The sequence below is a fragment of the Pseudomonas sp. CFII68 genome (assembly GCF_000416195.1).
Taxonomy (GTDB): domain Bacteria; phylum Pseudomonadota; class Gammaproteobacteria; order Pseudomonadales; family Pseudomonadaceae; genus Aquipseudomonas; species Aquipseudomonas kilonensis.
Genome location: NZ_ATLN01000128.1, coordinates 1 through 43,191, shown reverse-complemented (window position 1 = coordinate 43,191; position 43,191 = coordinate 1). Strand labels below are relative to the sequence as shown.

The following is a 43,191-nucleotide window of genomic DNA, read 5'->3' as shown; positions in this document are numbered from 1 at the left end:
CCCCTTGCGGCGCACTCACGGCCCGCGAAGCCCACAACGGACGCTGGCCGCTGATACGCGACAACGGGCCATCGGTGGGCAGGGTCCCGGCCGCCACTGGCGTCGGCACCGGCGCCTTGGCGACCTTGTCCTGCGCCTCTTGCTGCTTGGCAGCCGACAATGTCGCCGCCTCGCCAGACGCCAGCGGCTTGTTCTTGGACATCTGGCGCAGCAGCACGTCGGCCAGGCCGATACCACCGCCTTCGCGGGACATGGAAACGGCCAACTGCTGGTCGTACATTTCCTGGTACTGCTTGGCTTCCGGCGTGTTCATCGGATTGTCCTTGCCCAAGGCCTCGGTGGCCGAACGCATGGACTTGAGCATTTCGCCGAGGAACAGCGACTCGAATTCCTGCGCCACTTTGCGCAGGTTGCCTTCGCTGTTCTTGTCGCCGACCTTGAGCTGGTTGAGGCGATTCAGGTCCGAGTAAGAACCCGAATCCCCGCTGATCAAGGCGCCTTTGCGCATATCAACCATGGCCGCTTTCCTTAAATCACGATCAGGTCGGCTTGCAACGCGCCGGCCTGCTTCAAGGCTTCGAGAATGGCCATCAAGTCGCCCGGCGCCGCGCCGACCTGGTTCACCGCCCGGACGATTTCATCCAGGGTAGTGCCCGGGCCGAACTTGAACATCGGCTTGGCTTCCTGCTCGGCATTGACCCGCGAACGCGGTACCACAGCGGTCTGGCCGTTGGACAACGGCCCCGGCTGGCTGACGATCGGGTCTTCGGTGATGGTCACCGTCAGGCTGCCGTGGGTCACGGCGGCCGGAGACACCTTGACGTTCTGGCCGATCACGATGGTGCCGGTACGCGAGTTGATGATGACTTTCGCCACCGCCTGGCCCGGGTCGACCTCAAGGTTTTCCAGGATCGACAGATAGTCGACCCGCTGGCTCGGATCCAGTGGCGCGGTGACGCGGATCGAGCCGCCGTCGATGGCCTGGGCGACGCCTGGGCCGAGCATGTCGTTGATCTTGTCGACAATGCGCTTGGCGGTGGTGAAGTCGGAACGGTTGAGGTTCAGCGTCAGGCTGTTGCCCTGGTTGAAACCGCTCGGCACCGCCCGCTCCACCGACGCCCCCCCTGGGATGCGGCCGGCCGACGGAACGTTGACGGTGATCTTCGAACCGTCGCGACCCTCGGCATCGAAACCGCCCACCACCAGGTTGCCCTGGGCGATGGCGTAGACGTTGCCGTCGATACCCTTGAGCGGCGTCAGCAACAAAGTACCGCCGCGCAGGCTCTTGGAGTTACCGATGGACGCAACGGTGATATCCACCTGCTGGCCAGGCTTGGCGAACGCCGGCAGATCGGCACTGATCGACACCGCTGCGACGTTCTTCAACTGCACGTTGCCGGAGCCCGCCGGCACCTTGATGCCGAACTGCGACAACATGTTGTTGAAGGTCTGCAGGGTGAACGGGGTCTGGGTGGTCTGGTCACCGGTGCCGTTCAGGCCCACGACCAAACCGTAGCCGATCAGTTGGTTGGAACGCACGCCCGAAATGCTGGCGATGTCCTTCAAACGCTCGGCTTGAGCGGTAAAGGCCGCCGACATCACCAGGGCACCGATCAACAGCTGCTTAAGATTCAACTGGGCCACCTAGAAAGGGAACTTCGGGCTGAGGAAGAAACGGTCGAACCAGCCCGGCTGACTCGCATCGGCAAAGGCACCGGTACCCGAATAAGTGATGCGTGCATCGGCTACACGGGTCGACGGAACAGTGTTGTCAGTGGAAATGTCATCGGCGCGAACCATGCCGGCGATGCGCACCAGTTCGTCACCGGTGTTGAGCGTCAGCCACTTCTCGCCACGCACGGCGATGATGCCGTTGGGCAACACATCGGCGACGGTCACGGTGATCGAACCGGTCAGGCTGTTGCTCTGGCCGGACTGGCTGTCGCCCTTGGTGGCCCGATCAGCGCTGTAGCCAGCGTTGAGGCTCAGGTCATTGCTCCCGATCGGGTTGTTGGTGGTCAGGCTGGAGCCGAACAGCGAGGTCAGGCCGACGCTGGTCTCGCTGGTCTTGTCGATTTGCGAGTTGGCGTTCTTGCTGGCCTGGGTCCGCTCGTTCAGGGTGATGGTGATGATGTCACCGACCCGGAAAGCCTTGCGGTCGCTGTACAGGTTCTGCTCGAAACCGGCCTGGTAGATCGAACCATTATTGGCGGCAGCCGGCAACGGCGTGCGCGGCAACACCGGGGCGTAATACGGGTCATTGGGCCTGGGTGTCGGCGCGACACAGCCCGCGAGTGCGGTGATCCCACTCAGTGCCAGAACAGATACGAAGCGTTTCATGACCCTACCTCTTGGTGTTGCAGGCGACCCTGGGGCCGCCCTGTCTACGTAATGACGGACGTTGCGACGTGATTACAGATTCTGCGTAACGAACGAGAGCATCTGGTCGGCGGTGGAGATCACCTTGGAGTTCATCTCGTAGGCGCGCTGGGTGGTGATCATGTTGACCATCTCCTCAACGGTGCTCACGTTGGACGTTTCCAGGGTGTTCTGCAGCGTGGTACCGAAACCGTTCAGGCCGGGGGTGCCGACTTGCGGCGCGCCACTGGCGGCGGTTTCCAGGAACAGGTTATTGCCCACCGCTTGCAGGCCGGCCGGGTTGATGAAGTCGGCGGTCTGCAGGTTGCCGATCACTTGGGAGGCCGGGTTGCCCGCCACGGTGACGGACACGGTGCCGTCACGGCCCACGGTAAAGGTCTGGGCATCGTTCGGGATAACGATCGCTGGCTCCAGGGCGAAACCACTGGCGTTGACGATCTGGCCATTGGAGTCGAGGTGGAACGTGCCGTCACGGGTGTAGGACGTGGTCCCGTCCGGTTGCAGGATCTGGAAGAAACCGCGACCGTCGATGGCCATGTCCAGCGGCTGCTCGGTGGTTTGCAGGCTGCCGGCGTTGAAGTTTTTCTGGGTGCCGACGATGCGCACACCGGTACCCACTTGCAGGCCCGACGGCAGTTCGCTGTCCTGGGTCGACTGGGCGCCAGGCTGGCGTTTTACCTGATACAGCAGGTCCTGGAACTCGGCACGATCACGCTTGAAACCCGTGGTCGAAACGTTCGCCAGGTTGTTGGAAATAGTGGAAAGGTTGGTGTCCTGGGCGGACAGACCTGTTTTGGCAACCCAAAGAGCCGGAAGCATTCGATTCTCCTCGTACGCCTGTTTTTCGGCGCGACGCTGTAATTAATAGTTAGATCTGCAAGACCCGAGCCATGGCTTCATCGCCTTCTTTGGCGGTGTTCATCATCTTGACGTGGAGCTCGAACTGCTTGGCCAGGGCCAGCACCGAGGTCATCTCATCCACGGCGTTGACGTTGCTCGCCTCCTGGAAACCCGACACCAACTGCACGTTGCCGTCGATGGGCGCCGGCTGGCCGTCCTTGGTACGGATCGAACCGTCCAGGCCCTTGGTCATGGTCTTGAGGTCCGGGTTGACCAGCTTGATGCGATCCACTTCAGCCATCACCCGCGGGCCTTCGCCCATGGCGCGGATGCTGATGGTGCCGTCCTGGCCGATCTCGATTTTCTGCTCCGGCGGCACGGCGATCGGACCGCCATTGCCCATCACCGGCATGCCGTTGCCGGCGCGCAGCACACCCAGGGCGTCAACATTGAGGCTGCCGGTGCGCACGTAGCTTTCGCCGCCGTCAGGGTTCTGCACGGCCATCCAGCCAGGCCCGCTGACCGCCACGTCGAGGTCACGACCGGTTTCAATCAGCGCACCCGGGGTAAAATCCGTGGCAGGCCGCTCGGACAGGGCAAACGCCCGCGCCGGAAAGCTGTCGCCGAACACCGGCATCGAACGTGCCTGCTCCAGGTCTTTCTGAAAACCATTGGTGGAGATGTTCGCCAGGTTGTTGGCATGGGCCCGCTGCGCCAGTGCGTTCTGGCTGGCGCCGGTCATTGCCACATAAAGGTACTTGTCCACTGTCGTTCCTCTGCATGCCGGACGTTTGCCGCCCACTGCTGTGTTGCACAGCCTTAAGCAATTTGCAGACCAACTTTTTTCTGGCGCTGATGCCCCTGGTAAACAAAGGGCTTGGAGGTTTTGGAAGGGATTCTGCAAATGTACCGAAGACGAAAAACCGGCGGTGTCGTGCCGCTGCAAGGCAAAGGTTTACCCATCCGGCAAGTGCACCACATTTTTGTGGCGAGGGGATTTAGCGAAACGTCGCACCGCCCCGCTGGGGTGCGTAGCAGCCCTAAAGCAGTCAACCTGACACACTTTAATGTCTGTTTTTAGGGGCGCTTTGCACCCCAGCGGGGATAAATCCCCTCGCCACAATTGATTACACTCCAGGCTCCTTGCCAACTTCATATTCGCGTAACTTATTGGCAATGGTCGTATGGGAAACCCCCAGCCGCTTGCCCAGTTGCCGGCTGCTCGGGTGCTCGGAGTACAAGCGCTCCAGCACCGCTTTCTCGAAACGCCCGACGATCTCGTCCAGGCCACCCTCGAGGGAAAAATCGCCAAGGGGTTGGCGCATGCCGTAATCCGGCAAGCGGATATGCTCGGCCTTCACCGTGCCGCCATCGCACAGGGAAACGGCCTGGAACAGCACGTTTTCCAACTGCCGGACATTGCCCGGCCAGTGGTAGTGACTGAGACGATCCATCGCCGCCGGGGCCAGCTTGGGCAGGGCACAGCCGATCTGGCGACTGGCCTGGTCGAGGAAATGCTCCACCAGCGGCGCCAGGCCATCGAGGCATTCGCGCAGCGGTGGAATGTGCAAGGAAAGGACGTTCAAGCGGTGGTACAGATCCTGACGGAATTCTCCCCGGGCGCAGAGTTCGGACAAATCGACCTGGGTGGCACAGATCACCCTGACGTCCAGGTACACCTCTTCATCGCTGCCGACACGCCGGAAGCAACCGTCCTGCAGGAAGCGCAGCAGTTTCACTTGCAGGCGCGGACTCATCTCCCCGACGCCGTCGAGGAACAGCGTTCCCCCGGCGGTCAGTTCCAGCAGGCCGAGCTTGCCTTCGGCCCTCGCCCCTTCGAATGCGCCGGGGCCGTAGCCGAACAGCTCGGTCTCGGCCATGGACTCCGGCAGCCCGGCACAATTGAGCGCCATCAAGGGCGATTGCCCGCGCGGGCTCGCCAGGTGACAAGCTCGGGCCAGCAGTTCCTTGCCCGTGCCGGTTTCGCCTTCTATCAATAGCGGCGCGTCCAGCGGTGCCATGCGCCGGGCCTCACGGACCACCGCCACCATGACCTTCGAACTCTGGAAAATACTGTCGAAGCCGCGCAGCTCCTGCTTGCGCACGTTATAGATACGTTCACCCACCCGGTCGGCCCGGTGCAGGGTCAGCACCGCACCGGCCATGGCTTCGCTGTCGTCGTGCTCCGATTGCAGTGGCGCGATGTCGGCCAGGAACACATCGCCCTTGACCTTGACCCGCAGGCCGTTGATGCGCGACTGGTTGGCCCGCACCAGTTCCGGCAAGTCGAAATCCTCGGCATAGCGGGACAGGGGGATCCCCGGCACCTCGTCCACCCGCACCCCGAGCAACTGCGCCGCCGCCCGGTTGGCCGCGACGATGGAGCCGCCCATGTCGATGGACAGCACCGGAAACTCCAAGGCGCCGAGCAAGGCGTTGAGTTCCATGTGCCGACGCTCGCTGGGCATCAGCCCTACACGCTTGACGCCAAATACCCCGGCGATGCCTTCGAATTTCGGACGCAGCGCCTGGAACTGAATGTTGATCAGGTTCGGGCAGTGCAGGTAGATCGCGTTGCCATGCTCGCCGCCGACCTCCCCCCGGGCGACGTTGATGCCGTACTCCACCAACAGGTTGAGGATGTCCCGCAGGATGCCGATGCGGTTCTGGCAATGGACTTTGATGCGCATGAAGAGACCCGATGCTGTTCACTTAAGGTTTGTTTGATTCATTGTGGCGAGGGGATTTATCCCCGCTGGGTTGCGCAGCAACCCCCTTATTCCTCGCAGCGCCACAATCCATAGGCGAGCGCTTCGCACTCGAACGGGGATAAATCCCCTCGCCACAAGGCCTGTTCCCTGCGCGACAGCGCAGCGTCGAAGACGCGGCGGCCACTCCCTCACCACACAGGTTTCTGCGTGGCAGCACAAATAGCCGTCAAGATTATGTGACAGTTGTAGGCCAATTCCCACCGGAAAAACCCGACAACAGCGTAAGCCGGGCCAACTCGTAACGAAAACTTTACGATTTTACTTTTCCTTCACCTGCCCGACCTTTTCCCGCGTGCTGCACATGTCGCTGCTTCGCGCTATCTCTATTGCATCGCTGGACATAAAAACAACACATCTTCCCCCTGAGGGAAATCAGCAGGAGAGCAGCATGAAGCAGACGCAGTACGTGGCCCGCGAGCCCGACGCGCAAGGTTTTATCCACTACACCGCCGAAGAACACGCGGTGTGGAACACGCTGATCACCCGCCAGCTGAAAGTCATCGAAGGCCGTGCATGCCAGGAATACCTCGACGGCATCGACAAGCTGGGCCTGCCCCACGACCGTATCCCGCAACTGGATGAAATCAACAAGGTGCTGGGCGCGACCACGGGCTGGCAAGTCGCCCGGGTACCGGCGTTGATCCCCTTCCAGACTTTTTTCGAATTACTCGCCAGCAAGCAGTTTCCGGTGGCGACCTTTATTCGTACCCGCGAAGAGCTGGATTACCTGCAAGAGCCGGACATTTTCCACGAGATCTTTGGCCACTGCCCGTTGCTGACCAACCCCTGGTTTGCCGAATTCACCCACACCTACGGCAAACTCGGCCTACAGGCGTCCAAGGAAGAACGGGTATACCTGGCGCGCCTGTACTGGATGACCATCGAGTTCGGCCTGGTGCAGACCCCACAGGGCCGGCGCATCTACGGTGGCGGCATCCTGTCCTCGCCCAAGGAAACCGTGTACTGCCTGTCCGACGAGCCCGAGCACCAGGCCTTCGATCCACTGGAAGCCATGCGCACGCCGTATCGCATCGACATCCTGCAACCGGTGTATTTCGTGCTGCCCGAGCTCAAGCGCCTGTTCGACCTGGCCCACGAAGACATCATGGGCATGGTCAAGCGCGGTCGGGAACTGGGCCTGCACACGCCGAAATTCCCACCCAAGGCTGCGTGAACCGCGTCTTTTAATCTCAATTGAGTCTGTTGCACAACGCGGCTTTGCTTTAGCGTGGGTGCATCGACGTTTTCAAAAATTCGATCCAGGAACACACCATGAACACTCTGAACCAAGCCCATTGCGAAGCCTGCCGCGCCGACGCCCCACAAGTCAGCGACGAAGAACTGCCGGTGCTGATCAAGCAGATCCCCGACTGGAACATCGAAGTGCGCGACGGCGTGATGCAGCTGGAAAAAGTTTTCCTGTTCAAGAATTTCAAGCACGCCCTGGCGTTCACCAACGCTGTCGGTGAAATTTCCGAGGCCGAAGGCCACCACCCAGGCCTGCTCACCGAATGGGGCAAAGTCACCGTGACCTGGTGGAGCCACTCCATCAAGGGCCTGCACCGCAACGACTTCATCATGGCCGCCCGCACCGATGACGTGGCCAAGACCGCCGAGGGCCGCAAGTAATGCATTTCGACGCCATCGGCCGGGTACCCGGCGACCCGATCCTTGGCCTGATGGAGGCCTACGGGGCGGACAGCAACCCGAGCAAGTTCGACCTGGGCGTGGGCGTCTATAAGGACGCCCAGGGTTTGACGCCGATTCTTCAATCCGTGAAGCAGGCCGAGCAGCGACTGGTGGATCGCCAGACCACCAAGACCTACATCGGCGGTCACGGCGACGCTGCGTTCGGCCAGTTGATCAACGCGCTGGTGCTGGGCGCCGACTCGCCGCTGATCAGCGCAAAGCGTGCCGGTGCCACCCAGACACCGGGCGGCACCGGTGCGCTGCGCCTGAGTGCCGACTTCATCGCTCAATGCCTGCCGGGCCGTGGGGTATGGCTGAGCAACCCGACCTGGCCGATCCACGAAACCATCTTCGCCGCGGCCGGGGTCAAGGTCAGTCACTACCCTTACGTGGGCGCTGATAACCGCCTGGATTTCGAAGCAATGCTGGCGGCCCTGAACCAGGCGCCCAAAGGTGATGTGGTGCTGCTGCACGCCTGCTGCCACAACCCCACCGGATTCGACCTGTCCCATGAGCAATGGCGTCAGGTGCTGGAGGTGGTGCGCAGCCGCGACCTGCTGCCGCTGATCGACTTCGCCTACCAAGGCTTCGGCGATGGCTTGGAGCAGGACGCCTGGGCGGTCCGGCTATTTGCCCAGGCCCTGCCGGAAGTGCTGGTCACCAGTTCCTGTTCGAAGAACTTCGGCTTGTACCGCGACCGTACGGGTGCGTTGATCGTCTGCGCCCGCGATGGCGAGAAGCTGGTGGATATCCGCAGCCAACTGGCAAACATCGCCCGCAACCTGTGGTCGACACCGCCGGACCATGGCGCGGCCGTGGTGGCGACCATTCTCGGCAACCCGGAACTCAAGAGCCTGTGGGCCGATGAAGTCCAGGCCATGCGCCTGCGCATCGCGCAATTGCGCAGCGGCTTGCTGGAGGCCCTCGAACCCCATGGCTTGCGCGAACGCTTCGCCCATATCGGCGTGCAACGCGGGATGTTCTCCTACACCGGCCTGACGCCGGAACAGGTCAAACACCTGCGCGAGCGCCACAGCGTCTACATGGTCGGCACCGGCCGGGCCAACGTGGCCGGCATCGATGCGACGCGCCTGGACCTGCTGGCCGAGGCGATTGCTGACGTTTGCAGATAACCAGCCTTTAAATAGCTGAACAGACCCCCTTGTGGCGAGGGGATTTATCCCCGCTGGGCTGCGCAGCAGCCCTAGATCAGACACCTTGGAATGTCAGGCCACCCCAGGCTGGGGGCTGCTGCGCAGCCCAACGGGGATAAATCCCCTCGCCACAGATAAGTCCTCTCACCACAGGCGCTGCGCCAGACGCTCTACCTACAGGCCTGTCCACTCGCGGACAAACTGCCCGACATCTTCCTGCGGTGCCGTGCGCGCTTCTTTCTGCGGCGTGCCCAGGTAGAGGAAACCGATCACCTCTTCCCCGTCTTCAAGGCCAAGCCCCCTGGCCACATGCGGCGAGTACGCCAGCTCACCGGTCCGCCACACGCCACCGACCCCTTGGGCATACGCCGCCAACAAGATGCCATGGGCCGCGCAGCCGGCCGCCAACAACTGTTCGGATTTGGGGATCTTGAAATGGTCCTGCAGGCGAGCAATCACCACCACGACCAGAGGCGCACGCAATGGGCCGTTGAGGGCCTTTTCCACGACCGCTTCCGGTACCAGCGGGTCATTGAACCGCGCCGCTTCGGCCAGCAGTTCGCCCATGCGATTGCGCGCCTGCCCTTCGACCGTCAGAAAACGCCATGGCCGCAACTGGCCGTGATCCGGCGCCCGCATGGCCGCGGCGAACATGAGTTCACGCTGCTCCGGCGTGGGGGCCGGGTCCACCAGGCGCGGGACGGAAACACGGTTGAGCAAAGCGTCGAGAGCCTGCATCGGCCACCTCCTGAAAAAATGTCCGGCTATTCTAGTGGCTGTGCGGCGAGTTCGTTAGCGCAAAATCCGCGACCCGGCGCCCACTCGGTTCCGGGTGCCGGTTTACAGGACGCTTGCCGCAGGTAGAATGGCGCCCTTCCCTTTCAGCCTGAGCGGACTTCATGGCGTTGCCGACCCTGCGGATCATTGGTTTCATCATCGGCATCTTCCTGATCACCCTGGCGATCTTCATGGTCGTGCCCATGGCCACGCTGCTGATCTACGAGCGCACCAGCGACCTGCCGTCTTTCCTCTGGTCGAGCATGATCACCTTTGTTGCCGGCCTGGCCCTGATTATTCCCGGACGCCCGGAGCACATCCACCTGCGCCCTCGGGACATGTACCTGCTGACCGTCAGCAGTTGGCTGGTGGTTTGTGTGTTTGCCGCGCTGCCGTTCCTGCTGACCCAGAAGATCAGCTACACCGACTCGTTTTTCGAAAGCATGTCCGGCATCACCGCAACCGGCGCCACCGTCCTGAGTGGCCTGGACAACATGTCCCCGGGTATCCTGATGTGGCGCTCGCTGCTGCACTGGCTCGGCGGCATCGGCTTCATCGGCATGGCGGTGGCGATCCTGCCCCTGCTGCGCATCGGTGGCATGCGGTTGTTCCAGACCGAGTCGTCGGACCGCTCGGAAAAAGTCATGCCCCGTTCCCACATGGTGGCGCGGTTGATCGTGGCGTCCTACGTGGGCATCACCATTCTCGGCACCCTGGCGCTCTGGTGGGCCGGGATGAGCCTGTTCGATGCCATCAACCATGCGATGTCGGCAATCTCCACCGGCGGTTTTTCCACCTCGGACCTGTCCCTGGCCAAATGGACCCAGCCGGCCGTGCACTGGGTCGCCATCGTCATCATGATCCTCGGCAGCCTGCCGTTTGCCCTGTATGTGTCGACGCTGCGAGGCAATCGTCGGGCGCTGATCAAGGACCAGCAGGTCCAGGGGCTTATCGGCGTACTGCTGGTGACCTGGCTGGTGCTCGGCACCTGGTATTGGGCAACCACCGACCTGCACTGGCTGGACGCGTTGCGGCACGTGGCACTGAACGTGACGTCCATCGTCACCACCACCGGCTTTGCCCTGGGCGACTACAGCTTGTGGGGCAATTTCTCGCTGATGTTGTTCTTCTACCTGGGGTTCGTCGGCGGTTGCTCGGGCTCGACGGCTGGCGGGATCAAGATCTTCCGCTTCCAGGTCGCCTACATCCTGCTGCGGGCCAACCTTAATCAACTGATCCACCCGCGCGCGGTGATCAAGCAGAAATACAACGGTCATCGCCTCGACGAAGAAATCGTCCGCTCGATCCTTACGTTCTCGTTCTTCTTCGCCATCACCATCTGCGTGATCGCGCTGCTGCTGTCGCTGCTGGGCGTGGAATGGATGACGGCGCTGACCGGTGCAGCCAGTACCGTGTCCGGCGTCGGCCCGGGGCTGGGGGAAACCATCGGGCCGGCTGGCAACTTCGCACCGCTGCCGGACGCGGCCAAGTGGATTCTGTCAGGCGGCATGCTGCTGGGCCGACTGGAAATCATTACGGTGTTCGTGCTGTGTATCCCGGCGTTCTGGCGTCACTGACCGGTCAAGACTGGCTCGCCAACCGTGCCCGGTATTCGCCCGGTGTGGTGTCGAACCAGCGGCGAAAGGCCCGAAAAAAATTGCTCGGGTCGGCAAACCCCAGCAGATAGGCGATTTCGAGCAGCGTCATGCCTGGCTGCGCCAGGTACTGCTCGGCCAGTTCGCGGCGGGTGTCTTCGAGCAGGCTCTGGAAACTCGTGCCTTCCTCCTGTAAACGCCGCTGCAAGGTGCGCTGCGACAGGTGCAGCGTCTGCGCCACCACGTCTCGCTTGGGCTCGCCCTGGGGCAACAGTCGGCACAACGCTTGTCGCGCCTTGTGGGTCACGCGGCTTTCCGAAAAGCGCGCGAGATACTCCCCGGCAAACCGGTCGTGAAGCTGCGCCATGGCTTCGTTGGCCGTCGGCAGCGGCGCCTCCATGTCGGCCCGTTCAAAAATCAGTGCGTCATAAGGTGCGCCGAACACCAACGGCGCGCAGAAAGCTCGCTGATAAGGCGCCAGGTCCAAGGGCTCGGCGCCTTGGCACAGCACTTTCACCGGGTGCAGGGCGCGCCCGGTCAGCCAACTGCATAGCGCCAACGCACAGGCCAGGGACGCTTCGGCACTTTGGCGAGTGGGGGGCAGATGGTCCCCATGCACCGTCAGGATCAGCCCGTAGCCTTCTTCCAACCGACGAAAACTCAATTCGGCGCTTTCGGCAATGATCCGCTGGTATCGCACCAGCCGTTGAAAGCCCTCTGCCAGGGTGCGACTGGACATCAAGGCGTAGCCAACCACATGGAACGAGGCCGGGCGCACCACTTTGCCCATGTTCAAGCCAATGGCCGGGTTACCGGACAACTCCACCGCCCGTTGCCAGAGCCGCGTCATCGAATCCTGGGGGAAACGTGCATCCGGATCGTCCAGCGCATCAAAGTCCAGCCCCAGTTGCTGGAACAGCACCCGACAATCCAGGCCGTCCATTTCCAACGCTTTGACAATCCCCATCGCCCAGCTTGAAGAAGTCGTTCGTTCGCTCATGACGTTTTACTTGCATGACGAGCCGCAGGGTACGGCTGGATTTGCGAAGGATACTAAAGTGGCGCCCATTGTCACTGGCTGTTGCAGGTGATAGCTCTAGACTTCAAGCATCAGAACAATAACCACAGAGCTAGCCGTCGTGGAAAACGCCAAACGATTCAATACGTTCGCTGAGTTCTACCCCTATTACCTCGGCGAACACAGCAACAGCACCTGCCGCCGATTGCATTTCATCGGCACCTCCCTGGTCATCCTGATTTTCGTCATGGCCCTCGTCGTGGGTAGCGGGTGGCTGTGGCTCGCCCTGCCCGTGGCCGGCTACGGCTTTGCCTGGGTCGGGCACTTCTTCTTTGAAAAGAACCGTCCCGCCACCTTCCAGCACCCGTTCTACAGCCTGCTCGGCGATTTCGTCATGTACCGCGACATGCTGCTGGGCAAGGTTGCGTTCTAGTCAAAGGACTGCCCATGAACACCCATGCACGCTTTACCCACATGCAGGACGGCACCCAGGAAGACTGGGCGCTCATCGCGGCCGATTTCAGCGCCTACGCACGGCAATTGCCGAGCCGGATCCTGACCCACTTGAAACTGCTGGACGGCGATTTCGGCGGGTTCCCGGTGGATCGCCTCACCCACTCCCTGCAAACCGCCACCCGCGCCTACCGTGACGGGCAGGACGAGGAATACGTAGTCTGCGCCCTGCTCCACGATATCGGTGACACCCTGGGCTCGTATAACCACCCGGACATCGCAGCGGCGATCCTCAAGCCCTTCGTCAGCGCCGAAAACCTGTGGATGGTGGAAAAACACGGGATTTTCCAGGGCTATTACTTCTTCCATCACCTGGGCATGGACCGGCACCTGCGCGAGCAGTTTTTCGATCATCCGCAGTACCAGGCGACAATCGACTTTTGTGCGAAATATGACGCGGCGGCGTTCGACCCCGAGTACGACACCCTGCCGTTGAGTTTCTTCGAGCCGATGCTGGAAAGGCTGTTTGCCGCGCCGAAGCAATCGATCTACAAGGCGGCGATGGCTGACAAACCGGCCTGACAGACACAGCAAAACCCTGTGGCGAGGGGATTTATCCCCGCTGGGCTGCGCAGCAGCCCCAAGAAAATTTGCTTCAGCGCGATCAACCTGGCACACCAATAGGGGGCTGCTTCGCAGCCCAGCGGGGATAAATCCCCTCGCCACAAGGTGTAAGGCTCAAGCAGGTTCGGCGACTTTCAGTGCCTTCAACTGCGCCTCCCGCGCCTGGGCCTCCGCCAACCGATACAACTCGATCGACCCGTCCCAGTGCTCGATCAGCGCCGTGCAGGATTCGACCCAATCGCCACAATTGAGGTATTCCACCTCGCCCACCATGCGCATCTCGGCATGGTGGATATGCCCGCAGACCACGCCATGCAGTTCGCGTTTCACACACTCGTGGGCGATGGCTTCCTCAAAGTCACTGATGAAGCTGACGGCGGTCTTGACCTTGTGCTTGAGGTACGCCGACAGCGACCAGTAACCGTAGCCGTAACGGGCGCGCCAATGGTTGAGCCAGCGGTTCAGCGTGAGGGTGAACTCGTAGGCCGAATCCCCGAGGAACGCCAGCCAACGGTGGTAACGGGTGATGACATCGAACTGATCGCCATGGATCACCAACAGGTGCCGACCATCGGCCGTGACGTGCACCGCTTCGTCCACCAACTGGATATTGCCCAGGATCAGCTTCGAATAGCGCCGCAGGAATTCGTCATGGTTGCCGGTGACGTAGATCACCTCGGTGCCGCGCTTGCTCATGGTCAGCAAGCGGCGAATGACGTTGGTGTGGGCCTGGGGCCAATACATGCCACCGCGCAGTTTCCAGCCATCGATGATGTCACCCACCAGGTAGATCTTGTCGGCGTGGTAGCCCTTGAGAAACTGCGACAGGTGCTCGGCCTGGCAATCCCGGGTACCCAGGTGCACATCGGAAATCCACAGGGTGCGAACACGCTGTTTGCGGCTGGGTTTGGCGAGCTCGGCGCTGGTCATTGGGCAACCCTCTGATCGTTTTTGCCACTGTGCACGCCAGCGGTTAATGGCCCATGACAAACACAAGTCCATTGCATGACAGCGCCGGGCGTGGCGCCCTCGGTGTATGCTGGCGGCCTGACACGGGAGACCGCGATGAGACCGATCCTCACACTACGCCACTACAGCCACGACTTGATCGCCCACAGCCATGACCATGCCCAACTGGTGTTCGGGTTGTCTGGCGCGCTGGATTTCGAGGTCGAAGGGCATGGCAGCCAGGTGGTGCAACAAAGCTTCGTGGTGGTACCGGCCGGCGCGCATCACGGCTGCGGCAGCCCCCACGGCAGCCGCTGCCTGGTGTTGGATGTGCCCAGTGATGATTGGGTCGGGCAATGCCTGGGGGATCACGCCGACGCCAGCCGCCGCTTGCTCGACGATACCGCTCGCCTGCCCCTGGATGCGGGGCAAAGCCAGTTGGTCAGTTGGTTGGCGGGCAGCCCGGTGGACGATCCGGTGATCGCCCAGCAAGGCGCGGTGCTGCTGCTGGCGAGCCTCAATAACGCTCGCCAGGCAACCCTCGGCGGCCGGCGCCTGCCCTACGCCGCACTCAATGCCCACATCGACCAGAACGCCGCTTATCCGCTGCAAGTGGCGGACCTGGCGCGAATCGCCGGCCTCTCCAGTGCCCGCCTGCACGCACGCTTCGTCGCCGAGTGCGGGCAAACCCCGATGGATTACATCCGCAGCCGCCGCTTGCACAAGGCCGTGGCGTTGTTGCGTGATTCGCAGTTGCCCATCGGCGAGATTGCCCACCGGGTCGGCTACAGCTCCCAAAGTGCCTTCGCCGCGGCGGTACTGCGCGAATTCGGCGTCTCGCCGGGCACGTTGCGGCGTCAGCGCTAGCCTCGCGCTAAAAGTCGCTAGGATCGCGACAGACGCCAGCACCTCCCCAACGCTTAAATTCCCTGCAGGAGCCCCGTAGGAGCTGTGTAGGAGCTGACGAGTGAAACGAGGCTGCGATCTTTTGATCTTTCGCTTGCGATTCAACTGTCTGAGGAAAGATCGCAGCCTCGTTGCACTCGTCAGCTCCTACAGTCAGCTCCTACAGGGGATTGATGTTTGTCCGTCGGTTTTGGCTTATCTGTTGAAAGGATTGAAATGACACCTCGTACCGCCCTCGGCGCCCTGCACATCGGCGCACTCATGTTTGGCCTCACCGGTGTCTTCGGCAAACTCGCCGCAGCCTCGCCAGCGGTCATTGTGTTCGGGCGCGCCGTCTTCGCCGTGCTCGCCCTGGCGATGTTTGCCCGGTTCGCCAGTAGCAGTCGCTGGCAGAAGCTGCGGGCACAGGATGGCCGGCGATTGTTGCTTGGGGGGCTGTTGCTGGCCGGGCATTGGGTGAGTTTCTTCATCGCCGTGAAGGTTGCCGGCGTGGCGATCGCCACGCTGGGGTTCACCAGTTTTCCGGCCTTCACGGTGTTGCTTGAAGGGCTGATCTTCCGCGAGCGGATTCGCGCCAATGAAATCTGGCTGGTGGTGTTGGTGAGCGTCGGCCTGGTACTGGTCACACCGAACTTCGACCTGGCCAGCGGTGCCACCACCGGTTTGCTGTGGGCCATGGGCTCGGGGCTGCTGTTCTCCCTGTTGTCATTGACCAACCGTGCCGGCTCGGCGCACGTGCCGCCGGTGCAGGCCGCACTGTGCCAGAACGTGGTGGTCGGGTTGTGCCTGCTGCCGATGGCCGCGCCACAATTGAGCGACGTTCGCCCCATCGACTGGTTATGGATCGGCTTGCTCGGCGTGTTCTGCACCGGCCTGGCCCACAGCCTGTTCGTCGCCAGCCTGGCGGTGATCAAGGCGCGCACGGCGGCAGTGGTGTTCGCCATGGAGCCGGTCTACGGCATCGCCATGGCCTGGTGGCTATTCGATGAGAGCCCGACACTGCGCATGCTGCTGGGCGGCGTAGTGATCATCGCGGCCATCGTGATCTCAAGCCAACAGGGCGGTTCGAAGAAACCGGAGGTTGGCGCCCAAGCCGCGTCTCACTGAACCCGATCGTTGTGGCCCAGGTCCCGCTCCGGGTCGATCCGGTCGCGGACCCGCTGCTTGAGCACCTTGGCCTCGGGAAACCCGCCGTCGGCCTTGCGCTCCCAGATCTGCGTGCCGTCGCAACTGATGTGGAACACACCACCGGTGCCCGGCACCAGGGACACTTTGCCCAGGTCGTCGCCGAAGGTGCTGAGCAGTTCCTGGGCCAGCCAGGCAGCGCGCAACAGCCATTGGCACTGGGTGCAATACGTGATGACGACTTCCGGTTTATGTTCGGTCATTGCGGGTGGACTCCTGGGTTCGAAGGCGTCGTTATAATACCCGCCTTTGACACCCGCCCCGAGATTGACGATGCGCCGCCTGCTGCCGCTCCTGCTTCTGTTGCTGTTGCCCCTGCTCGGCCATGCCAACGAGCCCGCCGTCGAAACGCCACGCCCAAAAATCGGCCTGGTGCTGTCCGGCGGCGCCGCACGAGGGCTGGCCCACATCGGCGTGCTCAAGGCCCTGGAAGAGCAAGGCATCAAGATCGATGCCATCGCCGGCACCAGCATGGGCGCGGTGATCGGCGGGCTGTATGCCTCGGGCTACAAGATCGACGAACTGGAAAAACTCGCCCTGGGCATCGACTGGCAACAGGCCTTGTCCGATGCGCCACCCCGCAAGGACGTGCCATTCCGGCGCAAGCAGGATGACCGCGACTTTCTGGTCAAACAGAAACTGAGCTTTCGCGACGACGGCAGCCTCGGCCTGCCCTTGGGGGTCATCCAGGGCCAGAACCTGGCCCTGCTGCTCGAAAGCCTGCTGGCCCACGCCAGCGACACGCGGGACTTCGACAAACTGCCGATCCCGTTTCGCGCAGTCGCCACCGACATCGCCACGGGTGAAAAAGTCGTATTCCGCAAAGGCCACCTGCCCAAGGTCATTCGCGCCAGCATGTCGATCCCGGCGGTATTCGCCCCGGTGGAGCTGGACGGCCGGCTGCTGGTGGACGGCGGCATGGCCGACAACATCCCGCTGGATGTGGCCCGGGAAATGGGCGTGGACGTGGCTATCGTGGTCGACATCGGTACACCGCTGCGCAACCGCAAGCAACTGGTCACAGTGGTCGACGTGCTGAACCAGTCGACCACCTTGATGACCCGGCGCAACTCTGAAGAGCAACTGGCCACCCTGAAAAAAGACGACGTGTTGATCCAGCCAGCGCTGGCGAGCTTCGGCTCCACCGATTTCGGCCGGGCCCAGGAGATGATCGACGCCGGCTACCGTGCCACGCGGATACTCCAGGCACGCCTGGCGCCTCTGCGTCCGCCCGAGGCGCCCGACGCCGAGCTCATGGCCGCGCGCACTCCCAGCGAACGCACGCCAGTCATCACCGCCATTCGCGTGGAGAACGACTCGAAAGTCGGTGACGACGTGATTCGCTATTACGTTCGCCAGCAGATCGGTGAGCCGCTGGACCTGGGCCGCCTGCAGACCGACATGGGCACGCTGTACGGCCTGGACTACTTCGAACAGGTGCAATACCGCGTGGTCCACAAGGGCCCGGACCACACACTGGTGATCAGCGCCCGGGGCCGGCGCACCGGCACCGACTACCTGCGGCTGGGGCTGAGCCTGTCGGACGACATGCGCGGCGACAGCGCTTTCAACCTGGGAGCCAGCTACCGGGTCAACGGCATCAATCGCCTCGGTGCCGAATGGCTGACCCGGGCGCAGATCGGCGACAAGCAGGAGTTGTACAGCGAGTTCTACCAGCCATTGGATGTCGGCTCGCGCTACTTCATCGCCCCCTACGGGCAATTCGAATCGCGCAACGTGGAGTCCATCCTGGACAACGATCCGGTAGCCCAGTATCGCGTCGAGCGTTATGGCTTCGGGCTGAACGTGGGCCGCCAGATCGGCAACAACGGCGAAATCCGCTTCGGTGTCGGCCAGGCCTGGGGCAAGGCGGATGTGCGTATTGGCGATCACGACCAGCCCAGCGAAAACTTCAATGAAGGTTTCTATGAGCTGAAGTATTCCTTCGACTCCTTCGACAACGTGTATTTCCCCCATGAAGGGGAAGACATCGGCCTGACCTGGCGCCAATACGAACCGGGGCTGGGTTCCGACCAGCGTTACCGCCAGTGGGAGTTCAAACTGGACAAGGCCCTGAGCAGCGGCCCGGACACCTTCATCCTGGGCGGGCGCTACGGCCGAACACTGGACACCGCAGAGGTCGTGACGTCCAGCTTTGTGCTCGGTGGCGCGCGGCAACTGTCGGGCTTTCGCGAAGACGGGGTCTCCGGGCAGAACATCAGCCTGATGCGTGCCGTGTATTACCGCCGCCTCACACCGCGGGCCTATCTGCCATTGGACTTGCCGCTGTACATCGGCGGCTCGCTGGAACGCGGCCGGGCCTGGAACAACGACAACGAATTCGACAGCGGCTACATCAACGCCGCCAGCATTTTCCTCGGTTTCGATACACCGCTGGGGCCGCTGAATTTCAGCTATGGCTTTAACGACGATGATGAACAGGCGGTGTATCTGAACCTGGGGCAGACGTTTTGAGGGGTAGGCGTTTGCCTGGGAAAGATCGAGAGGCTGAACCGACGCCTTCGCGAGCAAGCCCGCTCCCACAGGAATTTGCGTGAGCATCGAGCTTGCGACTGCCAGGGAACCCTTGTGGGAGCGGGCTTGCTCGCGAAGAGGCCAGTGGACTCAACATCCATTTATAGCTTCAGCGAATCCCTGCCAGCAGCACCCGGGCGGTCTGCTTGAGGGGTTCGTCACCTTCTTCGAGCAGTTCTTCAAGCAGGGAGACGGCTGTTTTCAGGTCTCCATCGTCGATGCAATTCTGTGCCTGTTCCAGCTTGAGCGAGTGTTCCGGGGCCTGAGGCTCGAGGGACAGGGTGTCCAGGGAAACTGGTTCAAGGGCCAGCGGCTCAAACTCCAGCGACTGTTCTTCGTCGGCAAAGCTATCGAGGAAAGCATCGTCCAGCGACTCGGTTTCCAGAGGCGATTCCCATTGCAGGTCCGGTTCGTCGAAACCTGAAAGCGACAAGCCCTCGGCGGCATGGGGTGAACCAGCCTCGTCATCAGCAGTGTTGTCCTGGGCATCGGCGAGGTCCCAACTGGTTTCCATGGACAGTGCATCCAGGTCCAACTCGAACTCGTCACCAGGCACCGGCTCACGTTCAGGAACAGGTATCGGTGCCAGAGCAGGTGCAAGAACCGGCACCTGAGGTTGTACCGATGCCACTGTCGGCGCGGCGATCATGGCAACCTTGGGGTAGCGCCCGCGGATCTCCTCCAATGTCCCGGCATCGATACCCTGTGCCAGTAGATGATGTTCCTGGGCCTGGAAACCGATGACATCGCCCTGCTTGCCCAGTACTTCCAGCAACTTGAGGCCCAGGTCGGTGCGTTCCGGCTCCGCCAGCAACGCGGCGCGCAACAGCCCTGCGGCCTCGGTGAAACGACCGTAGGTCAAGTAGATCCCGACACCCTCCAGCACATCACCCAGGGGCGTATCCCCGTTATTGAACGATGCCGCCGTCTCGGACGGCTCCGTATCGGGGATTGCTGCAAAGGTTTCGTCGCCCTGCTCCAGCATCGGCTCGGGACGCCCGGTCATCGGTTCCAGCTCGGCCTGCTGCTGCCGACGCCGAACGAACAGTAACAGCGCCAGCAACCCCAACAGGCCCACCAGCCCCGCCACCCATGTCCAATTGATGCCCTCTGGCTCTGCTACCGGTTCTGTAGCGGGTTGCGCGTCCGACGCCGGTTCCGCTGCAGGAAGCGCCGGTTGCGGTTGTGTCGATTCAGCCGGGGCTGGCGCTACCTCAGCCAGCCGGGTCTGCAATTCACTGATCTGCTTGCGCTGGCCAGCGATTTGCTCGTCCTGAGCCTGGAGCCGCGCCTGCAGCTCCTCGATGGTCTTCTGTTGCTGCTGATTTTGCAGCACGCTGGCGGCCAATTGTTCATCGGACGCGGCGGGGGCCTGGCCGGCAGTGGTGGCAGCAGGCGTCGGCAGCACGGCCGAGTCGGGCAGCAACAAGCGCTGGCCGATGGAAAGCCGGTCACTGCCGGGGTTCAAGGCCTGGATTCCTTGCATCAGCTCATTGACCGACGCGTTGCTGCCGGCGTCATGCAGACGTTTGGCGATAATCCAGGGGTTGTCTCCCTGCACCACGGTGTAGCGCTTGCCCTGTACCGCCGGGGGCGGCTTGATGGACTGTGGGGCCGCGGAGGGTTCGTCACGGACTGGCACGATACCCGGCGTGCCCGGCGGGTCGATCAGCACGGTGTATTCGCGCAGCAGGCGCCCGTTGGGCTGATTGAGCTGCACCAGGAAATTGAGAAACGGCTCCTCCACCGGCTTGTTGGAGGTCACCCGAATGAAGCTACGATCACCGCGCAATACCGGCGTGAAGCGCAGGCCATTGAGAAAGAACACCCGCTCCACACCCGCACGACTGAAATCGTCCGGGCTCGCCAGGCTGGCCGACAGATCGCCCTCGCCGATCCCGGCCACATCGACCAGGGCGATATCGGCACGCAACGGCTGGTTCAAGGCGGAATGCAGCGTGATTTCGCCAAGCCCCAGCGCTGACGCCAAAGCCGGAAACCCCAGGGCACCCACGACGACCGACACGTTGACCCAACTGCGCAACGTGGACTGCAAACTTTCAAGCATGGGTATCCCTTTCGATTACCAAAACCAACCGCGGCGTAAACGCTTCAATAGGAACGCTTACTACTGGTTATAGTTCGCTAACCGGCGAATCTCAAAAGTCTGACGCCAGGGATATGCCTCAGGACTTTTCCAGGTTGGCCAGGATCGTGCCGTGAACCCGCATGCACACGCGCATGTCCGCCTCGTCGACACCTTCGAACAGCTCCCGACGCAATTGTGTGGCAATGGTTTCGATTTGTTCGATCAACGGTAGGGCCGGTGCGCAGAGCACGATTTTCTTGGCCCGGCGGTCCTCGGCCACGGCCTGGCGCTGCACCAGCCCCTGGGTTTCCAGGCTATCGAGCAACCGGGCCAGGGTCGGGCCTTCGACGGCGACACTCTGGGCCAGTTCACGCTGGGTCGGCGCCTGTTCGAAACGGGCCAGGTGCAACAGCACCAGCCAACGCGCCTGGGACAGGCCCAGCCCGGCCAGGCGACGATCCAGTTCGGCACGCCAGCCTCGAGACATTTGCGCCAACTGCATGCCAAAACGGTGTTGATCGGTTAACGGCATAAAAAAACTCATCAGATCTGAAATAGAGAAAAACTAATTATTAGTCAGCTAAGCATGAGCTTTGGATTCAAGCAAGTCTCGCCTTGTACTGAATCGTTAAAGGAACGCAACTCACTGATCAGACTTCAAATTCCGACTGCAACGCAGCCCTGACGCAGTACAGCACGCCTTCAGGAACTCGTCCGACAAACAGTGCGGCGACTTCAGACACTGGGGGTAACTCACCTTCGCCATCCAGGAACGCGTCCTGTACCTCGCCCATCAGTTCCTCGGGCAGATCCAGCGCCTGCTCCAGGGATAACTGCTGTTTGCCGATGGCCTCGGCCAGCATCGTGTAGACGTTCTTTTCCGAGCACTGCAATTGCCCGGCGATCTGCAACGGTGTCATGCCGGCCCGAGCCAGCGTGATGAGTTCGTGACGCACATCGGCCACCGCTTTCGGTGCCTCGGCCTCGCCACCCAGTACCTGGAGGAAGGCCTCGCCATACCGCTCCAGCTTGCGCGCGCCCACGCCACTGACCCGGGCCATTTCCTCCAGGGAGGTGGGCTGGCTGCGGAGCATTTCCAGCAGCGTCGAGTCGGGAAAGATGACGTACGGCGGGACACCGTGTTCCTCGGCCAACTTGCGCCTCAAGGCGCGCAAGGCTTCCCATTGATCGCGCTCTTCGCCACGCACCAGTTGGCTGGCCTGGCTCTTGCTGCTCTTGACCGCCGTTGCCGGCTTGAGGTCGCGGCGCAGCTCGAGGGTAACCTCGCCTTTGAGCAACGGCCGGCACGTCGCACTCAGGCGCAGGCCGCCGTAGCCTTCCAGGTCGATGTCGGCCAGACCGCGGGCCACCAGTTGTCGGAACAATGAACGCCACTCGCTCTCGGTGCGCGCCTTGCCCACGCCGAACACCGACAGGTGCTGGTGACCAAAGTTGCGGACCTTCTCGTTGTCCTTGCCCAGCAACACGTCCACCAGATGCCCGACGCCATAGCGCTGGCCAGTACGGAAAATCGCCGACAAGGCCTGGCGGGCCGGTTCGGTGGCGTCCCAGGTTTCCACGCCATCGACACAGTTGTCGCAATGCCCGCAAGGCTGGGGCATGTCTTCGTCAAAATAGGCCAGCAAGGTCTGGCGACGGCAGCGGGTTTCTTCGCACAGCGAGAGCATCGCGTCGAGCTTGTGCTGCTCCAGGCGCTTGTGGCGCTCATCGCCTTCGGAGTTCTGCAGCATCTGCTTGAGCATCACCACGTCTTGCAGGCCGTAGGCCATCCAGGCGTCGGCCGGCAAGCCATCACGGCCGGCACGCCCGGTTTCCTGGTAGTACGCCTCGAGGGACTTGGGCAGGTCCAGGTGCGCGACAAAACGCACGTTGGGTTTGTCGATGCCCATACCGAACGCAATGGTGGCCACCATGATCAGACCTTCCTCGTTGAGGAAGCGCTTCTGGTGATAGGCCCGCAGGTCGTTGGGCAGCCCGGCGTGATACGGCAACGCCGGGAACCCCTGCTCACACAGAAACGCGGCCACTTCATCGACCTTCTTGCGTGACAGGCAATAGACAATGCCGGCATCGCTGCGGCGCTCGGCGAGAAACGCCAGCAACTGCTTGCGCGGCTGCTCCTTGGGCACGATGCGGTAGAAAATATTGGGGCGGTCGAAGCTGGACAGGAACCGCTCGGCATCCTGCAAGTGCAGGCGCTCGACGATTTCCTCGCGGGTGCGCTTGTCGGCGGTGGCGGTCAGGGCGATGCGCGGCACGTCGGGGAACAGTTCCGCCAACTGCCCCAGTTGCAGGTATTCGCGACGGAAATCATGACCCCATTGGGACACACAGTGGGCTTCGTCAATGGCGAACAGGGCGATGTCCAGGCTCTGCAGGAACGCCAGCATGCGTGGCTGCACCAGGCGTTCCGGGGCCAGGTACAACATTTTCACTTCGCCGCGCTTGATTCGCGTCGCCAGGTCCCGCTGCTGCTCGGCGCTGAGGGTGGAGTTCAGCGCAGCGGCGGCGACACCCAGTTCTTCAAGGGTCGCGACCTGGTCGTCCATCAATGCGATCAGCGGCGATACCACCACCGCCAGGCCGTCGCGTAACAGCGCTGGAACCTGGAAGCACAAGGATTTGCCGCCGCCGGTGGGCATGAGCACCAGGGCATCGCCACCGCTGGCCACGCGCTCAATAATGGCACCCTGGCGGCCACGGAAACTGTCGTAGCCGAAGATGTCCTTGAGGACGCGTTGAGCCTGTTCGAGCATAAAAACTCCAAAAATCACCAAAACATCCCTGCAAGGCTGGTTCAGAATCACAAACGCTGCACCGGCAAATCGTAAGTGTGCGTTTCGAACCGGCGGGACGCCGCAGGGCATCACAAAACGCGGCAGTATACCCGAGGCCTTCGTTGCAAAGGGGGCTGCTGACAGGAGGTGCTTGGGACTGTGGGAGCAAGGCTTGCCCGCGATGGAAGCGACGCGGTCTCGCCTTCAGAAATCGAGGCGCTTGCTTCGCGAGCAAGCTTTGCTCCCACAACGGGGATAAATCCCCTCGCCACAGGGACCGCGTCCATCCCTGTTTTTTTCTCCATGCCCCTATTTCACCTCCTAGGGAGGGGCAAATACGCCACGCGGCTGGCCTGGGCGCTCAAGAAGGCCTAGAATTCCCGCATTGTTTATTCCCCAAGGTAGCCCGTAATGTCCTTCGCTGAGCAACTGACCCGCCTGCAAGTCTTCCTCGACGCCGATGAGCTGCACGAAGAGGCGCTGGACTACGTGGCCGCTCACGGCTATCTGACCGCCCTGTCCATCTGCGCAGAAACGGTGCCGGACCGTGAGTGGATCGACGCCCTGTTCGCCGAAGAGCCGCATTACAGCGACGAAGCCCAGCGTGCCGAGATCGAAGCCACGCTGGTCGGCCTCAAGGCCCACATCGCCCGTCAACTGGCCTCCGACGAAGAATTCGAATTGCCGTGCGACCTGGACCTGGGTGATGACCCGGACGATTCGGAATTGCGTGGCTGGTGCATCGGCTTCATGGAAGGTGTGTTCCTGCGCGAAGCCGCCTGGTTCGAAACCGCCGAAGAGGAAGTCAGCGAAATGCTGCTGCCGATCATGGTCGGTTCCGGCCTGTTCGACGAGCAACCGGAGTTTTCCGACATCGCCGCCGACGCCAACCTGATGGACGACATGATCGTCCAGATCCCGGAAGCCCTCACCGCCCTGTACCTGCTGTGCAACGCACCGGACGAGAAACCGGCGATCCTCAAGCCTCGCCACCACTGAGTGACCGGGTGCCCTCGCCCGTTGGCAATCGCCCGCTGATCCTGCGTTACGTTCTGTTGGCCATTGGCTGGCTGAGCGTAGCGCTGGGCGTTATCGGCATCTTCGTACCCGTTCTGCCCACCACCCCTTTCCTGCTCCTGGCGGCAGCCTGTTTCGCCCGCAGCTCGCCGCGCTTCTACCAATGGCTGGTAGAACATCCCCGCCTCGGCCCGTGGATCCGCGACTACCTCAGCGGCAACGGCATCCCGCTCAAGGGCAAGGTCTATGCCATCGGGCTGATGTGGGCGAGCATCCTCTTTTCCTGCTACCTGGTGCCCCTACCGTGGGCCCGGGGGTTCATGCTCACCAGCGCGGTGCTGGTGACGGTTTATATCCTCAAGCAGAAAACATTGCGCAAACCCTGAGCATGAGTACGGCGCCTTCTCCTGTGGCGAGGGGATTTATCCCCGCTGGGTTGCGAAGCAACCCAAAACCAGGCGCCGCGCTGCAACAGACAGCCCCTACCGACCGGTTTGCGACTGCTTCGCAGCCGAGCGGGGATAAATCCCCTCGCCACAACAGCCTTCACACCGTATCCACTCTCAACGAATGATCACTCAACATGCCGTTGATGATGGTCGCGGTGTCCGCTCCGCCGATGATGCCCCCCGCCCCCGGCGTGACGCCGTAATGACTGGCGAGGTTGACACCGGTCAGGTCGATGGTCTGGTTCGGCGTGGCGCCGGCAATGGCACTGACATCGATGCTGGTGACGACCGAAGCACCGCTGCCGCTCACGCTGAAATGCAGGTAATCATCCAGTGACGCCGCGCTGCCGTTCTCCCCTTGCAACAGCTGGGACAGGTCGAGTTTGTCGACGCCGGGCGCGAAGTCAGTGATCACGTCGTGACCGCTGTTGCCTGCCTGCCATTGGAAGGTATCGGCACCGCTGCCGCCGGTCAGGGTGTTGTTGCCCAGGCCGCCGATCAACAAGTCATCGCCACCACCGCCATTAAGCACGTCATGGCCCAATCCGCCGTTGATGCGGTTGCTGGCCCCGTCGCCGGTGAGGGTGTCGTTGAAGCTCGAACCCATCAGGTTTTCGATGCCTGCCAGTGTGTCGGTGCCGGCGCCAAGGGTGTTCTGCGCCGCCAACAGGCCCAGGTTGACGGTGACCCCGGCGGTCGCGTGAGCATAGCTCGCGGTGTCGTTGCCCGTACCGCCGTCAAGCAGATCATTCCCCGCGCCACTGTAGAGCAAATCATCGCCTGCCCCGCCATGCAGGGTGTTGTTGCCCGAACCGGCGCTGAGGATGTCGTTGCCATCGCCCGCATTGAGGGTGTTGTCACCGTTGCCGGCAATCAGCACATCGTCCCCGGTGGTGCCGGTCAGGGTATGGCCCGACTGATAGCTGATATCTACCGCCGCGCTGTCACTGCCACCGTGGTTGTCACTGGCGGTGTAGCTGCCGTGGTAATCCGGGGTTTTGTCCTGCGCCCCCGCATAGTCAACGGTCAGGGTCAGTTGATAGTTTTCCGCCGCGTTGGAATTACCGCCGCCGGGATTGGGGATGTTGGTGACGTGGATCTGGTAGTTGCCATCCGCTGCCGCGGTGAACGAAGCGCCATCGTTGATCGCAATGAATGGCCCGCCGTTGAGTGAATACTCCATCGCAATGCGACCGGCCGAAAGGTTGTGGTCCAGGGTGAGGGTTTCGCCCTGTTTGAGGCTGATGTTGAGCCGGTCCTCATCGTTGGCGTTGTTATTGGACACCATCCCCAGTGCACCGCTGACCACCAGCATCGCCGTCATGCTCGCGGTATTGGCGACGAAGGCACTGCGGCTGAGGTTGATCGACTGCACGTTGTTGCCGGTGAAACTGACCGTGCCGGTGCTGCCAGTGAAATCCCCGCCTTTGGCGGTCCAACCGGTATTGAAACTGGTGGGTGAAGCGGTGAGCGGATCGCCGTTGGCGTCGCTGTCGTTACCCAGCAGCAACTCACCCGGGATCACGATGTTGCCCGACAGCACGTTGGTGATGATGTTGTCGTCGACAGCGATCGGTGGGCTGTTGGGCACGACATTGATCACCAGGTTGGAGCTTGCCAGGTCCCCGTCATTGTCACTGACGGTGTAGCCGATGTGCTCGGTGATCAAGGTGCCGGTGGCGGTCTGGGAGGTGTAGCTGAACGCACCGGTGTCGAGGTTGACCACCAGGGTGCCGTCGTGGTCAGTGGCGATGCTCAGTGTGTTGGTGGCGGTATTGAAGGAGCCATGGTTGAGCCCGCCGCTGGCGGTCAGTGCACCATGGCCACCGTTGGCCGCCGGGTCGTAGCTGTACGTGGTGCCATCGACCACCAGGCTTTTGATAAACCCGCCATCGGCGCCGAACGAACCGCCCTCGCCCAGCAGGTTGCCGGTGACCGGCGCGCCTTGCACGGTGTCGGAAAGCACCGAGTTGAGCTGGTTCAGGTCGGTGACCACCACCGCGTTGGTGTTGGTGTGGGCGCTGCCGTCGTAGGCCAGCGGGTCGAGGTGAGCATTGCTGACGCCGCTGCCCAGGCCAATGGCGTAGTTCTTGATGCCGTTGGCGTCGAGGAAGGCTTTCCATGCGGCCTCGTCTGCCGCACCGGTTTCCTGGCCCGAGGTGGGTTTGCCGTCAGAGAAGAAGTAGCCGATGTTCTGCGCGCCGGTCAGTTGCCCGGACGTGACAAACGCAGTCTTGGCCGTCGCCACTGCCGCGTCGTAGTTGGTTCCGCCATCCGCCGACAGGCTGGAGAGAAGCGACTTGGCGGTCGCCACGTCGACCCACACCGAAGTCTGGTCGGTGGCGCTGCTGCTGAACGTCACGAGCTGGACTTTCACATCCCCCAGGTCATCGTATTTATCGAGCAAGGCGCTGATCGCCTGTTTCGCCAGGTCCAGCCGCGAAAGCCCCGGTACACCGGAGTCATCGGCCATGCTGCCGGACACGTCGAGCACGATCAGCAGGTTCGAATCTATCTCCACCGCCGTGACCGAACGCTCGGACGCAATGGCCGTTGGCACGTCATCGACGATGCTGACCACCAGGCTGCCGGTGGTGCTGTTGCCCAGGGTGTCCGTGGCCTGATAAGTGAAATCTTCGCTCAGCACATTCGGGCCATCGTTGGCGTGGGGCGTGGTCGTGGCGGGCGACGTCAGGGTGTAGGTGTAGGAACCGTCCGGGTGGAGCAGCAACTGGCCGTAGGCGCCGCTGGCGCTGCCCACCAGGGTGAAGGTGACAGCGCCAGTGGCACCGCTGATCGAACCGACCAAGGCTGCCGCTGGCGGTTTCACTGGTAGCGCTCGGGTCGCTGCCGGTGACGGTACCAGGGGCCAGGTCCTGGCCGTCCTGTGTCAAGTCGAGTGCTTTTTCATAGACCGTAATGTCGTGGTCGGTTTCTGCGATGAGGCAGCTGTTGTGCACGTCAATGGTGAGGGTGGTGGTGCTTTCATCACCATCGGCGTCGCGCACGGTGTAGGTGAATACATCGGTCGCGCCTGCTGCACCGACCGCGTCGGGGTTGCTGTGATAGACGGCGTTGCCATTGGCGTCCAGGGTCAGGTAACCGTAGGTACCATTGATCTGGGTGTTCAGGCCGCCGACGGCAGGGTTCGAGGTGTCATTGCCGGCGCGCACGCCGATCACGGCACCACTCGCGGCCGCCGTCCGCGCCAAGTACATCGTTGTCCAGCACATTGCCGTTGACCGTGCCGCCCTCCACCACCGAGGCGAAATCGGCATGGGCGGTCGGCACGTCGTCGACGATGTTCACGTCCAGGTTGCCGTTGGCGGTGGTGCCGTTGTCGTCGGTGACGACGACCGCAAATTGTTCGCTGAGGCTGTTGGCGCCGTTGGCGTTTGGATGGGCTTCATTGTCCAGCAGCGTGTAGCTGTAGCTGACCACGCCGGTGGGGGCGTTGTAGCCGGTGATGGTCAGCGTATTACCCAGTGCGGTGGTAATCGACTGTGGGAAACCAGCCGCTACACCGCCGGTGACGACGTTGATGCCGCCAACACTCAAGGTCTGCACACCATCCAACGCGGTGACGGTAAAGGTGCCGCTTTGAGTCAGCGCCGATGCATCCGGGCTGCTGCCGTCGCTGAGATTTTTCTCCTGCAATGACAGCTCACCGCCGTCGGTGTCGAGGCCGGTGATGATCACCGGGTCGTCGTTGTTGTGCACTTGCAGCACCAGATTGGCGGTGCTGGTATCGCCGTCGGCATCGGTCAGGGTGTAGGTGAAGGTTTCGCTGCCATTGCCACCACCGTGCAAGCCTTTGAAATCGGCGTCAGCGGTGTTGAGGGTGTAGGTGTAGGAACCGTCGGCGTTGAGCACCAGGGTGCCGTAAGTACCGGTGAACGTGCCGGGGGTGATTGGGCCGGACGCCACATGGTCTGCACCTTGGGTGTCGTTGGTCAACACGCTGCCGGTCAGGGTCAGGTTGGTTTCCGAAGCCGTGCTGGCGTTGCTGTCGTCCACGGCTTTAGGCAGGTCGTCGACGATGTTCACGTCCAAGTTGCCGTTGGCCGTGGTGCCGTTGTCGTCGGTGACGACGACCGCAAATTGTTCGCTGAGGCTGTTGGCGCCATTGGCGTTTGGATGGGCTTCATTGTCCAGCAAGGTGTAGCTGTAGCTGACCACGCCGGTGGTGGCGTTGTAGCCGGTGATGGTCAGCGTATTACCCAGTGCGGTGGTAATCGACTGTGGGAAACCAGCCGCTACACCGCCGGTGACGACGTTGATGCCGCCAACGCTCAAGGTCTGCACACCATCCAACGCAGTCACGGTAAAGGTGCCGCTTTGAGTCAGCGCCGATGCATCCGGGCTGCTGCCGTCGCTGAGGTTTTTCTCTTGCAGCGACAGCTCACCACCCTCGGCATCAAGGCCCACCAACACCACCGGGTCGTCGTTGTTGTGCACTTGCAGCACCAGGTTCGCGGTGCTGGTGTCGCCGTCGGCATCGGTCAGGGTGTAGGTGAACGTCTCAGTGCCGCTGCCCCCGCCATGCAACGCGACGAATTGCGGGTCGCTGGTGTTCAGGGTGTAGGTGTACGTGCCGTTGGGGTTGAGCACCAGGGTGCCGTAGGTGCCGGTGAACGTCCCGCCGATGATCGGCCCGCTGTCGGGACCGGTGGGGATCCGGTCGGCGCCCTGATGGTCGTTGGGCAATACGTTGCCGGTGAGGGTGACCAGGGTTTCCGACGCCGTGTTGGCGTGGCTGTCGTCGATCGCCTGGGGCACGTCATCGGTAATGTTGACGTCCAGGGTGCCGGTGGCCGTATCGCCGTCGGTGTCGACCGCCACCACCGGGAACTGCTCGGTAATGTTGTTGGCACCGCCACCGGCAGGATGGATTTCATTGTCCGTCAGGGTGTAGCTGTAGCTGACCACCCCCGTGGCCGGGTCATAACCAGTGATGGTCAACGTGTTGCCCAGCGCTGAAGTGATGGTTTGGGGGAAGCCCACGGGCACGCCGCCGGTGATCACGTTGATGCCGCCGATGCTCAGGCTGCTCAGCCCGTCAGGCGCGGAAACCGTGAAGGTGCCATTTTGCACCAGCGCCCCCGGATTACTGGCCGAACCATCGGCCAGATTGGCCTCGTTGGTGGTCAGCTCGCCGCCCTCGACATTGACCCCGTCGAGGGTCACCGGGTTATCCGGTGTCACCGGCGGCACGGTTGCATCGTCGCCCGTGTTGTCCGGATCACCGGCCAGGCGCAGCGGTGGAAACTCGGGGATCCCGTTGAACCCGGCCGTAGGGAAACCGATCAGCGGATCGACTTCCCCGCCGACTTCTTCCAGCAGCACAAAACTGTGCCCGCCGCCCACGCCCCCCGGATTGCCGCCCTCGGGGCCAGCGGCCGTGGCCTCACCAGTCTGAGTCGGGTCGGCACCGGCAGCGATGGCTTGCTGCAGCTTTTGCACATCGGTCAGTTGCGCGTCACTCGGTGCCGCCGCGTCGGGCGTGTCGACATGAGGCGCATGGTTGGCGAGCAACTGCGGGGTCAGGGTCAGGTTGCTTTCGCGGCCCAGGGTCAAGGTCTGGCCGTTCTGCATATGAACAGCCACGGCCCCTTCGGCACCGGTGACCAGGTGTTCGCCGGCGTAAAGCCGATCGCCTTCGACCAGAGGCCGCCGCAGGCCACCGGCCGCTTCTGCGAAAACTTGCCCGACCACTTTGCTGACGATACCGATGAGCGCTGCCATGTGCATTTCCTCCGTTGCCGACCGCAATCGGCACCTGTCTGGGTGAAGAATCCGTCCTCGGGTTGGCGACCAAAAAAGCTGGAAAATCTGCCAGCTTTCGTGAAAGCAGAAAGTGCTGGCAATTCGCCAAAACGACAAAAAACCGTCACCTAAAACCGCCTCACACATCGCCCTTTCGGCACTTCTTCACGTCGTTTAAAAATCTGCATGGAACTTTTATTGACGCCTAAAAGCCGTCGGAACCCGCAGATTCAAAGGCTTTCGCTTTGAACAATGTGCCGGTTTTTTTCAAGCACATAAGTTTTTTTCGGCATAAGCCTTATGAGAAATTCTTCTTAGGTTTTGCTCAGGATGTTCTTAGCTGTGTTGTTACAAGGTTGAAACGGTTTTGATCTTAAATACGTCAATATATTGGCGACAAGCGAAGCACTACAGACCTCAGGAGATGCACCCCATGCGCGTTCTAACCCCCCTCTGCAGCGCGGTTTTGCTGGCCATGGCCTGCTCTTCTCAGGCGCAGGCCCTGTCCTTGACCGAAGCGATCCAGAGCACCATCGCCACTCACCCGGAGCTGGCACAACGGGTGGACAGCCGTCTGTCGGCCAATGAAGACGTCAAAGTCGCCCGAGGGGGCTTTTTCCCATCGGTGGATCTCAATGCCGGTTACGGTCGTGGCTATAGCGACAACACCAACACCCGGGCCTTGGGCAATCACCACACCAATATCCTGACCTACACCCAATCGGAGCTGCGCCTGCGGCAGATGATCTTCGACGGGTTCAACACCGCCAATGAAGTGCAGCGCACCCAGGGCGTGGTCAACTCCCGGGCCTATTACGCCCAGGGCACCGCCCAGGATCTGGCACTGCGCACCATCGAGGTCTACCTGGAAGTGCTCAAACGTCGCGAGCTGGTGACCCTGGCCAAGAACAACCTGCAAGCGCACATGCGGGTCAACGACCAGATCGGCCTGCGCACCGAGCGTGGGGTAGGCAGCAACGCCGACTCCGACCAGTCCAATGCCCGTCGGGCCCTGGCGGAAAACAACTACGACACCGCCCAGGTCGACCTGGCCGACGCCGAGGCGAACTTCTACAGCGTGGTCGGGCGCATGCCCGATGAACTGGAAGCGCCGCCCTCGACCAAAGGCGAACTCCCCGCCGACCTGCGCGAAGCCCAGCAAAGCATGGTGGATAACAACCCGTACCTGAAATCGGCCCAGGCCGACATACAGTCCGCCGAGAGCCAGTACGAAGTGGCGAAGTCGCCGTTCTACCCGCGCTTCGACGCCGAGGCGGCGGTGGGCGCCAATAACAACATCGGTGGCGAAGAAGGCCACGACAACAACTGGCGGGTCGGCGTGGTGATGAACTACAACCTGTTCCGCGGTGGCAGCGACAAGGCGCGGCTGGCGTCCAACGCCCACCAGATCAACCAGGCCATGGACATCCGCAACAATGCCCTGCGCCAGCTCAACGAAGACACACGCCTGGCCTGGAACGCGATGCTCAACGCCCGCAAACAGACCCCCACCGCCCGCGAATATGCCGACACCACCGCCCGCGTGCGCGCCGCGTACCAGGATCAGTTCGGTCTCGGCCAGCGCACCCTGCTCGACCTGCTCGACAGCGAAAACGAGCTGTACAACGCCAACCGTCGCTACACCGAGGTGCGTTACACCGAGGAGTACTCGATGTACCGGGTGCTGGCGAACATGGGCCTGCTGTTGCACAAACAACGGATCGTGCTGCCGGCCGATGCGGTCGCGCAGACCGAAGTCAAGAATCAGGCTCGGCTGCCGGAACTGAAGTAGCCCCCCTCGAAAAAATATGGGAGCAACCGACGTGACCAGCATGGAACCCGCAACCCCGAGCGCTGACCCGCGCCTGAACTTCGATGATCCCTTGCTGGACGGTCTGTTGATCCTCTGCAAACTCCATGGTGCGACGGTCAGTCGCGCCAGCCTCAGCGCCGGGCTTCCTATGGCGCACCAACGCTTGAGCCTGGACCTGCTGCCGCGCGCAGCGGCCCGGGCAAGCTTGCAGGCGCGCCTGTTGCGTCGTGAGCTGGCGGATATTTCCCCCCTGAACCTGCCGGTGATGTTGATCCTGGCGAGCGGGCGCTGTGCGGTACTCAGGCGCTGGGGCGAGGATGGCAAGGCGCTGATCCTGCCCAGCGAAGCCGACGGCGGCGAACAGTGGGTCAGCCGCGAGGAACTGACCCTCGACTACAGTGGCCAGGCCTTGTTCGCCCGGCCGCGCCATGAACTCGAAGACCTGCGCTCGCCCCTGGTGCCGCGGGTCGAGGCGTGGTTTCGCGACACCTTGAAACTGTCGCGCTGGCTGTACAGCGACGCAATCCTGGCGAGTTTCCTGATCAACCTGCTAGGCCTGATGGTGCCGCTGTTCGTCATGCAGACCTACGACCGCGTGGTGCCGAACCAGGCCACGTCGACCTTGTGGGTGCTGGCCGTGGGGCTGTTGATCGGCACCGGTTTCGAACTGGTATTGCGGGTGGTGCGCGCCCATCTGCTGGACACCGCCGGCAAGAAAACCGACGTGATTCTCTCCGCGACCCTGTTCGAACGCATCACCGGCATGGCGATGAAGGCCAAGCCAGTGACCATCGGCGGCTTCGCCCAGAGCATCCACGACTTCCAGGGCCTGCGCGAATTCCTCACGGCGGTGACCCTCACCAGCCTGATCGACCTGCCCTTCGCCCTGCTGATGCTGGTGGTGATCGGCCTGTTGGGCGGCTGGCTGGTGGTGATTCCGGTGGTGGCGTTTCCGATCACCATTGTCTTCGCGATGATCATCCAGGTGCGCCTGCGCGACACCGTGCAAAAAAGCCTGGCCCTGGGCGCCCAGCGCCAGGCCCTGCTGATCGAAACCCTCGGCGGCCTGGAAACCCTCAAGGCCTGCAGCGCCGAGAGCGAGCGCCAACATCAGTGGGAAAGCACCCACGGCGCCCTCACCCGCCTGGACAGCCACGCGCGCAACCTCTCGGCACTGGCGACCAACGGCACCTTGTTCCTGCAACAACTGGCGGGCATGGCGACTATCGTCGCCGGGGTCTACAGCATCATCGCCGGCAACCTCAGCGTCGGCGCGCTGGTGGCGACCTACATGCTCGGCAGCCGGGTGCTCGCCCCGCTCGGGCAGATCGCCGGACTGATCACCCGTTACCAGCAAGCCCAGCTCACCATGCGCAGCACCGATGCCCTGATGGCCTTGCCCCAGGAGCGTGACGCCAAGCAGCGGCCCCTGGATCGCACCCAGTTGCAGGGCGCGCTGGACGTCAACGGCGTGACCTTCCACTACAACGGCCAGAATGCCCCGGCGCTGGCCAATATCAGTTTCAGCCTTAAACCCGGCGAACGGGTCGGGATCATCGGCCGCAGTGGCTCGGGCAAGAGCACCCTGGCGCGCCTGGTGATGGGTTTCTATGCGCCGGAGGAAGGCCAACTGCTGCTGGACGGCCTGGACCTGCGACAACTGGACGTCGCCGACCTGCGCCAACAGATCGGCTACGTCGCCCATGACCTGCCGCTGCTGGCCGGCAGCCTGCGGGACAATCTCACCCTGGGCGCCCGCTACGTCAGCGACGCGCGCATGCTGGAAGTGGCGGAACTGACCGGTGTCACCGAACTGGCGCGCCAGCATCCCCAAGGCTTCGACCGCCCGGTGGGCGAGCGCGGGCAACTGCTCTCCGGTGGCCAACGCCAGGCCGTGCTGCTGGCCCGGGCCTTGCTGCTCGACCCGCCGATCCTGTTGCTGGACGAACCCACCAGCGCCATGGACAACAGCAGCGAAGACGTTTTGCGGCAAAAGCTTCATACCCATGTACAGGGCAAGACCGTGCTGCTGGTCACCCACCGCACCTCGATGCTGAGCCTGGTGGACCGCTTGGTGGTGCTGGATAACGGCCGGATCGTGGCGGATGGGCCGAAAGAGGCGGTGATCGATGCGCTGCGCAAGGGACGGGTGGGCTCTGCGGCGGTATAGAAACAACACCGCAATCTGTGGGAGCAAGGTTTGTGTGGGAACAGGTTTGTGTGGGAACAGGTTTGTGTGGGAACAAGGCTTGCCCGCGATGAAGCTGATGCGGTCTCACTGGAACCGAGGCGCCTGTATCGCGGGCAAGCCTTGCTCCCACAAAAGCCTTGCTCCCACAGATAACCCTCTCAAGCCACAGGGATGTGTTCGGTTTTATTTTCTCTAACCAACGGGTACCGCCCCATGTCTGCTCAAACACCGGATTCAGCCGCCCGAAGCTACTTCGGCAGTTTCAGCAAAAGCGCCGAAAGCGAGTTCATGCCGGAAACCGCTGGCGCCACGCTGCAGGATTCGCCCCGCCGCTCGCGGGTGACCGTGTGGCTGGCCGCCGGGTTGATCATCACGGGGCTGGTCTGGGCGAAGTTCGCGGTGTTGCAGGAAGTCACCACCGGCGAAGGCAAGGCGATTCCGTCGAGCAAGATCCAGGTGATCCAGAACCTGGAGGGCGGCATCGTCACTGAGATTTTCGTCCGTGAAGGCCAGATGGTGAACAAGGGCGACACCCTGCTGCGCCTGGACGACACGCGCTTCCTGTCGAACAAGGGCGAAAGCGAGGCCGACCGCTATGCGCTAACGGCCCAGGTCGAGCGCCTGTCGGCCGAGGCCGAGGGCCGGCCGTTCAATCTTTCGGCCGAGGTGATCGCCAAGGCCCCGCAAGTGGCCGAGGATGAGCGCTCACTATACGAACAACGGCAACGGCGCCTGGCCAGCGAACAACGCACCCTGACCGAACAACTGCGGCAGAAGACCCAGGAGCTGGCGGAATTTCGCTCCAAGCAAGGCCAGTTCAGCTCGGCCCTGGCCTTGCTGCAAGAAGAAATGAACATGTCCGCCCCGCTGGTGCGCACCGGGGCGGTGTCGCCGGTGGAGATCCTGCGGCTCAAGCGCAGCGCGGTGGAAATCCGCGGCTCGCTCAACGCCACCACCCTGGCTATTCCCCGAGCCGAATCGGCGATCAACGAGATCAAGAGCAAGATCGACGAATCGGAACAGACCTTCCGTTCCGAGGCGGCCAAGGACCTCAATGAGAAACGCACCGAACTGTCGAAAATCACCGCCTCGAGCATCGCCATCGACGACCGCGTGACCCGCACCACCGTCGTCTCGCCGGTGCATGGGGTGATCAAGCAACTGAAGGTCAACACCATCGGCGGCGTGGTGCAGCCGGGCAACGACATGGTGGAAATCGTGCCCCTGGAAGACAACCTGCTGATCGAAGCCAAGGTCCGCCCTCAGGACGTGGCGTTCCTGCACCCAGGCCAGAAAGCCATGGTCAAATTCAGCGCCTACGACTACACGATCTACGGCGGGATGAGCGCCAAGCTCGAACTGATCGGCGCCGACACCATCACCGACGACAAGGGCAACAGCTTCTACCTGATCCAGGTGCGTACCGATAAAAATCACTTGGGTGGGGATGCCAAACCATTGCTGATCATTCCGGGGATGGTGGCGACGGTGGACATCATCACCGGGGAGAAAAGTGTCCTGGATTACTTACTCAAGCCGGTATTGAAGGCGCGGACCGAGGCGATGCGCGAGCGATAGGCCTTAAGCTGAGACTTTCTTTGATTGCTCTACCGCTATCGCGAGCAGGCTCGCTCCCACATTGGTTCTGTGGTGTTAGCAGATTTTTGCATGCACTGGAGATCAACTGTGGGAGCGAGCCTGCTCGCGATGAAGCCAGCACAGTCACGACTTATTTCCCAGCATGGTTACGCCGAAACGTCTCCTCCCCCATCGCCGCAATCTGCCCCTCGATCAACGCCTCGAACGGCCTCAGCAACCCCTCGAAGCTCGCCGGCGCCTCAAGCACCTGCAACGCCTGGACAATCGCCTCCAGCGTCGACAAAGCTCCCGGCCCCGGTGCCTTGCGCAAGCGGTAACGGGACACCCCGCCCTCGGCCAATGTCACCCTCGGCAGCGCCGCCAGCAGCGGGTTGAGGTGCAGCAGCTTGCGCGCCTTGCGCCAGGTGCCGTCGGGCACGACCAGCAGCAACGGCTCATCGGAAGGCGCATACGCCTGCAACGGCTGTGCATCGTCAGCCGGAAACAACAACCGTGCCTGATAACCCGGTTGATTGAGCAAACTGGGCAAATCCTCGAACACCTCGCCCACGATCAGTTCAGCGTTGTTAAGCCCCAACGCCGCCAAGCGGGCGGTGTTCAAGGCATGGTTCACTTCGCTGGGATGCTGCAACAGCAAGACACGGGTGCGGCTGTCGAGGCTGGGGATCAACGGGCACAGACAGTGGCTTTGCGGTCGTTGGCAGCGCGGGCATTGAGTTCTGGACATGGTCAGGCCTGATTCAGTTGAGCTTTGAGCAAATCGCGGAAGGTCTGGATCAGCGGCTCGCGGCTGCGGCCACGGCGCACGATCATCGAAAACGGCGCCTGATAGCCGAAGGTCGCCGGCAGCAGCACGCGCAAGTCGCCCTTGTCCACCCAAGCCTGGGCGTAGTGCTCGGGCAGGTAACCGACGTAGGCGCCGGACAACACCAGGATCAACTGCGCCTCCATGCTCTCCACCGTCGCCGCGCTGTGCTTGAAGCCGTGGCGAGCCAGTTCGGCCTGGCTCCAGTAACCGCGCCCGACCATGCGCTGCTGGGTGATGACTTGTTCGGGGATGCGCCGCTCGTTGAACAGCGGGTGGCGGTTGCTGCAATACAACCAGTGCTGCTCACGGTACAGCGGCATGTAGACCAGCCCGCTCATGCGCGTGGAGAACGCACCGATGGCCAGGTCCAGGCGGTTGTCCTGCACGCCGAGTTGCAGCTCGTAAGGGCTCATGACCGACAGGTGCAAATGCACCGCCGGATGCTCCTGGCTGTAGGCACCGATGGCTTCGGCGAACGGCAAGGCCTTGTCGCTGACGGTGGAGTCAATCACTCCCAGGTTCAGCGTGCCGCGCAGTTCACCCTTGAGCGCTGCCGCGTACTGCTCGAACCCTTCGAGCTCGCCCAACAGGCGCAAGGTTTCCTGATGGAACAACTCGCCCTTGCTGGTCAGGCTGAACCCACCCCGGCCACGATGACACAGCACCAGGCCCAGGGCCGATTCCAACTGACTCATGTAGGTGCTGATGGCCGACGTGGACAGGTTGAGTTCGTGCTGGGCATTGGCGAACCCCTGATGCCGGACCACGCTGACAAAAATGCGCAGTAGTTTCAGGTCGGGTAGAGCGTTGGCCATGGGGGTGTCTCCATACAAGCAGGTCAATGCACATTTGTGGCGAGGGGATTTATCTGTGGGAGCAAAGCTTGCTCGCGATACAGGCGCCTCGGTTCCAGAGGAAACCGCATGAACCTCATCGCGGGCAAGCCTTGCTCCCACAGGCTTGCACCCACCATTAACCTCATCAATCGCGAGAGTCTATCGCCCCACCCGCCATTAGTTTAGAAAAATCTGAACTAAGTATTTGCCGCCAGCGATTCTTCACGGCAATGGCTTTTCGCAGAATCGGCCCCTGATAAATAAAACAACGATGAGGCCCTACCCGTGGACAAGATTCTTCACCAACCACTGGGCGGCAACGAAATGCCGCGCTTCGGCGGCATCGCCACCATGATGCGACTCCCCCATTTGCAAACCGCTGCCGGCCTGGACGCTGCCTTCGTCGGCGTGCCGCTGGACATCGGCACCTCCCTGCGCGCCGGCACCCGTTTCGGGCCGCGTGAGATCCGCGCCGAATCCGTGATGATCCGCCCCTACAACATGGCCACTGGCGCCGCGCCGTTCGACTCGCTGTCGGTGGCCGACATCGGCGACGTGCCGATCAACACCTTCAACCTGCTGGACGCGGTGCGGATCATCGAGGAGTCGTACCACAAGATCCTCGAACACAACGTCATCCCCCTGACCCTGGGCGGCGACCACACCATCACCCTGCCGATCCTGCGGGCCATCCACAAGAAACACGGCAAGGTCGGCCTGGTGCACATCGACGCCCACGCCGATGTGAACGACCACATGTTCGGCGAGAAAATCGCCCACGGCACCACCTTCCGCCGCGCCGTGGAAGAAGGCTTGCTCGATTGCAACCGCGTAGTGCAGATCGGCCTGCGGGCCCAGGGCTACACCGCCGATGATTTCAACTGGAGCCGCAACCAGGGTTTCCGCGTGGTCCAGGCCGAAGAGTGCTGGCACAAATCCCTGGCCCCGCTGATGGCCGAAGTACGTGAGAAAGTCGGCGGCGGCCCGGTGTACCTGAGCTTCGACATCGACGGTATCGACCCGGCCTGGGCGCCAGGCACCGGCACTCCGGAAATCGGCGGCCTGACCACCATCCAGGCGATCGAAATCGTCCGTGGCTGCCAGGGCCTCGACCTGGTCGGTTGCGATCTGGTAGAAGTCTCGCCGCCGTACGACACCACCGGCAACACCTCGCTGCTGGGCGCCAACCTGCTGTACGAGATGCTCTGCGTATTGCCCGGCGTGGTTCATCGCTGAGGTGCGGTCATGAACGATCGAGATCAGGTTCTCAAGGCCGCCGCCGAATTGGTGTCGGCCTTCGCCCGCAATGACCGCGACGCCTACTTCGGCGCGTTCACGGCCGATGCGAGTTTCGTGTTCTACACCCTCGAACAGCCCCTGCTGTCACGCGATGCCTACCAGGCGTTGTGGGATCGCTGGCGGTCCGAGGATGGCTTCGAGGTGCTCAATTGCACTTCGAGCAACGCCTTCGTCAGCCTGCAAGGGGACGTGGCGATTTTCATCCATGACGTGGCCACCGAGCTGCGCATGCAAGGGGAGCAGCACTTTAGCCAGGAGCGCGAAACCATTGTGTTTCGCCAAGAACAACAAGGCCTATGGCTGGCCTGTCACGAACATTTGTCCGCAATGCCGGAAGGGCTGCCATCCCCTTAGCAACAGGCGACATTCACACACGATGAATGCGCCTCGATGATCGGAGCAGATCATGAATAACAATAACGATAAAAGCCTTACGCACATTGAAACCAACGGGGTCGAGCAGATCCCCGACCACGAACGCAGCGCCGGTCCGGGCGACCTGTTTCGCCTGATTTTCGGCGGTGCCAACACCTTCGCCACCGCCGTGCTTGGCAGTTTCCCAGTGCTGTTCGGCCTGTCATTCCAGGCCGGGGTCTGGGCGATTGTGCTGGGCGTATTGGTCGGTTCGATCATTCTCGCGCCGATGGGCCTGTTCGGCCCGCTCAACGGCACCAACAACGCCGTTTCTTCCGGGGCACACTTCGGTGTGCACGGGCGAATCGTCGGCTCGTTCCTCTCGTTGCTGACCGCCATCGCGTTCTTCTCGCTGTCGGTATGGAGCTCGGGCGATGCGTTGATCGGCGGGGCCAAGCGGCTGATCGGCGTGCCGGAAACCGACCTGAGCCTGGGCCTGGCCTACGGCCTGTTCGCCCTGCTGGTGTTGACGGTATGCATCTACGGCTTCCGCTTCATGTTGTGGGTCAACCGCATCGCCGTATGGGCGGCCAGCCTACTGTTTTTGCTGGGCATCCTGGCCTTCGCACCGACTTTCGACAGCCAATTCGCCGGCACGGTCAGCCTCGGCCAGCCGGGCTTCTGGGCAGCGTTCATCGGCGCGGCGCTGGTGGCCATGAGCAATCCGATTTCCTTCGGGGCGTTCCTGGGCGACTGGTCGCGCTACATCCCCCGCAACACGCCCAAGCGCCGCATCATGCTGGCCGTGATCGCTGCGCAACTGGCAACGTTGATCCCGTTCCTGTTCGGCCTCGCCACCGCCACCATCGTGGCGATCAAGGCGCCGGACTACATCGCGGCCAACAACTACGTGGGCGGGCTGCTGGCGGTCTCGCCGGGGTGGTTCTTCCTGCCGGTGTGCCTGATCGCGGTGATCGGCGGCATGTCCACCGGCACCACGTCGCTGTATGGCACCGGCCTGGACATGTCCAGCGTGTTTCCACGGGTGCTGTCGCGGGTCAAGGCGACGCTGCTGATCGGCGTGCTGTCGATTGCCTTCATCTTCATCGGGCGCTTTGCGGCGAACCTAGTGCAGAGCGTCTCGACCTTCGCCGTGCTGATCATCACCTGCACCACGCCGTGGATGGTGATCATGATCATCGGCCTGCTGGTGCGCCGTGGCTTCTACTGCCCGGATGACCTGCAAGTGTTCACCCGCGGCGAAACCGGCGGGCGCTACTGGTTCAGCCACGGCTGGAACTGGCGCGGCCTGGGGGCATGGATCCCCAGCGCGCTGGTGGGGTTGTGCTTCGTCAACCTGCCGGGGCAGTTCGTCGGGCCGCTGGGGGAACTGGCCGGTGGGATCGACATCAGCCTGCCCGTGACCCTGGGCCTGGCGTCGGTGGTGTACCTGGTGTTGCTGGGGCTGTTTCCAGAGCCGGCGGCGGTGTATGGGCCGGGGGATCCGCGGAGCAAGGGTTCGGTCTCGCCGAGCGCTGAACCTGTGGCGAGGGGATTTATCCCCGCTGGAGCGCGCAGCGCTCCCAAATCCTGACATCTCGGTGTGCCTGACAGATTGAGTTGGCTGTTTTGGGGCTGCTTCGCAGCCCAGCGGGGCGGTGCGACGTTTCGCTAAATCCCCTCGCCACAACTCCATCTGTCCACGGCGCCATCTCGACTTCCTACAAAAAAGACAATCGGAGACACGCCACCATGGCTTTGGACTTAATCGTCGTTCTCATCTACGCCGCCGGCATGATCGCCCTCGGCTGGTACGGCATGCGCCGCGCCAAGACCCGTGACGACTACCTGGTCGCCGGGCGCAACCTCGGCCCGGGCTTCTACCTGGGCACCATGGCCGCCACCGTCCTGGGCGGTGCGTCCACCATTGGCACCGTGCGCCTGGGCTACGTCTACGGCATTTCCGGATTCTGGTTGTGCGGCGCCATTGGCCTGGGCATCGTCGGCCTCAGCCTGTTCCTCGCCAAGCCGTTGCTCAAGCTGAAGATCTACACCGTGACCCAAGTGCTGGAGCGCCGCTACAACCCGGCCGCGCGCCAGGCCAGTGCGTTGATCATGCTGGTTTATGCGCTGATGATCGGCGCCACCTCGACCATCGCCATCGGCACCGTGATGCAGGTGCTGTTCGGCCTGCCGTTCTGGGTGTCGATCCTGGTGGGCGGTGGCGTGGTGGTGCTGTATTCCACCATCGGCGGCATGTGGTCGCTGACCCTCACCGACATCGTGCAATTTCTGATCATGACCGTTGGCCTGGTGTTCCTGCTGATGCCGATGTCCATCGCCGATGCCGGCGGCTGGGATGCGATGGTGGCGGCCTTGCCGGCCAGCTACTTCGACTTCACCGCGATTGGTTGGGACACCATCCTCACCTACTTCCTGATCTACTTCTTCGGCATCTTCATCGGCCAGGACATCTGGCAGCGGGTGTTCACCGCCCGCAGCGAAGGCGTGGCCAAAGTCGCCGGCACCGCCGCCGGCCTGTACTGCGTGCTGTACGGCCTGGCCGGGGCGTTGATCGGCATGGCGGCCAAGGTCCTGCTGCCGGACCTGGAGAACGTCAACAACGCGTTCGCCAGCGTGGTGCAGACCAGCCTGCCCAACGGCATTCGTGGCTTGGTGATCGCCGCGGCCCTGGCGGCCTTGATGTCCACCGCCGCGGCGGGCCTGCTCGCAGCGTCCACCACGGTCGTCCAGGACTTGCTGCCCCGTCTGCGCCAGGGCCGTGAGAGTGGCAGTGGCGACGTCCACGAGAACCGCATCGCGACCCTGCTGATGGGCGTGGTGGTCTTGGTGATCGCCCTGGTGGTCAGCGACGTCATCAGCGCCCTGACCCTGGCCTACAACCTGTTGGTGGGCGGCATGCTGATCCCGCTGATCGGCGCCATCTACTGGAAACGCGCCACCACCGCCGGCGCGATCACCAGCATGTCGTTGGGTTTTTTGACCGCGCTGCTCTTCATGCTCAAGGACGGCCTGGACGCCAACACGCCGATCTACTACAGCCTGAGCGTGGCGCTGGTGAGTTTTGTGCTGGTGAGCTTGTTGTCGCCACGGCCGAGTGCGGTGGCCAAGGTGGTTTGAGCGAAACCGAATCAAGCCGAACACACTTGTGGCGAGGGGATTTATCCCCGCTGGGCGTGAAGCAGCCCCAATCCAGGCAATCCGGTGTGCCAGGAAGATTGAGCCCACTGCTTTAGGGCTGCTGCGCAGCCCAGCGGGGATAAATCCCCTCGCCACA

33 protein-coding genes and 1 pseudogene are annotated in these 43,191 nt (G+C 62.4%); 18 read left to right on the top strand and 16 right to left on the bottom strand.

What is annotated here, in order from left to right:
• The 6 genes from CFII68_RS00005 to CFII68_RS00030 all read right to left on the bottom strand — a co-directional run.
• Positions 1-517 (bottom strand): rod-binding protein (locus CFII68_RS00005; RefSeq protein WP_018614459.1); only part of this gene is annotated, 517 nt, incomplete at its 3' end.
• Between the two features lie 11 nt (positions 518-528).
• Entirely contained in the window at positions 529-1,599 is a 1,071-nt protein-coding gene (locus tag CFII68_RS00010; RefSeq protein WP_162493992.1) for a flagellar basal body P-ring protein FlgI, read from the bottom strand.
• Positions 1,600-1,644: 45 nt separating this feature from the next.
• On the bottom strand, positions 1,645-2,340 hold the full coding sequence (gene flgH, locus CFII68_RS00015; protein ID WP_018614454.1) for a flagellar basal body L-ring protein FlgH: 696 nt from the start codon (positions 2,338-2,340) through the stop codon (positions 1,645-1,647).
• A 72-nt stretch (positions 2,341-2,412) separates the two neighbouring features.
• Positions 2,413-3,198, bottom strand: a complete 786-nt coding sequence (flgG, locus tag CFII68_RS00020; RefSeq protein WP_018614451.1) for a flagellar basal-body rod protein FlgG — start codon at positions 3,196-3,198, stop codon at positions 2,413-2,415.
• Positions 3,199-3,247: 49 nt separating this feature from the next.
• Positions 3,248-3,985 carry a flagellar basal body rod protein FlgF gene (locus tag CFII68_RS00025; protein WP_014337130.1) on the bottom strand — a complete coding sequence of 246 codons (738 nt, stop codon included), beginning with the start codon at positions 3,983-3,985 and terminating at the stop codon, positions 3,248-3,250.
• Between the two features lie 361 nt (positions 3,986-4,346).
• A complete protein-coding gene (locus CFII68_RS00030; RefSeq protein ID WP_018614448.1) occupies positions 4,347-5,909 on the bottom strand; it encodes a sigma-54-dependent phenylalanine hydroxylase transcriptional regulator PhhR in 1,563 nt (520 codons plus the stop codon).
• Between the two features lie 469 nt (positions 5,910-6,378).
• On the opposite strand from CFII68_RS00030, the gene phhA reads away from it, so the two are divergent.
• From phhA to CFII68_RS00045, 3 genes are all read left to right on the top strand, one after another.
• Positions 6,379-7,164 (top strand): phenylalanine 4-monooxygenase, encoded by a 786-nt coding sequence (gene phhA, locus CFII68_RS00035; RefSeq protein WP_018614446.1) that lies wholly within the window; start codon positions 6,379-6,381, stop codon positions 7,162-7,164.
• A gap of 98 nt (positions 7,165-7,262) precedes the next feature.
• Positions 7,263-7,619: a 4a-hydroxytetrahydrobiopterin dehydratase gene (locus tag CFII68_RS00040; RefSeq protein ID WP_003184087.1), complete on the top strand. Its 357-nt coding sequence runs from the start codon at positions 7,263-7,265 to the stop codon at positions 7,617-7,619.
• Positions 7,619-8,812, top strand: a complete 1,194-nt coding sequence (locus CFII68_RS00045; protein ID WP_018614442.1) for an amino acid aminotransferase — start codon at positions 7,619-7,621, stop codon at positions 8,810-8,812. Before CFII68_RS00040 ends, CFII68_RS00045 begins: the two co-directional genes overlap by 1 nt.
• Before the next feature lie 195 nt (positions 8,813-9,007).
• Here the strand turns inward: CFII68_RS00045 and CFII68_RS00050 are convergent, their stop codons facing one another.
• Entirely contained in the window at positions 9,008-9,571 is a 564-nt protein-coding gene (locus CFII68_RS00050) for an NAD(P)H nitroreductase (protein ID WP_018614440.1), read from the bottom strand.
• Between the two features lie 161 nt (positions 9,572-9,732).
• Here CFII68_RS00050 and CFII68_RS00055 point away from each other — a divergent pair, with 161 nt between their 5' ends.
• A complete protein-coding gene (locus CFII68_RS00055) occupies positions 9,733-11,187 on the top strand; it encodes a TrkH family potassium uptake protein (protein WP_018614438.1) in 1,455 nt (484 codons plus the stop codon).
• Between the two features lie 4 nt (positions 11,188-11,191).
• On the opposite strand, the gene CFII68_RS00060 is transcribed toward CFII68_RS00055, so the two are convergent.
• Positions 11,192-12,205 (bottom strand): AraC family transcriptional regulator, encoded by a 1,014-nt coding sequence (locus tag CFII68_RS00060; protein WP_074849589.1) that lies wholly within the window; start codon positions 12,203-12,205, stop codon positions 11,192-11,194.
• Between the two features lie 139 nt (positions 12,206-12,344).
• On the opposite strand from CFII68_RS00060, the gene CFII68_RS00065 reads away from it, so the two are divergent.
• The gene (locus CFII68_RS00065; RefSeq protein WP_018614434.1) at positions 12,345-12,656 is read left to right on the top strand and encodes a DUF962 domain-containing protein; all 312 of its coding nucleotides are present in this window, start codon (positions 12,345-12,347) and stop codon (positions 12,654-12,656) included.
• 14 nt (positions 12,657-12,670) lie between these two features.
• A complete protein-coding gene (locus CFII68_RS00070; RefSeq protein WP_018614432.1) occupies positions 12,671-13,258 on the top strand; it encodes an HD domain-containing protein in 588 nt (195 codons plus the stop codon).
• Positions 13,259-13,414: 156 nt separating this feature from the next.
• Here CFII68_RS00070 and CFII68_RS00075 read toward each other — a convergent pair whose 3' ends face one another.
• On the bottom strand, positions 13,415-14,230 hold the full coding sequence (locus tag CFII68_RS00075) for a UDP-2,3-diacylglucosamine diphosphatase (protein WP_018614430.1): 816 nt from the start codon (positions 14,228-14,230) through the stop codon (positions 13,415-13,417).
• A gap of 135 nt (positions 14,231-14,365) precedes the next feature.
• On the opposite strand from CFII68_RS00075, the gene CFII68_RS00080 reads away from it, so the two are divergent.
• Positions 14,366-15,115, top strand: coding sequence for an AraC family transcriptional regulator (locus CFII68_RS00080; protein ID WP_018614428.1), 750 nt, complete (start codon positions 14,366-14,368; stop codon positions 15,113-15,115).
• Between the two features lie 255 nt (positions 15,116-15,370).
• Entirely contained in the window at positions 15,371-16,261 is an 891-nt protein-coding gene (locus CFII68_RS00085; protein ID WP_018614426.1) for a DMT family transporter, read from the top strand.
• Here CFII68_RS00085 and CFII68_RS00090 read toward each other — a convergent pair.
• A complete protein-coding gene (locus CFII68_RS00090) occupies positions 16,255-16,542 on the bottom strand; it encodes a SelT/SelW/SelH family protein (RefSeq protein ID WP_003199006.1) in 288 nt (95 codons plus the stop codon). The two genes, CFII68_RS00085 and CFII68_RS00090, sit on opposite strands and share 7 nt — an antisense overlap.
• Positions 16,543-16,612: 70 nt before the next feature.
• On the opposite strand from CFII68_RS00090, the gene CFII68_RS00095 reads away from it, so the two are divergent.
• A complete protein-coding gene (locus tag CFII68_RS00095) occupies positions 16,613-18,814 on the top strand; it encodes a patatin-like phospholipase family protein (protein WP_018614424.1) in 2,202 nt (733 codons plus the stop codon).
• 169 nt (positions 18,815-18,983) lie between these two features.
• On the opposite strand, the gene CFII68_RS00100 is transcribed toward CFII68_RS00095, so the two are convergent.
• From CFII68_RS00100 to recQ, 3 genes are all read right to left on the bottom strand, one after another.
• The gene (locus tag CFII68_RS00100; protein ID WP_018614422.1) at positions 18,984-20,942 is read right to left on the bottom strand and encodes a FimV/HubP family polar landmark protein; all 1,959 of its coding nucleotides are present in this window, start codon (positions 20,940-20,942) and stop codon (positions 18,984-18,986) included.
• A gap of 118 nt (positions 20,943-21,060) precedes the next feature.
• Positions 21,061-21,495, bottom strand: a complete 435-nt coding sequence (locus tag CFII68_RS00105; RefSeq protein WP_003199001.1) for a MarR family transcriptional regulator — start codon at positions 21,493-21,495, stop codon at positions 21,061-21,063.
• A gap of 118 nt (positions 21,496-21,613) precedes the next feature.
• Positions 21,614-23,740, bottom strand: a complete 2,127-nt coding sequence (recQ, locus tag CFII68_RS00110; RefSeq protein WP_018614419.1) for a DNA helicase RecQ — start codon at positions 23,738-23,740, stop codon at positions 21,614-21,616.
• Between the two features lie 432 nt (positions 23,741-24,172).
• On the opposite strand from recQ, the gene CFII68_RS00115 reads away from it, so the two are divergent.
• Positions 24,173-24,760: a YecA family protein gene (locus tag CFII68_RS00115; protein WP_003198997.1), complete on the top strand. Its 588-nt coding sequence runs from the start codon at positions 24,173-24,175 to the stop codon at positions 24,758-24,760.
• 8 nt (positions 24,761-24,768) lie between these two features.
• The gene (locus tag CFII68_RS00120; protein WP_003198995.1) at positions 24,769-25,164 is read left to right on the top strand and encodes a YbaN family protein; all 396 of its coding nucleotides are present in this window, start codon (positions 24,769-24,771) and stop codon (positions 25,162-25,164) included.
• A 160-nt stretch (positions 25,165-25,324) separates the two neighbouring features.
• Here CFII68_RS00120 and CFII68_RS0126275 read toward each other — a convergent pair.
• Positions 25,325-30,972: pseudogene (locus tag CFII68_RS0126275) on the bottom strand (retention module-containing protein).
• Positions 30,973-31,426: 454 nt separating this feature from the next.
• On the opposite strand from CFII68_RS0126275, the gene CFII68_RS00125 reads away from it, so the two are divergent.
• The 3 genes from CFII68_RS00125 (at position 31,427) to CFII68_RS00135 (ending at position 36,575) form a co-directional block, all read left to right on the top strand.
• Positions 31,427-32,785, top strand: coding sequence for a TolC family outer membrane protein (locus CFII68_RS00125; RefSeq protein WP_018614414.1), 1,359 nt, complete (start codon positions 31,427-31,429; stop codon positions 32,783-32,785).
• Positions 32,786-32,816: 31 nt separating this feature from the next.
• Positions 32,817-34,976 (top strand): type I secretion system permease/ATPase, encoded by a 2,160-nt coding sequence (locus CFII68_RS00130; protein ID WP_018614412.1) that lies wholly within the window; start codon positions 32,817-32,819, stop codon positions 34,974-34,976.
• A gap of 234 nt (positions 34,977-35,210) precedes the next feature.
• The gene (locus tag CFII68_RS00135; protein WP_018614410.1) at positions 35,211-36,575 is read left to right on the top strand and encodes an HlyD family type I secretion periplasmic adaptor subunit; all 1,365 of its coding nucleotides are present in this window, start codon (positions 35,211-35,213) and stop codon (positions 36,573-36,575) included.
• Positions 36,576-36,726: 151 nt separating this feature from the next.
• On the opposite strand, the gene CFII68_RS00140 is transcribed toward CFII68_RS00135, so the two are convergent.
• On the bottom strand, positions 36,727-37,323 hold the full coding sequence (locus CFII68_RS00140) for a tRNA-uridine aminocarboxypropyltransferase (protein ID WP_018614408.1): 597 nt from the start codon (positions 37,321-37,323) through the stop codon (positions 36,727-36,729).
• 2 nt (positions 37,324-37,325) lie between these two features.
• Positions 37,326-38,219, bottom strand: a complete 894-nt coding sequence (locus tag CFII68_RS00145; RefSeq protein WP_003184133.1) for a LysR family transcriptional regulator — start codon at positions 38,217-38,219, stop codon at positions 37,326-37,328.
• Between the two features lie 306 nt (positions 38,220-38,525).
• Here CFII68_RS00145 and speB point away from each other — a divergent pair, with 306 nt between their 5' ends.
• The 4 genes from speB to CFII68_RS00165 all read left to right on the top strand — a co-directional run bounded on the left by speB (position 38,526) and on the right by CFII68_RS00165 (position 43,034).
• Positions 38,526-39,476, top strand: a complete 951-nt coding sequence (gene speB / locus CFII68_RS00150) for an agmatinase (protein WP_018614406.1) — start codon at positions 38,526-38,528, stop codon at positions 39,474-39,476.
• A gap of 9 nt (positions 39,477-39,485) precedes the next feature.
• Positions 39,486-39,893, top strand: a complete 408-nt coding sequence (locus tag CFII68_RS00155; protein ID WP_018614404.1) for a nuclear transport factor 2 family protein — start codon at positions 39,486-39,488, stop codon at positions 39,891-39,893.
• Positions 39,894-39,942: 49 nt separating this feature from the next.
• Entirely contained in the window at positions 39,943-41,487 is a 1,545-nt protein-coding gene (locus tag CFII68_RS00160) for a cytosine permease (protein WP_235862426.1), read from the top strand.
• Between the two features lie 158 nt (positions 41,488-41,645).
• Complete coding sequence (locus CFII68_RS00165) at positions 41,646-43,034, top strand: sodium:solute symporter (RefSeq protein ID WP_018614400.1); 1,389 nt, start codon at positions 41,646-41,648, stop codon at positions 43,032-43,034.
• Positions 43,035-43,191 lie beyond the last annotated feature (157 nt).

Bases quoted from the DNA above. Each gene is read 5' to 3' on its own strand.
- CFII68_RS00155 (WP_018614404.1), top strand. From the start codon at position 39,486: ATGAACGATCGAGATCAGGTTCTCAAGGCCGCCGCCGAATTGGTGTCG.
- flgG (WP_018614451.1), bottom strand. From the start codon at position 3,198: ATGCTTCCGGCTCTTTGGGTTGCCAAAACAGGTCTGTCCGCCCAGGAC.
- CFII68_RS00075 (WP_018614430.1), bottom strand. From the start codon at position 14,230: ATGACCAGCGCCGAGCTCGCCAAACCCAGCCGCAAACAGCGTGTTCGC.
- CFII68_RS00045 (WP_018614442.1), top strand. From the start codon at position 7,619: ATGCATTTCGACGCCATCGGCCGGGTACCCGGCGACCCGATCCTTGGC.
- CFII68_RS00145 (WP_003184133.1), bottom strand. From the start codon at position 38,219: ATGGCCAACGCTCTACCCGACCTGAAACTACTGCGCATTTTTGTCAGC.
- CFII68_RS00080 (WP_018614428.1), top strand. From the start codon at position 14,366: ATGAGACCGATCCTCACACTACGCCACTACAGCCACGACTTGATCGCC.
- CFII68_RS00010 (WP_162493992.1), bottom strand. From the start codon at position 1,599: ATGTCGGCGGCCTTTACCGCTCAAGCCGAGCGTTTGAAGGACATCGCC.
- CFII68_RS00050 (WP_018614440.1), bottom strand. From the start codon at position 9,571: ATGCAGGCTCTCGACGCTTTGCTCAACCGTGTTTCCGTCCCGCGCCTG.
- recQ (WP_018614419.1), bottom strand. From the start codon at position 23,740: ATGCTCGAACAGGCTCAACGCGTCCTCAAGGACATCTTCGGCTACGAC.
- CFII68_RS00090 (WP_003199006.1), bottom strand. From the start codon at position 16,542: ATGACCGAACATAAACCGGAAGTCGTCATCACGTATTGCACCCAGTGC.
- CFII68_RS00140 (WP_018614408.1), bottom strand. From the start codon at position 37,323: ATGTCCAGAACTCAATGCCCGCGCTGCCAACGACCGCAAAGCCACTGT.
- phhA (WP_018614446.1), top strand. From the start codon at position 6,379: ATGAAGCAGACGCAGTACGTGGCCCGCGAGCCCGACGCGCAAGGTTTT.
- CFII68_RS00070 (WP_018614432.1), top strand. From the start codon at position 12,671: ATGAACACCCATGCACGCTTTACCCACATGCAGGACGGCACCCAGGAA.
- CFII68_RS00030 (WP_018614448.1), bottom strand. From the start codon at position 5,909: ATGCGCATCAAAGTCCATTGCCAGAACCGCATCGGCATCCTGCGGGAC.
- CFII68_RS00115 (WP_003198997.1), top strand. From the start codon at position 24,173: ATGTCCTTCGCTGAGCAACTGACCCGCCTGCAAGTCTTCCTCGACGCC.
- CFII68_RS00085 (WP_018614426.1), top strand. From the start codon at position 15,371: ATGACACCTCGTACCGCCCTCGGCGCCCTGCACATCGGCGCACTCATG.
- flgH (WP_018614454.1), bottom strand. From the start codon at position 2,340: ATGAAACGCTTCGTATCTGTTCTGGCACTGAGTGGGATCACCGCACTC.
- CFII68_RS00055 (WP_018614438.1), top strand. From the start codon at position 9,733: ATGGCGTTGCCGACCCTGCGGATCATTGGTTTCATCATCGGCATCTTC.
- CFII68_RS00125 (WP_018614414.1), top strand. From the start codon at position 31,427: ATGCGCGTTCTAACCCCCCTCTGCAGCGCGGTTTTGCTGGCCATGGCC.
- CFII68_RS00135 (WP_018614410.1), top strand. From the start codon at position 35,211: ATGTCTGCTCAAACACCGGATTCAGCCGCCCGAAGCTACTTCGGCAGT.
- CFII68_RS00165 (WP_018614400.1), top strand. From the start codon at position 41,646: ATGGCTTTGGACTTAATCGTCGTTCTCATCTACGCCGCCGGCATGATC.
- CFII68_RS00060 (WP_074849589.1), bottom strand. From the start codon at position 12,205: ATGAGCGAACGAACGACTTCTTCAAGCTGGGCGATGGGGATTGTCAAA.
- CFII68_RS00105 (WP_003199001.1), bottom strand. From the start codon at position 21,495: ATGCCGTTAACCGATCAACACCGTTTTGGCATGCAGTTGGCGCAAATG.
- CFII68_RS00100 (WP_018614422.1), bottom strand. From the start codon at position 20,942: ATGCTTGAAAGTTTGCAGTCCACGTTGCGCAGTTGGGTCAACGTGTCG.
- CFII68_RS00095 (WP_018614424.1), top strand. From the start codon at position 16,613: ATGCGCCGCCTGCTGCCGCTCCTGCTTCTGTTGCTGTTGCCCCTGCTC.
- CFII68_RS00040 (WP_003184087.1), top strand. From the start codon at position 7,263: ATGAACACTCTGAACCAAGCCCATTGCGAAGCCTGCCGCGCCGACGCC.